The organism is Isoptericola sp. NPDC019482, assembly GCF_040632295.1.
Lineage (GTDB): Bacteria > Actinomycetota > Actinomycetes > Actinomycetales > Cellulomonadaceae > Isoptericola.
In genome coordinates, this window is sequence record NZ_JBEYBQ010000019.1 from 1 (window position 1) to 55,373 (window position 55,373).

The following is a 55,373-nucleotide window of genomic DNA, read 5'->3' on the forward strand; positions in this document are numbered from 1 at the left end:
CCGGCGCGCCGCCCCCCGCGGCCGCCCCCCCCCCCTCACCCCTCAGGCGTGCGCGGGCGTTTGGGGGCACCACCCGCCCCCCCATCGCCCCCGAAATCGCGCTCACAACGATCGCCCGGGGTGGGGTCAGGTGGGGAGGTCGATCACCCGGTCGGCGCCGGGGACCGGCGTGAGCGTGCCCGCGGAGGCGGCGGCCAGGTCGTCGCGCAGGCGGGGGAGTGCGGCCGGCGGCACCAGCAGGGCGAGCCGCGCGACGGCGGCGTACGTCGGCTCCTCGAGGACGGCGCCGTGCGCCTGCGCCCAGTCGCGCAGCAGGTGGTCGACGCGGCCGGCGTCGGCGTGGGGCACGTCCACGGTGACCTCCGTGAGGACCTCGCGACGGCGCAGCAGGCCGTCAGCCGCCGCGACGTCCAGGGCCTCCGCGACCGCGCCCGAGTAGGCCCGCACCAGGCCACCGGCGCCGAGCAGGACGCCGCCGAAGTAGCGCGTCACGACCGCCACGACGTCGGTGACCTCCCGGCGTCGCAGCACCTCCAGCATGGGCACGCCCGCGGTGCCGGAGGGCTCGCCGTCGTCCGAGGAGCGCTGCTGGTCGGCGTGCGTGCCGACGACGAGCGCCACGCAGTGGTGGCGGGCGTCCCAGTGCTCCTTGCGCAGGCGGGCGACGACGGCGTCGGCCTCCTCGACGGTCCGGGCGGGGGCGAGGTGCGCGAGGAAGCGCGACTTCTTCACCACGAGCTCGTGGTCGACGGGGACGGCGATCGTGCCTGGGAGCCCACCCTGGAGCCCACCCTGGAGCCCACCAGGGTGCGTCGTGGGGGCGGGGCTGTCGGGTCGGCTCACCGCACGAGGCTACGACGCCCGCCGACACGCCGGTCCCCATCCCGAGAAAAAGTGTGCCAAGCGCCAGGATGAACCCATGACGCAGAGCACGGGGGAGACCCCCGCCGCAACGCCGGTCACCCGGTACCCGCGGCCGACGGTCACGCTGGACGAGGCGGAATGGGTGTGGCGCGAGCTGTCCGTGGAGGCGCTGCGCCCTGGCGGGAAGCCGGAGGTGGTGCGCCTGGCGGTGATCGCCGGACTCACCCGCGCGACGGGGGCCCGCTACGGCGACCTGCTGCGCGTGCGGGCGGAGGACCTCGACCTGGGGCCGGAGCCGGGCGTGGCCGCGCGCCAGGGACGGGTGGGCGGCACGCGGGACCCGGGGGAGGGGAGGGTCCTGCTGCGGCACGGCAAGCACCGCACGCTGCGCGAGCACCGGCTGCCGCCGGAGGTGGTGCTGCTCCTGCGGCACTGGATGGTGGTGCGGGAGGAGCTCGCCGCCGAGCTGGAGGGTTCGGTGCCCCGCGCGCTGCTGCTCACCGTGCACCACACGCACGACCACGGCACGACGGTCGCGAGCGGGCTGCCGATCACGCGGCAGGGGCTGGTGCTCTCGTGGCGGCGCTTCGCCCACCGGACCAACGCGCGGTACGGGGCGGTGCGGGCGCCCCTGCCCACGCGGTTCGAGCAGGTGCGAAGAGCCTGGGTGGACGCCGGCGTGCCGGACCTGGGCAGGGAGCTCTCGCCGCCCGACGTCGACACGAATCATCCGACGGGAAAATAGTGTGCCAAGCACCCTGACGGACCCAGGTACTGACCCGAGCGCGTCACCCGACGCGCACGGAACACCCGCCCGGGCCCCGCATCGCGCGGGCCGACCCGTGCAGAAAGGTCAGGCGGTGGCGATGCCGAGCAGCGGTGACCCGGGGGAGTGCGACGGCAGCTCCTGGAACCCGTACCGGTCGTAGAAGGCCCGGGCCCGGGTGTTGTCCGGGTCCATCCCGAGGTGCACGCCGGGCGCTCCGCGCTCGGCGAGCGTGGCGCGCAGCGTGTCCATGAGCTGCCGGCCCAGGCCGCGGCCCTGGTTCTCGGGCAGCAGGTCGATGTGGAGGTGCGCGGGGTACCGGTCGAGCTCGTCGGCGGTGATCCCACGCACCATGCGGCCCGGGTCCTTGCCGGCGTCGAGCAGGGCCGCCTCGGAGAACCGGGGCTCGCGCCCCGACGGCGAGGCGCCGGCCCGCGGGTGGCGCTCGGCGAACCCCGGGCCCCAGGCCAACTCCCACCAGGAGACGAAGTCGCGGGTGTCGGCGACGCCGATCACGTACCCGGTCAGGCGTCCGTCGTCGACGCGCAGGACGTCGTCCGCGGGGTCTGCCGGCACACCGGCGAGCTCCTCGTCGGGGCGCACGACGACGAACGCGAGGTCGGGCGCGTACTCGACGTACGGGAGCGCGAACACCTCGGGCATGAGGAGGTCGTCGGAGTAGAGGCCGCGGGCGTCGGAGCCGCCGGCGGCGGTGCGGACGCAGACCTCGGCGACGGCGGCACGGTCGGTGGCGCGGTAGGAACGGATCACGGCCTCATCATGCCGGAGGGGTGCGGCCCGCCCGGACGGCACCCCTCCTGTGGTGTGGGGACGACGGCGCGGCGCCCGCTACTTCTTCTTGCGCGCCGTCGTGGTCCTGCCTGCAGTGGTCTTGGCGGCTGCGGTCTTGGGAGCGGCCTTCGTGCTGCGGGTCGACGTGGACCTGGTGCCCGCCGCGGCCTTCTGCGCCGCGCCCTTCTCGGTGGTGGCGCCCGCGGTCGAGAGGTCGCCGCCGGCGCTCTCGAGGTGGGCACGGACGAACCAGTGGAACAGCTCGAGCTCGTGCAGGTGGCCGATGAGGAGGTCGTTCGTCACGTCGTCGAGGGGCTCGGTGTCCTTCGCGGCCTTGCGGTGCGCGGTGATGACGCCCTCGTAGACCTCGTCGAGGGCGCCCAGGTGCTCGATGGCGGAGGCCCGGCGGAGCGAGTAGTCGTCCCAGGTGCGTGCGGCGACGAGGGCGCCCGGGGTGCCCACGGGGGAGGTGCCGAGGGTCGCGATGCGCTCCGCGATCGCGTCGGTCATGGCGCGGACCGCGTCGACCTGCGGGTCGAGCATCTCGTGCACCGCGATGAAGTGCGGGCCGACGACGTTCCAGTGCACGTGCTTGAGCGTCAGATGGAGGTCGGTCAGCGAGTTGAGCCGCTCCTGCAGGATGGCGGCCACCTTCGCGCCCTGCTGGGTCGTGAGGGAGGGCACCGTGTAGCGGGGGGTGTTGCGGTCAGCCATCGGGGGGTCTCCGTCCTCGTCGTGTCGGCGCGACCGTCGGGTCAGCGCGCCTCGCCATCGTCACGCCGGACGGCGGTCCACGCGAGCGCGGCCATGGCCGCGACACCGAGGGCCACGAGCCAGGGCACCTGGCGGCCCGCCAGCGCCCAGGCGGAGGCCCCGACCGCGAGGGCGGCCGCGACGACGACGACGTCGCGCGCCAGGCCGTGCCGGAACGCCGCGAGCTCCACGCGCTCCGTCGCGGCGACGTGCGACGCCCACCACCCGAGCCGCGTCACGACGTACCCGAGCGGGGCGAGCCACAGCACCGCCGGGTCGAACGGTGCCGCGGCCGAGCCGAGGAGCTCCAGCGCCGCGGTCACGAGGGCGACGTGGGCCGGGCCGGGTCCGGGGCGCACGGCGGCCCACACCGTGACCACGCCCGCGAACAGGACGACCAGCTCGACGATCAGGTCGGTCCGGGCGCCGGCCGCGACGACGAGCGCGGCCACCGCGACGACGAACGCGGCCCGCAGCACCCACCCGGGCAGCCGGCGACCGGCGCGCACACCGACGACCGGCAGCGGACGACCGGTCTCGTACCGCGACAGCCACCAGGCGCGGACCCGGGCGCGTAGCGAGCGCGTCATCGTGCCCCCACCGCGCCGCGCCGGTGGCGTTCGTCGGCGCGGACGAGGGCCTCGAAGCGGAGGGCGGCCTCCTGGCGCGCGTCGCCGGCCCAGCGCACGACGGGCACGCCCTCGGCGGTCATCCTGCGCAGACGGTCGTCCCGCTCGGCGCGGGTGACGCGCCAGGCCAGGCGCATGTGCTCCTCGCGGGCCCCGCGGACGTCGGGCAGCGTGTCGACCAGGACGACGGGGTGCCCGACGGCGCGCCACGCCCGCACCAGCGCGAGCGGCTCGTCGTCGAGCACCGTGCTGAACAGGTAGACGACGGCGTCGGCGGGCACCTGCGGGGCGCGCAGCCGCCGGTCGGGGTGACCGACCGGGCTGCTCAGCGCGAGCGCGTGCAGCACGCGGCGCAGGTGCCGGCGGCCCGCGGCCGGCGGCAGCGGGCGGCGGCGTCGGCCGAGGTCGTCCACCCCGACCCGGTCGCCGGCGGCGACGAGCGCCCCGGCCACGGACGCCGCGGCGTGCCGGGCGAGGTCGAGGGACGTGGGCTCGTCGACGCGCTGCGGCCCGGTGCCGCGCCAGGTGCGCAGGTCCGGGCCGACGTCGTCGCGCGAGTCGACGACGAGCACCGCGGTCGCCTCGGCCGTGGCGTAGGTGCGCCGCACGTACAGGGTCGACAGGTCCGGCGACCGCCGGGCGGTGGTGCGCCAGTCGATGCGGCGCAGCCGGTCGCCCGGCGCGAACGGGTGGACGTCGCGCAGCTCGTCGCCGTCGCCGAGGCGGCGGGACGTGTGCGGGCCGGTGAGCCCGCGCAGCCGCCGCGGCACCGGGACGCGCTGCAGCGGCATGGCGGTGGGGAGCACGAGGCGATCTGGCGCGGTGACGGAGACGGGGTCCTCCGCCGTCGTCCCACCTGCGCCGTACCCGCGTGCGTCGACGTGGAAGGTGCGCTGCGGGCCGGTCCGCACGGTGCTCAGGGTGAGCGGCAGGTCACGGGGCGTCGCCGCGACGACGATCCCGGCGGTGCGATGCCCTGGTGCGGAGACCCGGGCGTGGACGAGCTCCGTCCCCGGGGCGGGGTCGAGGCGCAGGACGGCGGTGAGCTCGCCCGGGGCGGCGGCGTCCGCGGTCGGGTCGATCGCCACCCCTGTGCCGCGCCCCGGGGTGGCCGACCGCCACGCGCCCGGGCGACCCGCCCACAGCGCGCCGAGGAGCGGGGCGACGCCGAGCAGCGCGACGTCGGCCCGGCCCACGAGCAGGCCCAGGCCGAGCACGAGCACACCGGCGCCCAGGCCTGCGGCGGCCTGCGGGCTGCGCCGCCACACGGCGTCGCCAGGGCTGCCGGTCGGGCCGCCGTGCGGAGTACCGGACGAGCTGGTCATGCCTGAGTCACCCCTGCCTGCCCACGGTCGCGGGCCCGGGCACGGAGGCGAGGAGCTCGGTCACGACGTCCCGGGCGCGGACCGCCGACGCCCAGGCGGTGGGCGTGAGCGTGAGGCGGTGCGCGAGCACCGGCACCGCCACCCGCTTCACGTCCTCGGGTAGCACGAAGTCCCGCCCGTCCAGCACGGCGACCGCGCGGGCCAGCAGGAGGAGGTTCTGGGAGCCGCGGGGCGAGGCGCCCACCTCGAGCGCGCCGTGCGTGCGGGTGGCGGCGGCGAGGTCGACGCAGTAGCCGGCGACGTCGGGGTCCACCTCGGTGGTCTCGACCCCGGCCTGCATCGCGAGCACCGTCGTGGCGTCGACGACGGGCTGCACGGAGGCCGCCTCCTGGCGGCGTGCCACCCGGCGCAGCAGCACGTCCCGCTCCTGGGACCGGTCGGGATAGCCGACCTCGAGGCGCACCATGAACCGGTCGAGCTGGGCCTCCGGGAGCGGGTAGGTGCCCTCGTACTCCACGGGGTTGGACGTGGCCATGACGTGGAACGGGCGCGGCAGCGGCCGGCTGGCCCCGTCGACCGACACCTGCCGCTCCGCCATCGCCTCGAGGAGCGCGGACTGCGTCTTCGGCGGGGTGCGGTTGATCTCGTCGGCGAGGAAGAGCCCGGTGAACACCGGGCCGGGCCGGAAGACGAACTCGCGGCTCGCGGGGTCGAACACCGACGAGCCCGTGATGTCGCTGGGCAGCAGGTCGGGGGTGCACTGCAGTCGCGCGAAGTCGAGGCCGAGGGCGGTGGCCAGCGAGCGGGCGGCGAGCGTCTTTCCGAGCCCGGGCACGTCCTCGAAGAGCACGTGCCCGCCCGCGAGCACGGTGGCGAGCGCGAGCTCCAGCGTGTCGCGCATGCCGACGACGGCGGTGGCGACCTCGTCGAGGACGCGCCGGCCGATCGTGGCCACCTCGGCGACGGGGAGGGGCGCGGGGTCGTCGGTCATCTCTGGGGCCTTCCTTCGGGTCGGTCGGGGGACGGTGCGGCCGTCGGCAGCGTGTCGAGGGCGTCGAGCCAGCGGTGCACCTCGGCCCTGCTCACGGGCCGACGTGCGGCGAGGCCGTCGACGACCTCGGCTCCCAGCAGCCGGGAGGCCGCCTCGGGGCCGCCCGGCGCGCCGAGATCGACACCCCGCTCGGCGAGGCGCGCGGCGGCGAGGTCGCGGACGCGGCGCAGCACGCGGTCGCCGACGGCGCCGCTGCGGGTGAACGTGGCCCAGCCCAGCTCGCTGACGTCGTTGCGCGCGCCCTCGCGGCGGTCGTGCACGGCGTCGGGCCACGGGGCCTCCTCGCCGTCGTCGAGGCGCCGCCACAGCGCGACGGTCGTCGTGACCACGACGACGAGCAGCGCGGCGTGCAGCGGGTCGAGGACGCCGGTGAGCGCGAGGGCGGCGCAGGCCGCGAGCGCCGGGAGGCCGACGGCGAGGAGCGTGCGCAGCGGCGCCGTCCGAGCCTGTGGGGTGGGGGTCATGGCTGCGGGGCGGTGTCGAGGGCGCGGGCGATGCGGGAGAGGGCGGTGCGTGCGGCGTCGACGGCGTCGGGGGGAACGGGCCGGTCGGTGAAGCGGGCGTGCTGGTAGAGGCGGCGGAGGGTGTCGACGTCGGTGGCGGGGACGGTGCGGCCGTCGTCGCGCTGTCGGGTGAGGAGGGTCGCGGTGAACTCGGTGGCGGTCTGTGCGGGGTCGCGGCGGGTGCCGTGCTCGGCGGCGGCGTCCTCGAGGGCGACCCAGGCGGCGACGACGGCGTCGTGCGGGGTGGCGGCTCGGTCGATACGGGCGAGGGCGGTGGCGACGGCGTCCTGGAGCTCGGGGAGGGGGAGGTCGGTCGTGGTGGCGGTGGTGGCGTGGCCGGGGGTGAGGGGGTCGGCGTCGTCGTCCTCGGGGGTGGCGAGGGCGCGCAGGACGCGGCGGGCGAGGAGCCACAGGAGGAGGGCGACGAGGAGGGCGCCGGCGACGGAGAGGGCGACGACGATCCAGGTGATGACGTCGTAGGACGGGGCTTCCCGGTCGCTGGGGACGAGCTCGCCGGGCCGGCGGTCGACGACGGGGTCGCTGGCGGTGGGTGCGGCGCGAGGCCCGTCGGGGAGGCTGAAACGCCAGGGGGTGGCGGTGGCGGCGCCGAGGACGACGAGGAGCACGAGGGCTGCGGCGGCGAGGGGCGCGAGGGCGCGTCGTGCGGCGGCGCGTGGGGTCCGCGTCGGTGGGGCCATGCGCTGACGCTATCGGCTGGCGGGGTCCTCGTGGGTCGGCTGGTGGGTCGGCTGGTGGGTCAGGTGTGCGGCGTGCACGCCGGCGACGGCGGCGGCGACGAAGGAGGCGGGGTCTCCGTCGAGGGAGCGGCCCATGGTGGACAGGCGGGCGGGGGAGCGGCGCAGGGCGTCGAGGAGGGCGGTGTCGGCGGGGACGTCGACGAGCTGGTGTCGGGGGGCGAGGGTGGCGGCCTGGTCGTGGACCTGGCGGGTGAGGTCGGCGCCCCAGGTGGGGAGGGCCTCGAGGTCGGCGGTGGGGGCGGGGACGGGGACGTCGGCGGCCGCGAGCGCCACGCGGCCGTAGGCGGTGAGGCTGTGGTGGGAGACGCCGCGGTGGCGGTCGCGGGGGTCGGCCCCGGAGACGCGGAGGGAGGCGACGGGTCGTCCGCCGAGGGTGGCGGCGGCGTTGACGGCTTCGCCGGCGGCGACGCCGGAGAAGCCCCAGCGGGTGCCGGTGCCGAGGTTGCCGGGTCCTTGGGTGAGGACGACGAGGTCGGCGCCGGAGACGTGGCGGGCGGCGAGGAGGCCGGTGTGCACGGTGACGGCTTCGAGGTCGCCGCCGAAGGCCTGCCCGACGGTGACGGTGGTGTGGAGCCAGCCGGTGTCGCGGAGGGTGGCGACGGTGCGGGAGAAGGCAGCGGGGAGGGCGCCGCCGTCGGTCATGACGTAGGCGATGCGGGGGTGGGGGCGGCCGGCGACGTCGGCGGCGTGGCGGGCGCCGGCGACGACGGCGGGCAGGGCGGAGTGCAGGTCGGCGACGACGACGGGGAGGCCGGCGAGGTCGTCGGCGTCGCGGAGGGTGTCGTGGTGGGCGGACTCCTGCTCGTCGACGCCGAGGACCATGGCCTGCAGGGGCGTGTAGCGGGCCTTGACGAGGTGGCCGGGGCCGGCGTGGGGGTCGGCGGGCAGGGCGGTGGCGTCCCCGGCGGGGCCGACGACGAGGGCGTAGCCGCCGGTGCCGAGGCCGCGGGCGAGGGCGGAGACGTTGAGGAGCAGCCGGTCGCCGACGTCCGGGTCGCCGACGAGGGTGGTGTAGGCGAGGCCGCGGACCTCCCAGGGGGCGGTGGTGAGGTCGCGGGACGGGAGGGGGGTGTCGAGGCGGAGGGTGACCTCGCGGGCGCCGGTCCAGGCGGCGCCGCGGGCGGTGACGGTCCCGGTGCGCCAGGTCACGTGCGAGGTCGCGTGCGCGGTGCCGTGCCCGGTGGGCGCGTCGTCGCGGGCGTCGCGGGGCGTGCGGGGCTGGGGCTGGTTCGGCGCTGTCGTCACCCACGAGAGGCTACCGGCGACTAGGTTGGTGCCGATGCCTGCGAACCCCGTGGACCCGGCCTCCGGCCCGCCCGTCGCCGCGCCGTCCGACCCTCCGTCGTCGTCGCGGGGCACCCCGCCGGCCGAGCGACTGCTGAACCTCGTCATCGCGCTGGTGAACACGAGCGCGTCGATGACGAAGCAGCAGGTGCGCGCGGGGGTGGCGGGGTACGGCGACGCCCCGTCGACGGAGGCGTTCGAGCGGATGTTCGAGCGCGACAAGGACACGTTGCGGGCGCTGGGGATCCCGATCGTCACGGTGGACGCGGGCGGGCACAGCGACGAGGTCGGGTACCGGATCGACAACGACGCGTACGCGCTGGGCGCGGTGGACCTGACGCCGGCGGAGCTGGGCGTGGTGGCGCTGGCGGCGCAGCTGTGGTCGGACAAGACGCTGCGCACGGACATGTCGCGCGCGATGACGAAGCTGCGGGCGGCGGGTGCCGGTGAGGTCGCGGCGGACGCGGTCGCGGGGCTGGCCCCGCGGGTGCGGGCGGCGGGCGACGCGTACGTGCCGCTGCTGGAGGCGGTCTCGGAGCGGCGCGACGTGTCGTTCCGGTACCGGGCGGCGAGCACCGGGCAGGAGCTGACGCGGCACGTGGAGCCGTGGCGCATCGCGGCGCGGGGCAGCGGCTGGTACCTGGTGGGCTTCGACCGGGCACGCGGAGCGGCGCGGGTGTTCCGGCTGTCACGGATCGCGGGCAAGGTGCGCGTGGGGTCGCAGGCGGGCGCGTTCGACGTCCCGGAGGCGGTGGACGTCGACGCGATGCTGGGCGAGCGGGTCGGGGCGCTGCAGCGGGCCGTGCTCGCCGTCGTGCCGGAGCGGGCGCAGGCGCTGCGGGCGCGCGCCGCCCTGCCAGCCGACCGGGCGGCCACCGGCGAGGGTGCCGACGGTGCGGGGCGAGGCAGGCACGACGGGCGCGACCTGCTCGAGGTGGAGTTCCGCAGCCTGTCGGCGTTCGCGGACGAGGTGGCGGGCTACGGGCCGGCGGTCGTGGTGCTGGAGCCGGCGCAGCTGCGCGCGGACGTGCTGCGGCGGCTGGAGGCGGCCGCGACGCTCGACGCGTTCGGTACTGCGGCCGGGACCGACGACGCCGGCACGGGTGCGGGGGAGGGATCGGATGGCTGAGCGGGCCGACGACCGGCTGGTGCGGCTGCTGGGGCTGGTCGCGTTCCTCGACGGCGCGGGGCCCGTGCGGGTGGAGGAGCTCGCGGACCGGTTCGGGGTGACGCCGCGGCAGGTGCGCGAGGACGTGGACGCCCTGTGGGTGTCCGGGACCCCGGGGTACATGCCGGACGACCTCATCGACTTCGACGCGTTCTCCCTCGAGGACGGCGTCGTCACGCTGACCCAGGCGCGCGGCATGACCCGCCCGCTACGCCTCGGCACGCGGGAGGCGGTGGCGCTCGTCGCCGCGCTGCGGGCCATGCACGCCTCCCCGGCGGTGCAGGCGGACCGGCGGCGCGCCGCCGTCGTCGCCTCCGCCCTCGACAAGCTGACCGCGGCGACCGGGGAGGCCGCGGGCGCCGTCGACGTGCAGCTCGAGGGCGACGGGGACCCGCAGGTGGTCGCGGCCGTCACCTCCGCGCTCGCCGAGGGCCGCCGCCTGCACCTGCGGTACGTCAACGCGGCCGACGTCACCACCGAGCGCGACGTCGACCCGCTGCGGCTGCTCACCCAGGACGGCGCGATGTACCTGGTGGGCTGGTGCCTGCGCGTGGACGGCCGCCGCACCTTCCGGGTCGACCGCATCCTCGACGCCCGCGTCCTGGACGAGCCCGTCGCCGAACGTGACGTCGCCATCGCGGGGGACCTGGGCGCCGACGTGTGGGCCTCCGTCGCGCACCGCGGCGCCCCCGCGGCGACGCTGCGCCTCGCGTCCGCGGCCCGGTGGGTCGCGGAGGAGGTGCCCGCCGAGTCCGTGCGCGACCTGCCGGACGGCACCGTCGAGGTGCGGCTGCGGGTCACGAACCCGGCGTGGCTGCGGCGCCTGCTGCTCGCCAACGCGCCCGACGTCGTCGCCGTCGACCCGCCCGACGTCGGCCACGACGTCGCGCAGTCCGCCCGCGCCGCCCTCGCGGCGTACGCAGCGACTGGTACCGACGAGCCCGGCACCCAGGACGGAGACCAGCCCGCCACCACGCCCGGCACCACGCCCGGCACCACCGAGACCGTAGGCTGACCGGCATGTGGGGCTGGATCTGGGCGGGGCTCGTCGTCGCGACCCTCGTGGGCGCGTTCTTCCTCGGACGTCACCTGTGGCGTGCGGGGATGCGCGCCGCGCGTGAGGCGTCCCGTGCCGGGGAGGTGCTCGGCTCCGCCGCCGACCGCATCTCCGCCGCCGTCGCCGAGGCGGAGGCGCACCGCGCCGACACGTCGCCCACGCTCTTCGACGACCCCGTCGTGCTGCGCGAGCGGGTGGCCGAGCGGCGCCGCCTCAAGGCCGAACGGTCCGCGGCCCGCCGCGAGCGCCAGGCCGCGACGTGGCGCCGCTGGGACTCCGAGAGCTGGCTGGCCGCCCGCACGGCCGACAAGGCGGCGCACGCCGGCCTGCGGTCCCGCACGCCCGCCCGGAGGCGCTAGCCTCCGCACCACCCGCTGCGCCCCGGCGCAGCATCACCCCGGGAGGGAACGATGACGTTCTTCGCACCGCAGACCTGGGACGGCGCCGCGTACGTCGGCGGCTGGACCCGCCTGGCGGGCACGCGGCCCGTCGTGTCGCCGTCGACGGGGGACCGGCTCGCGACGGTCGCGGAGGCCACGCCGGCGGACCTCGACGCGGCCGTGGCGTCCGCACGGGCCGCGCAGGACGACTGGGCGGCGCGGCCCGCCGAGGAGCGGGCCCGGGTGCTGCGCCGCGCCGCCGCGCTGGTCGAGACCCACCGGGAGGTGCTGGAGCGGTGGCTCGCCGAGGAGGCGGGCTCCGCGCGCGGCAAGGCGGCGTTCGAGGTCGGCCTCGTCGCGGACGAGCTGCACCAGGCGGCCGCGACGGCGCTCGTGCCGTACGGGCAGCTGCTGCGCACGGGGCGCCCGCGGCTGTCGCTCGCGCGCCGCCGCCCGGTCGGGGTCGTCGGGGTGATCTCCCCGTTCAACTTCCCGGCCATCCTGTCGATGCGGTCCGTGGCCCCCGCCCTCGCCCTCGGGAACGCGGTGGTGCTCAAGCCGGACCCCCGCACGGCCGTGAGCGGCGGCCTGCTGCTGGCCGCCCTGCTGGAGGAGGCGGGCCTGCCGGCGGGGGTGCTCGCGGTGCTGCCGGGCGGGTCGGACCTGGGCGCGGCGCTCGTGGAGCACCCGCACGTGCCGCTGCTGTCGTTCACGGGGTCGACGGCCGCGGGCCGCGCGATCGGCGCGACCGCCGGGCGGCTGCTCAAGCGGGTGCACCTGGAGCTCGGCGGCAACAACGCGATGGTCGTGCTGCCCGACGTGGACGTGGCCGCCGCGGCGTCCGCGGGCGCCTGGGGGTCGTTCCTGCACCAGGGGCAGATCTGCATGACCACGGGCCGCCACCTCGTGCACAAGGACGTGCACGACGAGTACGTGGAGCGCCTGACGGCGTCGGCCCGGGCGCTGGTGCCGGGCGACCCGGCCTCGGGCGCCCCGCTGGGGCCGCTCATCGACGACCACCAGCGCGACCGGGTGCACGGCCTCGTCACGGCGACGACGGACGCGGGCGCGCGGCTCGAGGCCGGCGGCACGTACACGGGCCGCTTCTACGCGCCCACGGTGCTGTCCGGTGTGCGACCCGAGCACCCGGCGTTCGCGCAGGAGGTGTTCGGGCCGGTGGCCCCCGTGCTGGCGTTCGACGACCTGGACGAGGCGGTCGACCTGGTGCGCGGCAGCGAGTACGGGCTGTCGGTCGCGGTGCTGACGGGCGACGCGTTCGCGGGCTACGAGCTGGCCGACCGGCTGCCCGCCGGGATCGTGCACGTCAACGACCAGACGGTCGACGACGAGGCGCAGGCGCCGTTCGGCGGCGTGGGGGCGTCGGGCACGGGTGCCCGGTTCGGCGGGCACGACGCGAACGTGGAGGCGTTCACCGAGACGCAGTGGGTGACCGTGCAGTCGCGGGTGCAGGGGTACCCGTTCTGACGCCGCGGCACCGACTCACCCGGGCCGGCGCACCCGAGCCGGCACGGGCTCGGGCTGACCGGTTCTGCCCGGTCGTCACCTGAACGTCACCTTCGCGACCGGGGGACCCACTAGGGTTGACCCCGACACACCCCGCCCGCCGGGCGGACGAGAACGAGGAGCCATTCTCATGGGCATGCTCAAGCCCTGGCACATCATCGTGCTGGTGGTCGTGATCCTGCTGCTGTTCGGGGCGCGCAGGCTCCCTGACCTGGCGCGCAGCGTCGGCCAGTCGCTGAAGATCTTCAAGAAGGAGGTCAAGGACCTCACCGACGACGGCAAGCTCAACGACTCGAACGAGCCGCCGGCGGACACGACGACGTCGTCGAACACCACGCCGACCCACACGTCGAGCACCGCGCCGAACCGGCCGGCGACCCCGTCCACGGGTGACGGCGAGCAGATCCCGGGTCTCATCGACCCGAAGCAGCCGCGGGCGTAGTCGGTGCCCGGACAGTCCCGGGACCCCGAGGGGCGCATGCCCCTGCGCGAGCATCTGCTGGAGCTGCGCAAGCGGCTCTTCCTCGCCGCGTGCGGCCTCGTCGTGGGTGCGGCCGCCGGATGGGTCCTGTACGAACCGCTGCTCGCCGCGCTCCAGGCGCCCCTGTCGGCGGCCGCGGAGGAGCAGGGCAAGACGATCGCCCTGAACTTCACGGGCATGGCGTCGGCTCTCGACATGAAGGTCAAGGTCTCGCTCTTCCTCGGCGTGATCGTCACCTGCCCGTGGTGGCTCTACCAGCTGTGGGCGTTCGTGACGCCCGGCCTCACGAAGCGGGAGAAGGGGTACGCCTACGGGTTCCTCGGCGCCGCGGTGCCCCTCTTCCTCGGCGGGGCCGCGCTCGCGTGGTGGGTGCTGCCGCACGCCGTGGACATCCTCGCCGGCTTCGTGCCCGAGGGCGCCGTGAACTTCACCGACGCCCAGGGGTACCTGAGCTTCGTCATGCGCCTGGTGCTGGCGTTCGGCATCGCGTTCGTGTCGCCCGTGTTCCTCGTCGGCCTGAACATGGCCGGCGTGCTGCGGCACGAGACCCTCGCCAAGGGCTGGCGGTGGGCGGTGCTCATCGCGTTCGTGTTCGCCGCCGTGATGACGCCGACGCCGGACGCGCTGACGATGATCTTCGTGGCGCTGCCGATCTGCGTGCTGTACTTCGGCGCCCTCGGCCTGTGCGTGCTGCACGACCGGCGCGTCGACAAGCGCAGGGTCGCCCCCACTGTCTGAGCGGGACCGGTCCGAGCGAGGTCTGCCCGGGGCAAGCCGTGCGCTGCGCCTCGGCGTGGTCGTCAACCCGACGGCGGGCAAGGGGCGGGCCGCGCACGCCGGCGCGGGCGTCCTGGCCGGGCTGCGCCGCGCGGGGCACGACGTCGTCGACCTGACCGCCCCGGACGCGGACGCCGCGCTCGCCCGGGCACGGGCGGCCGTTGACGGCGCCGGCGGCGCCGGCGGCAGGCCCGTGGACGCGCTCGTCGTGGTCGGCGGCGACGGCATGGTGCACCTCGGGGCGCAGGCCGTCGCGGGCACGGACGTCCCGCTCGGCATCGTCCCGGTGGGCACGGGCAACGACTTCGCCGCCACGCTCGGGCTGCCCGTGCGCGACCCCGCCGCGGCGGGCGCCGCGCTGTGCCGGGCCCTCGACGCCGGCGCCGCCGGGCGACGTCCCGTGGACGCGGCACTCGTCACCGGGCCAGGGCTCCGCATCGGAGCTCCCGGCGACGCCGGGGGACCTCGCTGGGTGGCGGGCGCGGTGTCGGCCGGGCTCGACGCCGCGGTGAACGCGCGCGCCAACCTGCTGCGACACCCGCGGGGCAGCGCCCGGTACACCGTGGCCGCGGCGCTCGAGCTGCTGCGCTACCGGCCCTGGTCGTACCGGCTCACGTTCGACGGCGTCGTCGACCGCGTCGACGGCGTCGACGGCGGGCGGCGCGCGCTGCGGCTGCGACCCGGGCCCGCCGGCACCGCGACCTGGTCGGGCCGTGCCGCCCTGGTCACCGCGGCGAACGGCCCGCAGATCGGCGGCGGCATCCGCGTCGCCCCGGCGGCGTCCCTCGACGACGGCCTGCTGGACGTGCTCGTCGCCACCGACCTGTCGAAGGCCGGGGCTCTCGCCGTCTTCCCGAGCATGTTCACCGGCGGGCACGTGCGGCGTCGCAAGGTGCACGTCGTGCGGGCGCGGGGCGTGACGATCGAGCCCGGCCCCGACGCGTGGGTCGCGGGCGAGCGGCCGCTGCCGGTCGCGCACGCCGACGGCGAGCGCCTCGGGCCCCTGCCGCTGCGCGTGGAGGTGCGGGCCCGCGCCCTGCAGGTGCTGGTCGCGCCGCGCTGAGCCGCGGACCGCGGGGTGGTCGAGCGGTGACGTGCGGGTCGCGCGGCGGTCCTCGTGCGTCGGGCCCGGCGCCTAGGCTGACGGCATGGCTCCCCGTTCCCGTCCCGGCTCCGGCCCGCGCGCCGGTTCGCCCGACGGCACCGCTCCCGGCACCGACGACCTCAGCCCCGCCGAGCGGTACGCCGCGTCACGGGCGCGCAGCAGCCGCGACCGGGCCGACGCGGAGGGCGAGCTGCGGCTGTTCCGCCAGGTGGTCGGGTTCGAGCTCGACCCGTTCCAGGTGGACGCGTGCGTCGCGCTCGAGGAGGGCCGCGGGGTGCTGGTCGCCGCGCCGACCGGCGCGGGCAAGACCGTGGTGGGCGAGTTCGCCGTCCACCTCGCGCTCGCCCGCGGCGGCAAGGCGTTCTACACGACGCCGATCAAGGCGCTGTCCAACCAGAAGTACAGCGACCTCGTCGCCCGGCACGGGGCCGCGAACGTCGGCCTGCTCACCGGGGACACCTCCATCAACGCGGGCGCGCCCGTGGTCGTCATGACCACCGAGGTGCTGCGGAACATGCTCTACGCGGGGTCGTCCGCCCTCGACGGGCTGGCGTACGTCGTCATGGACGAGGTGCACTACCTCGCCGACCGGTTCCGCGGCCCGGTGTGGGAGGAGGTCATCATCCACCTGCCCGACCACGTGCAGCTCGTGTCCCTGTCCGCGACGGTGTCGAACGCGGAGGAGTTCGGTGACTGGCTCGCCACCGTGCGCGGCGACACGGCCGTGGTGGTCAGCGAGCGCCGCCCCGTGCCGCTGTGGCAGCACGTGGTCGTCTCGGCGCCGGAGCCGCGCGGCGTGCCGCGCCTCATGGACCTGTACGCGGGGCACGTGGACCCGACCGACCCCGGCACCAACCCGCCGATCAACCCGGACCTGCAGGCGACGTTCCGCGTGTCGGCGCGGGCGGAGTCCGGCCGCGGCCGGCACGGGCACAAGGGGCGCGGCGACCGCGGGTACCGGGGCCCGGGCGGGAACCGGCCGGGTGCCGGGCCGGCGGCGCACCGCCGGACGCCGCCGCGGTTCGCCGTCGTGGACTCCCTCGACGCGGACGCGCTGCTGCCCGCCATCTACTTCATCTTCTCCCGTGCCGGGTGCGACGGGGCCGTGCAGCAGTGCCTGCGCGCGGGCCTGCGGCTGACGAACGCGGAGGAGGAGGCGCAGATCCGGCGGGTGGTGGAGGAGCGCACCGCGACGATCCCCACCGAGGACCTCGACGTGCTCGGCTACTGGGCGTGGGCGGAGTCCCTGTCGCGTGGGATCGCGGCGCACCACGCGGGCATGCTGCCGGTGTTCAAGGAGACGGTGGAGGTGCTGTTCTCCCGCGGCCTGGTGAAGGTCGTGTTCGCCACCGAGACCCTGGCGCTGGGCATCAACATGCCGGCCCGGTCCGTGGTGCTGGAGAAGCTGGTGAAGTGGGACGGCACCGCCCACCAGCCGGTGACGCCGGGGGAGTACACCCAGCTCACCGGGCGTGCGGGCCGGCGGGGGATCGATGTGGAGGGGCACGCCGTCGTCGTCGACCACACGGGCCTGGACCCGGTGGCGCTGGCCGGCCTGGCGTCCAAGCGCCTGTACCCGCTGCGTTCCAGCTTCCGCCCCACGTACAACATGGCGGTCAACCTGGTGGGCCAGGTGGGTCGCGAGCGGGCCCGCGACGTGCTGGAGACGAGCTTTGCGCAGTTCCAGGCCGACCGGGGCGTGGTGGGCCTGGCGAAGCAGGCGCAGGCGCACGCGGAGGCCATGGAGGGGTACGCCGCGTCGATGGCGTGCGACCGGGGCGACTTCGCGGAGTACATGGGGCTGCGGCGGGCCATCAAGGACCGCGAGAAGGAGCTGTCGCGGGCCGCGTCGGGGGCGCGGCGCGCGGACGCGGTCGCGTCGTTCGAGAAGCTGCGCCGCGGCGACGTGGTCGAGGTGCCGTCGGGCCGGCGGCGCGGGTACGTCGTCGTCCTGGACCCAGGGCGCGACGACCGGGGCTTCGACGGGCCGCGCCCCACCGTCCTCACCCAGGAGAGGCAGGTCAAGAAGCTCACCCTCGCGGACGCGCCCGGGGGCGTGGAGGTCGTCGGGGTCGTGCGCATCCCGAAGGGGTTCAACCCGCGCCGCCCCGACCAGCGCCGCGACCTGGCCTCGAGCATGCGCAACGCGCTCGGCGCGTTCTCCGGCGACGCGGGCACGGGCCGGCACCCGGGCCGGCACGGCGGCCCCTCCGGCGGCGGGCAGGCCGGTCGCCCCGGCCGTCGCGGGGACGCCGCCTCCGACGCCGAGCTGCAGCGCCTGCGCGCGGCGCTGCGCGCGCACCCGTGCCACGGCTGCCCGGACCGCGAGGACCACGCCCGCTGGGCGGAGCGCTGGGAGCGGCTGCGCGCCGAGCACGAGCAGCTGGTGCGCCGCGTCGAGGGGCGCACCGGGTCGATCGCGCGCACGTTCGACCGCACCTGCGACGTCCTGACGCGCCTCGGCTACCTGGCACGCGCCGGCGGGGAGCACGACGGCGCACCGGCGGGGTCGCTCGCGGTCACCGACGACGGCCGGTGGCTCGGCCGCCTGTACGCGGAGGACGACCTCCTGCTCGCGGAGTGCCTGCGCCGCGGCATCTGGGACGACCTGGACGCGCCCGGCCTGGCCGCGGCGGTGTCGACCGTCGTGTACTCGGGGCGGCGCGAGGAGGCGTCGGAGCCGTTCGTGCCGGGCGGCCCGCACGGGCGGCTCGCGCAGGTCCTGGAGGCCACGACGCGCGCCTGGTCGGAGGTGACCGACCTCGAGGCGGAGCACCGCCTGGAGGCGACGGGCCCCCTGGACCTGGGCCTGGTGGCGCCGGTGCACCGGTGGGCCTCCGGCAAGAACCTCGACGCCGTGCTGCGCGGCACGGACGTGGCGGCGGGCGACTTCGTGCGCTGGTGCAAGCAGGTCCTCGACGTGCTCGACCAGCTCGCGAAGGCCGCGCCGCGCCCGGCGCTGCGGGCCACCGCCCGCAAGGCGCAGACCGCGGTGCTGCGCGGGGTGGTCGCCTACTCCAGCGTGTGACCGGCTCGCGCCCCCCGCCCCCCGCGCCACGGGCCGGATCTCGGGCCGGATGTCGGGCCGGATGTGAGGAATCCGTGCGGCCGGTGTGGGGGTGCGGTGGGCACCCGGGCGCGGCGGTGCCATAGAGTGCAGGCCGTGACGTCCACCCTGTACCGCAACGGAGTCGTCCACTCGCCCGCCGACCCGTTCGCCGAGGCCCTGCTCGTCGACGACGGCGTCGTGACCTGGCTCGGCGCGGAGGACACCGCCGCCGGGCTCGCGGCCCGCGCCGACCGCGTGATCGACCTCGACGGCGCACTCGTCGCTCCCGGGTTCGTCGACGCGCACGTGCACCTGCTCGAGACGGGGCTCGCGGCGGAGTCCGTCGACCTCACCGCCGCCGGCGGGGTGACGTCGCTCGCCGCGGCGCTCGACGCCCTCGCCCGCGGCGCACGCGAGCTCGACGCCGCCGACCCGGGCGGCGCGGAGGTGCTGCTCGCATTCGGGTGGGACGAGCAGACCTGGCCCGAGCGGCGCGCCCCCACGGCGGACGAGGTCGACGCGGCCTGCGGCGGTCGCCGCGTGTACGCGGCGCGGGTCGACGGCCACTCGGCCGTCGTGTCCGGGTCGTTCGCCCGCGCGGCGGGCATCGACCGGGTCGTCGGCTGGGAGGCGTCCGGGATGGTCACCTCCGACGCCCACCACGCGGCGGCCGCCGCGGTGCGGCAGGTGTCGCCCGCCCGTCGGACCCGCGCGTACCGGCGGGCCCTCGCGGACGCCGCGGCCCGCGGCATCGTCGGGGTGCACGAGATGTCCGAGCCGAACATGGACACGCGCGAGGGTCTCGCCGAGCTCGTGGCGCTCACGGCGGACCCGGCCGGCGGGCTGCCGCACGTCGTCGCCTACCGGGGCGAGCTGTGCGCCACGGCGGACGACGCCCGGCAGATGCTCGCCGAGCTGCCCTTCCTCACCGGTATCGCCGGTGACCTGTGTGCGGACGGGTCGATCGGCTCCCGCACCGCGGCGCTGCGCCACCCGTACAGCGACCTGCTCGCCGGGCCGGGCGGCACCGAGCCCACGGGCCGCCTCTTCCTCACCGGCGAGGACATCGCCGCGCACCTGGCCGCCTGCTCCGCCGCCGGCACCCAGGGCGGGTTCCACGTCATCGGCGACCGCGCGATGGACGAGGTGGTGCGCGGGCTGGAGCTCGCCGCCACCGAGCACGGCGCGAGCCTGCTGCGCTCGGGGCACCACCGCCTCGAGCACGCCCTGTTCGTGGACGCGTCCGCCCTGGCAGCCCTGCTGCTGTACGGGGTGGCGCTGTCCGTGCAGCCCGCGTTCGACGCCGCGTGGGGCGGCAGCCACGGCATGTACGCGGCCCGCCTCGGGCCGGGCCGCGCGTCCACGCTGTCGCCGTTCGCCGACCTCGCCGGGGCGGGCGTGCCGCTCGCGTTCGGCTCCGACACCCCCGTCACCCCGCTCGACCCGTGGCAGGCGGTGCGCGCCACCCTCACCCACGAGGACGCCATGCAGCGCATCTCCGCGCGCGCCGCGTTCCGCGCGCACACCCGCGGCGGATGGCGGCTCGCCGGCCTCGACCACACGGGGGCGGGCGAGCTGCGCGTCGGCGCGCCCGCCCACCTGGCGGTGTGGCGCGCGGACACGCTGTCCGTGCAGGCGCCCGGCGACCGCCTGTCGGCGTGGAACCCCGAGGCCCGCGCGGGTCAGCCGCTCCTGCCCGACCTGTCCGAGGGCGAGCCCGACCCCGTGTGCCTGCAGACCGTGCGCGACGGCGTCGTCCTGCACGACACCTTCGACTGACCTCGTCGACCGTCCCGTGCCTTCGAGCAGGCGATCCGTCGCGGCACACGAGCCCGTGCCGCGAGGGATCGCTTGCTCGAAGAGATTTCGGGTACCCGGCGACGACCCGCGGTCACGTACCCTGCGGGGGTGTTGCACGTGAGCCCGGGCGCGGTCGACGAGCCCTCCGACGGGGGAGCCGGCCCCGACCTCGGCCCTGACCTCGACGACCGCCGTGACGACCGACGCCCGACCGGCGAGTCCGGTCGGGACGCCGGTCACGATGGGGTCGCCGCTGCGCGCACGACGACGCCCACCGACCGGTGGGCGAGCCGCCCCGCCACGCTCCTGCTCGCGGTGGCGGCCGGCGTAGCGCTGTGGGCGTCGTTCCCCGACGTCGGCGCGTGGCCGCTGGCACTGGTCGGCGTGGCGCTGCTGTTCGCCGCCCTGCGCCGCGACGGCCGCCGGGCCGCCGGCTGGAACTTCCTCGTCGGGCTGGTCGCCGGGCTGACGTTCTGGCTGCCGCACATCTGGTGGGCGAACTTCGCCACCGACACCGTGCCCTGGGTGGCGCTGTCCGTGCTGGAGACGCTGTTCCTCGCCGCGTTCGGTGCGCTGTGGACGTGGGCGCGCCGCTGGGGGTGGGTGCGTCGGCACGCCGTCGCCCAGGCGGGCGTGTTCGCCGTCGTCTTCGTCGCGGTGGAGCAGTGGCGCTCGGAGATCCCGTTCGGCGGGTTCCCCTGGGGTCGCCTGGCCTGGGCCGTGGCGGGCGCGCCGACCGGGCGCGCCGCGTGGCTCGGCGGCACCACCCTCGTGTCCCTGCTGGTGGCCGCGGCCGGCGTGCTGCTCGCGCTCGCCGTCGGGCGCCTGCTGCGCACACCATGGCGCGACGCCGGACACGGTGCGGGACGCCGGGCGCGAGCGGCCGCGAGCGCCGCCGCGTTCGTCGTGGCCGCGGCAGCGCTGGTGTGCGGGCCGCTGCTGCTGCCGCTGGCGCACGACCCGGGCACCCGTGAGGTGACGGACGCCGCCGACCCGGGGCACACGGGCACCGTCGTGGACGCGGGCACGGGTACGGCGGAGGCGGGCGTGCTGCGTGCCGGGGCGGTGCAGGGCAACGTGTCGGAGCCGGGCGAGGGGTCGTTCGCGAACCGGGCGGAGGTGCTGAACAACCACCTGGCCGGCACGTATGCGATCGCGGACGAGCAGGCGGCGGGCGCGTACGGCGACGGGCCCGGTGACGCGGTCGACGTGGTGCTGTGGCCGGAGAACGGTTCGGACCTCGACCCGCAGACGACGCCCGAGGTGGGCGTGGCGATCGACGACGCGGCGCAGGCGGTGGGCGCGCCGATCCTGGTCGGCGCGCAGGAGTGGCCGGACACGGGCGGGCGGTACAACGTGGCCCTGCTGTGGGAGCCGGGCGAGGGCGTGACCCAGCGGTACGCGAAGCAGCACCCGGCGCCGTTCGGGGAGTACATCCCGATCCGCTCCTTCGTGCGCCTGTTCAGCGCGCAGGTGGACCGGGTGACGACGGACATGATCCCCGGCACGGAGCCGGCGGTGGTCGAGCTGCCGGTGGACGGGGCGGCGATCGGGCGCGGCGCGGGGGAGACGACGGTGCCGATGGCGACCGTGATCTGCTTCGAGGTGGCGTACGACGAGATCATCCGCGACGCGGTGCAGCGGGGTGCGCAGGTGCTGGTGGTGCCGACGAACAACGCGTCGTTCGGGTACACGGCGGAGTCGACGCAGCAGCTCGCGATGACGCGCCTGCAGGCGATCACGACGGGTCGCGCGGCGGTGCAGGTGTCGACCGTGGGGGTGAGCGGCGTCGTCGCCCCGGACGGGACGCTGGTGGCGCGCACGCAGCTGTTCACGCCCGACCACTGGGTGGCGGACCTGCCGCTGCGCACGGAGCTGACGCCGGCGGTGCGGGCAGGCTACTGGCCCGGCTGGGCCGTGGGCGCGGCGGCCGCCGTGCTCGTCGTGGGCGGGATCGTGTCCGCGGTGCGGGCCCGAGGGCGGCGCGGCTGACGACCGCCGCTAGACGTGCCGAGACGCACCGAGACGCGTGAAGGGCGGGCACCCGGTGGGGTGCCCGCCCTTCGCGCGGTCAGAGATCGATGGAGGCCGAGTGTCAGGCGCTGCGGCGCAGCTTGCCGGCGCGCAGCAGCTCGAGGCGCTCGTCGAGGAGCTCCTCGAGCTCGGAGACGGTGCGGCGCTCGAGCAGCATGTCCCAGTGGGTGCGCTGCGGCTTGGTGGCCTTCGGCTCCGGCTTCTCGGCGTCGCGCAGGAGCGCCTCCTCGCCGCACCGGCACTCCCACACCGGCGGCACTTCGGCCTCGGTGGAGAAGGGCAGGATGATGGTGTGGCCGTTGGGGCAGTCGTAGTGCGCCTGGAACCGGGGGGCGAAGTCCACGCCCTCGTCGGACTCCATGCTCTTGCTGCCGATGCTCATGCCGCGCAGGGACCGGTCGGGCATGTCGTCCTCCTGGAGGTCGGTGGGAAGGGGCCTGAGGTTCCAACGCAGCCTCGCCGGGGGATGTTCCGGCGGGTCGTGAAGGTCCCGTGAAGCACGGTCCACCCCGGGTGCCGGAGACACGGCAGGATGGTGTGGACGCGGCGGTTGCCACCCCAGGCTGGCCAGTCGGCGCGCCGTGCGCAACTCGAGACCGTCCCGCGGGGGTCCTTTGTGCGCGACGTCACCTGCGAGCGCGTCGCGGGGCCGGGAACAACCGGGCGGGGTGCGCGGTTCACCGGCATGTACATGCAAACGCATGGACCTGAGCTCCATGTCAGAGCCACGAGTTCAGCGACCACGAGCCTCAAGACCACGAGCAGGGAGCGCAGCCGTGCAGTTCGGAATCTTCTCCGTCAGCGACGTCACCACCGACCCCACGACGGGCCACACGCCGGACGACACCGAGCGGGTGCGCAACATGCTCACCATCGCGCGGCACGCCGACGAGGCGGGCCTGGACGTCTTCGCCACGGGCGAGCACCACAACCCGCCGTTCGTGGCGTCGTCGCCCACGACGATGCTCGGCTACCTGGCCGGCGTCACCAAGCACATCACCCTGTTGACCGCGACGACCCTGATCACGACGAACGACCCGGTGCGCCTCGCCGAGGAGTACGCGATGCTCCAGGTCATCTCCGACGGGCGCATGGACCTGATGATGGGCCGCGGCAACACCGGCCCCGTGTACCCGTGGTTCGGGCAGGACATCCGCCAGGGCATCCCGCTGGCCATCGAGAACTATGCGCTGCTGCGCCGCCTGTGGACCGAGGACGTCGTGGACTGGGAGGGCAAGTTCCGCACCCCGCTGCAGGGCTTCACCTCCACGCCGCGCCCGCTGGACGGCGTGCCGCCGTTCGTGTGGCACGGCTCGATCCGCAGCCCCGAGATCGCCGAGCAGGCCGCGTTCTACGGCGACGGGTTCCTGCACAACAACATCTTCTGGCCGATGCACCACACGCGGCAGATGGTGCGGTTCTACCGCCAGCGCTTCGAGCACTACGGGCACGGGCGCGCCGACCAGGCGATCGTCGGGCTCGGCGGCCAGGTGTTCATGCGCAAGCGGTCGCAGGACGCGTGGAACGAGTTCCGGCCCTACTTCGACGAGGCGCCCGTGTACGGGCACGGCCCGTCGATGGAGGACTTCACCCGCGAGACGCCGCTGACGGTCGGCTCGCCGCAGCAGGTCATCGACCGGTACGCGTCGTTCGTCGACGAGGTCGGCTACTACCAGCGCCAGCTGTTCCTCGTGGACCACGCGGGCCTGCCGCTGAAGTCCGTCCTCGAGCAGATCGACCTGCTCGGCGAGGAGGTCGTGCCCGAGCTGCGCAAGATCGTCGAGGCCAAGCGCCCCGCCGACGACGTCCCGCTGAACCCCCCGACGCACGCCGAGCGCGTCGCCGCCGCCCGCGCGGCGGGCGACGCGGGTGCCACCCACGTCGGCGACACCGCCGACCCGTACACCGGTACCGTTGCCGAGGGCACCGAGCCCGCCGGATCTCAGGAGGCACGCGCATGACCACCCCGTTCGTCCCCGCAGGGCCACTGTCCGGCGCTGCCGGCGAGCGCACGCTCGCCGTGGTCTCGGCGGGCCTGTCCCAGCCGTCGTCGACACGCCTGCTCGCCGACCGGCTCGCGGACGCCACGGTGCGCGAGCTGGAGGACGCGGGGCACACGGTGCGGGTGGAGACGATCGAGCTGCGCGACCTCGCGCACGCCGTCGTCGACGCGATGCTCACCCGGTTCCCGACCGGGGACCTGGCCCGCGCGCTGGAGACGGTGACCGGCGCGGACGGCCTCATCGCCGTCTCGCCCGTGTTCACCACGAGCTACTCGGGGCTGTTCAAGTCCTTCTGGGACGTCGTGGACCCCGACTCGCTCACCGGCATGCCGGTCCTGCTCGGCGCCACCGGCGGCACCGCCCGCCACTCCCTGGCGCTGGAGTACACGATGCGGCCGCTGTTCACCTACCTGCGCGCCGACGTCGTGCCGACCAGCGTGTTCGCCGCCACGGACGACTGGGCCGCGAGCGCCGACGACCCCGGTGCCGGCCTGCCGAAGCGGATCTCCCGCGCCGGGCGCGACCTGGCGCAGCGGGTGGCGCGCCGGGAGAACGACGGCCCGGTCGACCCGTTCGCCGCGACGCCGAGCTTCACGGAGCTCCTCGGCGGCAGCTGAGCCGGAGCGGCACCAGAGCGCGCACGGGCCCGGCCCGGGGTGCGGACGCCCGTCCGACGACGGCGCCCCACGCCCTAGGCTGGGCCCATGCGCGTTCTGGTCTCCGGCGGCGCCGGGTACATCGGCTCCCACACCGTCCTGTCCCTCGTCGCCTCCGGGCACGACGTCGTCGTGGTGGACGACTTCTCCAACTCCAAGCCCACGGTGACGGGCCGCCTGGAGTCCCTGTCGGGGGTGCACGTGCCGGTGCACGCGATCGACCTCACGGACGCGGAGAAGACCGAGCGGCTGTTCGCGCACGAGAAGTTCGACGCCGTGGTGCACTTCGCGGGCTTCAAGGCCGTGGGGGAGTCGGTGGCCAAGCCGCTGGAGTACTACCGCAACAACCTGGACTCCACGCTGTCGCTGCTGGAGGCGATGCGCCGTCACGACGTGCCGCGCCTGGTGTTCTCCTCGTCCGCCACCGTGTACGGGGAGAAGGCGCCCGTGCCCTACCGCGAGGACTACGAGTACCTGTCCTCCTCGTCCCCGTACGGGCAGACGAAGGTGATGATCGAGCGCATCATGGCCGACGCCGCGGTCGCCGTCGGCGGGCTCAAGGTCGCGCTGCTGCGCTACTTCAACCCCGTGGGCGCGCACCCGTCGGGCCGGATCGGGGAGGACCCGCAGGGCATCCCGAACAACCTCATGCCGTTCCTCGCGCAGGTGGCCGTCGGCAAGCGCGACAAGCTCGTGATCTTCGGCGACGACTACCCGACGGCCGACGGCACGTGCGAGCGCGACTACCTGCACGTCGAGGACCTCGCCGCCGGGCACGTGGCCGCGCTGGACCACCTGGACGCGATGACCGAGCCCGTGCGCGCGTTCAACCTCGGCACCGGCACCGGCACCTCGGTGCTGCAGATGCTGCACGCCTTCGAGCGGGCCGTGGGGCGTGAGCTGCCGTACGAGATCGGGCCGCGCCGCGCCGGCGACCTCGCCGCGTTCTGGGCCGACCCGACCCGCGCGCAGACCGAGCTGGGCTGGCGCGCCGTCAAGACGATCGACGACATGTGCGCGGACACCTGGCGCTGGCAGTCGGAGAACCCGCAGGGCTTCCCCGACGCCTGACCTCCGGTCGGCCTCGCGGATCGGCCTCGCGGGTCGGGTCCTCGGGGCCGGTCTTGCGGGCCGGTCTGCGCCGCGCCACGATGACCCCATGCCCGCTCCGACCTCCGACGACGCGACGCCGCGCCCCCACCCGCGGTGGGACCCGGGCGCCCGGTACCGGCCGTCCGTGCTCGCCGGCCTGCCCTCGCTGCGGCCCGTGCAGCACGTGACCACGGGGCTGGTGCGCGTCGTCGGGCGCGCCCTGGGTCGCTGAGCGCCGGGCGCGCCACGACGTGTCACGACGCGAGCTGGTCGTGCTCGGCACCGCGAGCATGGTGCCCACCCGCACCCGCAACCACAACGGGTACGTCCTGTTCTTCGACGACACCGCGATCCTGTTCGACCCGGGCGAGGGCACGCAGCGGCAGATGACCCTCGCGGGCGTGTCCGCCACGGACCTCACGCGCATCGCGATCACCCACCTGCACGGCGACCACTCCCTGGGGCTGGCGGGCGTCGCACAGCGCCTGTCGGGGGACCACGTGCGGCACACCGTGCCGATCTCCTTCCCTGCGTCCGGCGAGCCGTGGGTGCGCCACCTGCTCGACGCCAGCGCCTACGACCACCACGAGCGGGTGGCCCTGCAGCCCGTGGCCTTCGGGGCCGGTGCGCGTCCGGGCGGCGGGCAGGTCGCGACCCTTCCTCCAATGGACGGCGAGCGCGGCGCCGGGCCCGGCGCGCCGGTGCTCTCCGCCCGCCCGCTGGACCACCGCGTCGACGCCGTCGGCTACCGCCTCGACGAGCCGGACGGCGTGTCCCTGGACCCGGCGGCGCTCGCGGACGCCGGCGTGCCGCCGGGCCCGGCGGTGGGGCGGCTGCTGCGCGACGGGGTCCTGGTGCTCGACGACGGCCGCACCGTGCGTCGCGAGGCGGTGTCGGTGCCGCGGCGCGGCCAGTCGGTGGCGTTCGTCATGGACACCCGCCTGTGCGACGCCGTCCTGGAGCTCGCCGACGGCGTCGACATGCTCGTCGTCGAGTCCACGTTCCTGCACCGCGACGCCGAGCTCGCCGCCCGCTGGGCCCACCTCACCTGCCGACAGGCCGCGATCGTCGCCGCCCGCGCCGGCGTGCGCCACCTCGTGCTCACGCACTTCTCCCAGCGCTACCGCGTGCCCGACGAGCTGCCGGACGAGTTCGAGCACGAGGCCCGCGAGGTGTTCGACGGCGGTCTCACCGTCGCGGCCGACCTCGACCGTGTGCCGCTCCCGCCGCGCCACCGCCCCTGAGCGCCCCACGAAGGACCACGCGCGCGGGAGGAGTCACAGGACGGCGGCGACGTCCACGTGCTCGAGGGAGTGCGCCTCGGCCACGCCCGGGTTGGTGACACGGCCCTCGTGCACGTTGAGGCCGTGCGCGAGCACCGGGTCGCGCCGCAGCGCCTCGCGCCAGCCGTGGTCCGCGAGCGCCACGGCGTACGGGAGGGTCACGTTCGTCAGCGCGTACGTCGACGTGCGGGGCACCGCGCCGGGCATGTTCGCGACGCAGTAGAAGACGGTGTCGTGCACGGCGAACGTGGGATCCGCGTGCGTCGTGGGGCGGGAGTCCTCGAAGCAGCCGCCCTGGTCGATCGCGATGTCCACGAGGACGGCGCCCGGCCGCATGCGCGCCACGAGCTCGTTCGGCACGAGCACGGGCGCCTTCGCGCCCGGGACGAGCACGGCGCCGATCACCAGGTCGGCCTCCAGCACGGCCTCGGCGAGCGTGAGCCGGTTCGAGGCGAGCGTCTGCACGCGGCCGCCGAACTCCCGGTCGGCGGCCTTCAGCGCGTCGGCGTTCGTGTCCAGGAGGGTCACGCGGGCCCCGAGCCCCACCGCGATGCGGGCGGCGTTCATCCCCGACACGCCCGCGCCGATGACGACCACGTGCCCGGCCGGCACGCCCGGCACCCCGCCGAGCAGCACGCCGCGCCCGCCCGCGGCCCGCAGCAGGGTGGCGGCACCGACCTGCGGGGCGAGCCGGCCCGCGACCTCCGACATCGGGGCCAGCAGCGGGAGCCGCCCGTCGGGGCTCTGCACCGTCTCGTACGCGACGGCGGTCACGTCGCGGGCCAGCAGCTCCTCGGTGAGCGCCTTGTCGGCCGCGAGGTGCAGGTAGGTGAACAGCACCAGCCCCGGCCGCAGCCGGTGGTACTCCTGGGCGACCGGCTCCTTGACCTTGAGCACCGTCTGGGCGCCGGCCCACACCTCGTCCGCGTCGGCGACGACGTCCGCCCCCGCGGCGCGGTACTCCTCGTCGCTGATCGCCGACCCTGCTCCGGCGCCCGTCTCCACGACGACGTCGTGGCCCCGGGAGACGAGCTCGTGCACGCCGGCAGGAGTGATCGCCACCCGGTACTCGTGGTTCTTGACTTCCTTCGGGACGCCGATGCGCATGGTGGGTCCGCCTTCGAGGCTCGGCACCGGCCCCGGCTCGTGGCCGGGGGGCGGTGGGTGCGTGGCGCGGGACGTGTGACCCCGCTCACGTCACAGTCTGACGGGCCGATTCGGCATCGCGCCACGAATCCGTACATCCTTCGGTAGATTGCCGGCATGTCGACACGACGCCCGGCTCAGCCCGTGGCACGCCAGCCTCGAGCGAAGGATGTTCGACCGGGGGAGCGGCCCGACCCCTCCTGGGGCCTCGAGCGACGCGGCCCGGCCCCCGCCCACCTGGACGACGTCGACCAGCGTCTCCTCGCGGCGCTCGCGGACGACGCCCGCATCCCGAACAATGCGCTCGCCGCGCGGGCGGGGGTGGCGCCGTCGACGGCCCTGACGCGGGTGCGGCAGCTGCGCGAGCGGGGCGTGATCCGCGGCTTCCACGCGGACGTCGACCCGGCGCGCACCGGGCACCCGCTGCAGGCGATGATCGCGGTGCAGATGCGCGGCGCGGCCCGCACGCGCCTCAGCGGCTACCTGCAGCGCCTCGCCGAGCTGCCGGGGGTGCTGAACGTCTTCCTGCTGGGCGGCGCGCACGACTTCTTCGTCCACGTGGCCGCCGCGGACTCCGACGCCCTGAACGAGTTCGTCATCGAGCACCTGTCCACCGATCCGGACGTGGCGCTCACCGAGACCAACCTCATCTTCCAGCACGCGCGGGCGAGCTGGTACTGACCCGTCAGCCCGTCAGCGCCCGTCAGCGGCGGGGCGCGAGCCAGCGCTGCAGCTCGACGGCGAGCGCGACGGGCGCGTCGAGCTGCACCAGGTGGCCGGCGTCCGGGATCAGCCGCACGTCGGCGCCGCCGATCGCGTCCGCGAGCCGTGGCGCCCGGTCCGGGGGGATCCACGTGTCCTCCTCGCCCCACAGCACCCGCACGGGGACGTCGAGACCGGCCAGCAGCGGCTCCAGCTCGGCGGTGTACCGCTCGTCGGCCTGCGCGACCTGCCGGTAGAACGCGGCCTGCCCGGCCTCGCCCGTCCACGGGGCGACGAGCGCCGCCAGGTGCTCCTCCCGCAACGGCCGGTGCGCGGCCGTGCGCACGTACGCCTCCAGCGCGCCCCGGTGCACGGCGGCGGGGACGGCCGCGAAGACGTCGGCGTGCTCACGCACCAGCGCGAAGTACGGCGAGCCCCACGGGCGCAGCGCCACCACGTCCACGAGGCACAGCGACGCGTACCGGGCGCCGTGCAGCAGCGCGGCCCGCAGGCTCACCGCGCCGCCGTAGTCGTGCGCGACGACGTGCGGGCGCGTCGGCGTGCCCCCGGCGGCCCCGCCGTCGCCTGCCCACCCGGCGCGCCAGTGCGCCAGGAGGGCGGCGAACGCCTCGCCCTGCGTGCCCAGGTCGACGTCGTGCGCGGGCTCCTTCGACGACGCTCCGTAGCCGGGCATGTCCCACAGGTGCACCGTGAACTCGGCGGCCAGGGCGCGGGCGTACGGCTCCCACAGCCACGACGACCACGGCGTGCCGTGGCAGAACACCAACGGCGGGCCGGAGCCGAACGCCGTCCACGCGATCTCCCGGCCCCGCCACGGGAACCGTCGGTCCAGCAGCGTCGCCGTCGCGCCAGGGGGCGTGGGCGGGCTGATGGGCGGGCTGATGGGCGGGGTGTCGGTCATCGCCCGAGGCTAGGCCGCGGGACCGACCACCGCCCCCGCGGCCCGGGTCGCGGGCCGCCCCGGCCCGGCCGTGAGGTCGAGGGTGCGGAACACGCTGCACGGGTCGGGGGAGTACGAACCGAAGGGCCCGCAGGGGACGAACCCGTGCCGCTCGTACAGGCGACGCGCTGCGGCGAAGTACTCCTGCGGGCCCGTCTCCAGGCTCACCGCGGCGTACCCGCGCTCGCGGGCGAGGCCCACCAGCCGGTCCAGGACGGCGCCCGCCACGCCCCGCCCGCGCGCGGGGCGGGCCGTGCGCATCGACTTCACCTCGCCGTGCCCCGAGGACGTCGCGGTGGTCGGCTCGAGCTCGCTGAGGGCGCCGCACCCCAGCAGCGTGCCGTCGTCGTCGCGCGCCGTCACGAAGGTCACCGCGGGCGCGAGCAGCGCCGTGAGGTCCAGGGCGTGCACCGACTCGGCGGGCGACGTGGCGTACATGTCGGCGAGGTGCTCCTCCAGCAGCCTGCGCACGTCGGCGGCGGCCGGGGACTCGGGGGCGATGATCACCCCCGCATCCTCGCCCGCCGGTGTTTCGCGCACGTGTCACGCGCCGTCCGCTCCCGGCAGACGCCCGCACCCTGGAGCGGCGCGCCTCAGCCGGCGTGTCCCGCGAGCAGGGCGTCCCCGAGCCGGGTGCGGGTGTGCAGCACCCGGTTGCCCTGCCGCTCCGACGTCACCAGGCCCGCCTCCCGCAGCACCGTCGCGTGCCGGCTCGCCGTCGCGGGCGTGAGGTCCAGCACGCGCGCCAGCTCCGTCGTCGTGCGGCTCGTGTCCAGCACCTCCAGGACACGGGACCGTGTCGGGCCGATCAGGTGCGCCACCTGCGCCCCGCCGTCGGCCGCACCGCCCCCACCGGCCGCACCGCCCCCACCGGCCGCACCGTCGGCACCGCGCGCCACCCAGTCCGGCGCCGGGTCCACCGGGTACACGAGCACCGGGTCCAGGGCGTCGTCCGCGAGCACCACCGGCGCCAGCACGCAGAACACCGACGGGACCACCGTCAGCGGCCGTCCGCGCAACGGCAGCGACTGCGACACCGGGTACCAGCCGGTCCACCGGCCGCCGTCGCGGCGCAGCAGCGGGTCGAAGCTGCCCATCAGCCCCTGCATCCCGTCGCGACGCAGCGCCGCGTCACGCGCCTCCCGGTCGGCCGCGAGCGCCGCCCGCGTCACCGGCGCGTAGGGGGCCACCGCGAGGTCGTGGTACCGGCGCAGCGCGGCCGCGAGCCACCGCATCGCCTCCGCCTCGCCGGCGGCGATGCGCCGCACCCACGGCGGCGCCCCGGACGGGAACGTCGCCGCCAGCTCGCGCGCGAGGCGCGCCCGCGGGGTGCTCGCCACCCGCTCCGCCGCCGCCTCGACACCGCCCACCACACCGCCCGCCCCACCGCTGCCTGCCACGGGGGACGGTGTGAGGAAGTCCGGGAAGTACGACGCGAACGGGGCCAGCCGCGCGAGCGCCGCGACCGTCGTCGTCAGGCCCGCCTCCACGATCCGCGCCCGCACCTGACGCCGCCACGGGTCGAACGCCAGCGCCGCCTGCCGGTTCTGCAGCAGGTGCAGGCTCAACACGGTGTCCCACATCGGGTCGGGGAGCCCGGGCGCGCGCAGGCGCGTGAGGTCCTCCGCCGACAGGTCGATCGTGAGCACGGGCCACCACCTCGGGGTCGACTCCGGGTCGACACCCCACGCTAGTCGCCCCCGGCACCCGCCACCCGGTGTGGTGCCCACCTTGCACCCACGCGCAATGTCCGCCCCGGCGGTGTCGTCGCCCAGGGGCACAGCCCTCTCCCGCGACGCGGGGTTCGTGCGTGCCGTCCTGCTGCTCGTCGTCGTCGCCCTCGTCGCGAAGATCGCCCACGACCAGTGACTCACCTGACCCGAGCGCCCGCCCGCGGGACACCGCGCCCGCCGGCAGGTCAGGGGGCGTGCACCGTGGGGTCGTCGCGCAGCACGTCCAGCAGCAGCGCCAGGATCGCGTCGGGCCGCTCCAGCACGGGCAGGTGCCCCGCCCACCCCAGCTCGGACAGCTCCGCCCCGGCCACCGACGCCGCCACGTGCCGTGCGCACGCCCGCAGCGCGTCCATGTCGTGCGCGCCCTCGACGACGAACGTCGGCACGCGGATCCCCGCGAGGTCCACCGCGACGCGCTCCGGGCCCGGCTCGGGCAGGCCTGCGGCGCTCGCGGCGGCGTCGGCCGCGAGCTGCATCTCGAACGCGCGCCGCTGCATGACGGCGAGCGTGTCCGCGGCGGCGGCGTCCGCCTCCGGGCCGAGCCAGGTCGTGACGTTGAGCCGCACCGCGCCCTCGACGTCGCCGTCGGCCAGCAGGCGGGCCTCCTCGGCGTCGAACGCGTCGGAGGTCTCCGTGTCGGGCACGCCGGGGGCGGCCGGGCACAGCAGCACGAGCTCGCGCACCCGGCCGGGGTGCGCGCTCGCGAGCTCGAGCGCCACCTCGCCGCCGAACGACGACCCGACGACGGCCGCGTCGGCGACCCCGAGCGCGTCGAGCAGGGCGGCGACGTCGCCCGCGTTCGTGTAGGGGCGGCCGTCCGGCGGCAGCGGCGAGTCGCCGAAGCCGCGCAGGTCCGGGCGCACCACCCGGAACGTGTGCGCCAGCGCGGGGGCGACGGCGTCCCACATGCGCCGGTCCGCCACCCCGGCGTGCAGCAGGAGGACGGCGGGGGAGCCGGGGTCACCGGCGACGTCGTGGGCCAGCAGGGCGGGCGGGGTGTCCCCGGCGGTGGCGTTCACCGGGCCATTGTCGCAGGCAGGGACCGCGGTGCGCCTGGCAGTATGGAGACGGGCACGCCGAAGGAGCGACATGCCGGTCGAGAGCATCCATCGAGGTTCGGACTCGCGCTACGTCGCGCGGGTCTGGCGCGGCCGCACGTCGGGGGCGGGGACGATGACGTCGGTCGCCACGTCGCACTGGGAGCTGGTGTTCTGGCGCGACGGGGCCACGACGCACGCCGCGGTGCGGGGCCCGGAGACGGTGGCGACGGCGGCACGGATCGCGGGCGAGTCCGACTCGTTCGGCATCACGTTCGCGCACGGCGTGACGATGCCGCACCTGCCGGTGTCCGCGCTGGTGGACGGCGAGTTGGAGAGCCCGCACGTCGCGGGAGGCCGCTTCGTGCTGCGCGGCGAGGAGTGGCCGATCCCGCGCGCGGACGACGCGGAGGCGTTCGTCGACCGGCTGGTGCGGGCCGGTGTGCTCGTGCGGGACCCGCTCGTGGAGGACGTGGTGTGGGGCGGCGTCGCCCGGGTGGGCACCCGGTCCGTGCAGCGGCGCGTCGCGGCGTCGACCGGGCTCACGCAGGGCACGATCCGGCAGATCGACCGCGCCCGCACGGCGGCCGTGCTGCTGCGCGAGGGTGCCGTGCCCCTCGACGTCGTGCACGCGCTCGGCTACTTCGACCAGCCGCACCTCGCGCGGTCCCTGCGACGGTTCATCGGCCGCACCGCGACACAGCTCCGCGCGCCCCGGGAGGCGGCGCCGTCCGGGCACGGCGGCCCGGGCGGCACGACCCACGAGATGTCGCTCCTGTACAAGCCGGTCGAGCCCTCGGCTTCCTAGCGTGGACGTGTCGCGGCCCCCGCCGCGCGCGACCGTCAGGGAGGCAGCGCAGTGAGCACCAGGATGACCACCAGCACCGTCCGGTCCGCGGACGGCACCCCGATCGCCTGCTCGGCCTGGGGCTCGGGCGACCCGATCGTCATCGTCGACGGCGCGACCGCCCACCGCGCCACCACCCCCGAGAACGCCGCCACGGCCGAGCTGCTCGCCGACGAGTTCCTCGTGGTCAGCTACGACCGCCGAGGGCGCGGGCAGAGCGGCGACACCGCGCCGTACGCCGTCGAGCGGGAGCTCGAGGACCTCGCCGCCGTCATCGACCAGGCCGCCGGCGGCGGCCCGGCCACGGTGTTCGCCTGGTCGTCGGGCGGCAACCTGGCGCTCAACGCCGCCCAGGCGGGCGTCCCCGTCGCGCGGCTCGTGCTGTTCGAGCCCAACGCCGTCGTCGACGACGGGCGTCCGCCGCTGCCCGCGGACTATGTGCGGCGGGCGGACGACGCCGTCGCCGCCGGGCGCCCCGGTGACGCCGTCGCGCTGTTCCTCACGGCGGCCGCGGGCCTGCCCCGGGAGGCCGTGGACGGGTTGCGGCAGGACGCCGCGACCTGGTCCGTGCTCGAGGCGGTGGCCCCCACCATCGCGTACGACGGCCGCCAGGTCGGCGACGCGATGTCGGGCCGGCCGCTGCGCCCCGACCTGTGGGACCGGGTCGACGTGCCCGTGCTGGTCATGCACGGCACGGGCACCTGGGCGTTCCTCGCGGCCGCGGCTCGCGCGATCAGCGCGCACCTGCCCACCGCGACGCTGCGCCCCGTGCCCGGGGCGGACCACACCACCACGCCCGAGGTGCTCGCCGCCGAGCTGCGCGCCTTCGCCGGGCAGGACTGACACGCAGGACTGACACGCAGGACTGACACACAGGACCGGCAGGGAGGCACGACATGGGATCGATCGTGGTCACCGAGTTCATCTCGCTGGACGGCGTCGTCGAGGCGCCGGGCGGCGAGGACTTCCGCTACCCGGACTGGAGCTTCGAGGTCGACCGCGGGCCGGAGGGCGAACGGTTCAAGGAGACCGAGGCGCTCGGCGCGGACGCCCTCCTGCTGGGGCGGCGCACGTACGAGGGCTTCGCCGCCGCGTGGCCGCAGTACGAGGGCGAGCTCGCCGACAAGTACAACGGCATGCCGAAGTACGTCGTCTCGCGCACCCTCACCGACCCCGGCTGGAACGGCACGAGGGTGCTGTCCGGAGACCTCGTCGACGAGGTCTCCCGCCTGCGCGACGAGGTCGACGGGGAGATCTCCGTGCCCGGAAGCATCCGGCTCGTGCAGGGGCTGCTGGCACACGACCTCGTCGACGAGATCCACCTGATGACGTTCCCCGTCGTCCTCGGTCACGGGCGCACCCTGTGGCCTCCGACGCCGGACAAGACCATGTGGCGCCTCACCGAGGCCACGACCTACGGCGACGGCGTGCTCGTCACCGTCCACCGCCGGGCGCGCTGAGGAACGGGCCGTGAGCAGCCGCGACCCGGCCACGCGAACGACGGTGCCGAAGGTGCCGACGGTGCGCACGATCGAGCTGAGCACCGCGACCCTCGACTACACCGACACCGGCGGCCCCGGCCCGGCCGTGCTGCTCCTGCACGGCCCGCTCCTCGACCACGCCGTGTGGGACGGCGTGACCGCGCGGCTGCCGGACCTGCGGTGCGTCGCGCCCACGCTGCCGCTCGGCGCCCACCGCCGCCCCGCGCCGCACGACGAGCTCACGAACGCCTCCCTGGCGCGCATGGTCGCAGAGCTCATGGAGGCGCTCGACCTGCGCGACGTGACCCTCGTCCTCAACGACTGGGGCGGCGCCCAGGTGCTCGTCGAGCTGGGCCTCGACGAGCGCGTGGCACGCCTCGCGCTCGTGGCCTGCGAGGCCTTCGACAACGTCCCCGCGGGCCGCCCCGGACGCGCTCTCGCCCGGGCCGCCCGCGTGCCCGGCGCGCTCGCCCTCCAGGCGCAGCTGACCCGGCTGCCCGCGGTACGGCGCCGTCTCGCGTCCGCGATGGCGGCCCGCCCCGTCCCCGACACGCTCCTGCGGCGCTGGTTCGCCCCCTTGCGCGACCCGCTCGTGCGCGCCGACCTGCGCCGCTTCAGCGCACGCTTCCCCGTCCCGGCCGACCGCGACTGGTCGGCCGGGCTCGGCGCCTTCACCGGTCCCGCGCTCGTCGCCTGGGCCGACGACGACCGGATGATGCCGGCCGACCACGGCCCCCGCCTGGCCCGCCTGCTGCCCGACGCCGAGCTCGTGCACGTCCCGCGCGCGGCGACCCTCGTGCCCCTCGACCAGCCCGACGTCCTCGCCGAGCACCTGCGCGCGCTCGTGCGGCGCTCACCGACCGACCACGGAGGAACGACATGACCGGCGACATGACCGGCGACATGACCGGCGACATGACCGGCGACACGGCCGCCACCCGGCCCGGTTCCCGGCGGCGCGTCGTCGCCGCCCTCGCCGCAGCCCTCGTCCTGCTCGCCACCGCCGCGCCGGGCGCGGCGGCCCGGCCCGACGGCGACGCCGTCGTGCGCGTCGACTCCGGGTGGCTGCGCGGGCACGCGGAGACGGACCACGTCGCCTACTCCGGCGTCCCGTACGCGGCCCCGCCCGTCGGCGAGCGCCGCTGGCGGCCTCCGGCACCCCCGCGCGACTGGAAGGGCGTGCGGGACGCGACCGCCCCGAGCCCCCTGTGCCCGCAGCCCGGTGAGGAGGAGGGCACCGTCCTCGGGCAGGAGGACTGCCTGACGCTCGACGTCGTCGCGCCCGCCGACGCCCGCCGCGGCGACCGGCTGCCCGTGCTCGTGTGGCTGCACGGCGGCGGCCTGGACTCCGGCGGGGCGGCCCGCTTCGACGGAGCGCGCCTCGCGACCCGGGGCGGCCTGGTCGTGGTCACCGCGAACTACCGGCTCGGCGCCCTCGGCTTCCTGTCGACGGCAGAGCTCGGCCCCCACCGCGGCAACTACGGGCTCCTGGACCAGGCCGCCGCGCTGCGGTGGGTGCAGCGCAACGCCGCAGCCTTCGGCGGCGACCCCCGCAACGTCACGCTCGCCGGGCAGTCGGGCGGCGCCCGGTCCGTCTGCGCCCAGCTCGCCGCCCCGTCGTCGAGGACGCTGTTCGACCGCGCGATCGTGCAGAGCGGCGCCTGCGCCAACCCCGTCCCCGACCGCGCCCAGGGGCAGGCCTTCGGCGACCGCGCCGTCGAGCACCTCGGGTGCGCCGACGACGATCCCGGTGACGTCGCCGCCTGCCTGCGCCGCAGCAGCGTGCCCGCCCTCGTCGGCACGCTCTCGGGCGTCGGGTACGGGCTCACCGAGCACTCCGGCGACCGCCCGTGGAACCCCGTCGCGGGCACGCCGTTCCTCCCGCGGCAACCGATCGACGCCCTGCGCCGCGGCACCGCCGCACGGGTCCCCCTCCTCGTGGGGGCCACGCGCGACGAGATGCGCGGGTTCGTCCACTGGCAGGCACCCGGCCTCACCGCCGACGACTACCACCACCGGGTGACCGACACCTTCGGCCCCTACGCCGCGACCGTCCTGGACGCCTACCCGCTCGCCGACCACGACTCCCCGGAGACGGCGCTCGCGGCCCTGCTCGGCGACTGGGGTGCGCAGATCGGGGCCTGCCCGGTGCTGCGCACCGCCCAGGTCGCCGCACCGCACCAGCGCGTGCACGTGTACGAGTTCGCCGAGCCCTCCGCCCCGGGACCCGACGGGGTCCCCCTCGGTGCCTACCACGGCCTCGAGCTGGGGTACCTGTGGACGCTCGTCGGCGACCACCTGCCCCCGCCGCTCGACCCGGCGCAGCAGCGGCTGTCCGCGACGATGATCGACTACTGGGCCGCCTTCGCGCGCACCGGCGACGTCAACGGCCCCGGGCGCCCGCACTGGCCGCGCTTCGGGCCCGAGCAGACGGTCGTCGAGCTCTCCACCCGCGAGATCGGCCCGACACCCTTCGCCGCCGACCACCGGTGCGACCTGTGGGCCGACGTCGACGTCGACGGCGCGACGGGCGGGCCCGCGACCCGTGGGCTTGACTGAGCACGTGAAGCACCTCGGATTCCTGTCGTTCGGCCACTGGACCCCGCACCCGCAGTCCGCGACCCGCTCGGCGTCCGACGCCCTGCTGCAGTCGATCGAGCTCGCCGTCGCGGCGGAAGAGCTCGGCGCCGACGGCGCGTACTTCCGCGTGCACCACTTCGCCCGGCAGCTCGCGTCCCCGTTCCCGCTGCTCGCCGCCGTCGGCGCGCGCACGAGCCGCATCGAGATCGGCACCGCCGTCATCGACATGCGCTACGAGAACCCCCTGTACCTCGCCGAGGACGCCGGCGCGGCCGACCTCATCTCCGGCGGGCGGCTGCAGCTCGGCATCAGCCGCGGGTCGCCCGAGCAGGTCATCGACGGCTACCGGCACTTCGGGCACGAGCCGAGGGCGGGGGAGTCCGACGCCGACATGGCCCGCCGCCACACCGCCCGCTTCCTCGAGGTGCTCGACGGCGAGGGCTTCGCCGAGCCGAACCCGCGCCCCATGTTCCCGAATCCGCCCGGTCTGCTGCGCGTCGAGCCCTACTCCGAGGGCCTGCGCCGGCGCATCTGGTGGGGCGCCGGCACCCGCGCCACCGCCGAGTGGACCGCCGCGCAGGGCATGAACCTCATGAGCTCCACCCTGCTGTCCGAGGACACCGGCGTGCCGTTCCACCGGCTCCAGGCCGAGCAGATCCAACGCTTCCGCGACGCCTGGGCCGCCGCCGGCCACGGGTGGGAGCCCCGGGTGTCCGTGTCCCGCAGCATCTTCCCGATCACCGACGACCGCGACCGCGCCTACTTCGGCATGGAGACGGCCAGCACCGACCAGGTCGGCCTCCTCGAGGGCGTGCGCTCGAGGTTCGGCAAGACGTACGCCGGGGAGATCGACGCCATCGTCGCGGACCTCGCCGAGGACGAGGCCGTCGCCGCGGCCGACACGCTCCTGCTCACCGTGCCCAACCAGCTCGGCGTCGAGTACAACGCCCACGTCATCGAGAACGTCGTCCGGCACGTCGCGCCCGCCCTCGGCTGGCGCTGAGCCTCAGGCCCCGTCGCCGCCCACCAGCTCCTCGACCACCGGGGGAGAGGAGCGGTAGTCGCCCCAGCGTGCCCACCGCGCCTGCACCCGCACCACCACGATCCCCGGGTCCACCAACGAGGCCGCGAACTGCGGGAACGCCGAGCGGTACGCCGCCGCGCACCGCTCGCGGTCCGCGCCCTCCGGGGCGTCCGCCACCCCCTCGACCTGCAGGGTCGTCCCGCCCGGCCCGCCCACCACCACGGCCACCCGCGGGTCGCGCCGCAGGTTCGCCACCTTGCGCGACCCCTCCCGGGCGTCGAAGACCAGCTCGCCCGACGGCGTCACCGCCAGCGGTAGGTACGCCGCCTGCGGGGCGCCGTCCGGACCCAGCGTCGACACCACCCCGTCACCCACCGCACGCACGTGCTCGACCACCCGCTCCAGCGCTGCACCCGTGAGGGCCGACGACGTCATGGGCGCGACCCTAGCGGGCACCGCGCACGCCGACCGGCGACGCCGCGTCCACCACCCCCACCAGCACCGGAACGGCCTCACCCCGGCCCACCACGTGCACCTGCGACCACCCGGCGGCCGAGCCCTCCCTCGACCCGCCCGACGCCGCCACCAGGCCGGCACGCTGCGCCGCCCACCGCCGCCAGTGCCGCACGAACGCCCGCGACCGCACCACCCGGCCCCGCGACTCCTGCCCCGAGAGCGCCTCACCGCGCCCCACGTCCACCATCACCAGCACCGGACGCCACCCCGCCCGACGCGCCAGGCACGCCCACCACCACCGCCGCATCCGCGACGTCGCCGGGTCGTGCACCACCAGCACCGCCGCGCCATCCAGCGGGCCACCCAGCACCGCCCGCACCACCCCCGCCAGGTGCCGCACGTGCACCACCGGCCGGTACACCGCGTACGGCACCCCGCGCGGCACCCGCCCCCGCAGGTCACGACGCACCACCTCGCTGTCCAGCACCCGTACCCCCGGACGCAGACCCGCCACCCACGCGAGCGCCGTGCTCTTGCCCGCCCCCGGCACACCGCCCACCAGCACGAACGTCCCCATGGCAGATCGCCGCGTCACCGCACGCTCCCGCACCGTCGCCGACATCCGGCGCACCCACCCCTTCCCTCACCGACACCCGGACCGAACTCCGTCCCGCCGAGCGGCGGGCGCCCAGCGTGCCAGGCCTGCATGAGCGCCAGATGAGACCGGCCCACCGAGACCAGCCCCGCCACGACCCGCACAACTGAGCACACAGGCACCCGGTGGGACGATGCCAGGCATGGTCCGCACCACCCCCGCCACCCTCCTCGGCACCGACCTGCCCCTCGTCGCAGCCCCCATGGCCGGCGGCCCCACCACCCTCGACCTCCTCGCCGCCACCACCGACGCCGGAGCCTTCGCCTTCCTCGCCGGCGGCTACCAGACCCCCGACGCCCTCGCCGACCAGATCCGCCACGCCCAGCACCGCGCACGCCCCTTCGGCGTCAACCTCTTCGTCCCCTCCACCACGCCCGCACCCGACCCCGCGGCGCTCGCGGCCTACGCGCGGGAGATCACGCCGGACGCGGGCGCGCACGACGTCGACCTCGACGCAGTGCTGGCATCCCTCCCCGCGACCGACGACGACGCCTGGGCCGCGAAGATCGACCTGCTGCGGCGGGACCCCGTGCCCGTCGTGTCGTTCACCTTCGGGCCCCCGCCGGCGGCGGACGTCGCGGCCCTGCGCGCGGCGGGCTCGGTCGTGCTCGTCACCGTGACGACCCCGCAGGAGGCCGCCGCGGCCGCGGGGCTCGGGGCCGACGGCCTCGTGGTGCAGGGCCCTCGCGCCGGCGGGCACAGCGGCACCTGGGACCCCGCGCGCACCGCCGCGGAGGCCCGGACGGCCGGCGTCGTCGCCGCGGTCGCCGCCCGCACGGGCCTGCCGATCATCGCCGCCGGGGGAGTGGACGGCCCCGATGCCGTCGCCACGCTGCTGCAGGCCGGGGCGCAGGCGGTCGCGGTCGGCACGCTGCTGCTGCGCACCGACGAGGCAGGCACCTCGCGCACCCACCGCGACGCCCTCGCCGACCCCCGGTACCCGACGACGGCGGTGACCCGCGCGTTCACCGGACGCCCGGCTCGCGCGCTGGTCAACGGCTTCCTCACCCGCCACGACGCGCACGCCCCCGTCGCCTACCCGCAGGTGCACCACCTCACCCGCGAGCTGCGGCGCCGCGCCGCAGCGGCCGGGGACGCCGAGCGGCTGCACCTGTGGGCCGGGACCGGCTACCGCGCCGCCGCCACCGGGCCCGCGGCGGACGTCGTCGGCTCCCTCGCGGCCCGTCTGTGACGGTCGCGCGCGGCACCTCGGTCACCCGGCACCGGGTTCGCTAGGTTGCCGTCATGAGCGTCGACTGGGACCCGCCGACCGTGCTCCGTGCCGCCGCCGCGTGGTCCTGGGTGCCGCCGGACGCGGAGTGCGTCGTCACGGATGTCACCCTCACCCGGTGGCCCGCCTGGGCGCACGGGCGCGTCGTGCTCACCGGCATCGCGTCCGCCCGCGCGCCGGAGGAAGTCATGCGCTCCGCCGTCGAGCAGGCGCGGACCTGGGGCAGCGACACCCTCGGCGTCTGGACGTCGGCGAGCAGCACCCCCGACCTCACCGGCCTGCTGCTCGACCGGGGTGCCCGGCTCGAGGACACCGTGGACGTGCTCGCCCGCCGCCTCGGGCCAGATCTCCGCGAGCCGCCGGAACGCGACGGGCGCCTCGACGTGCGGCGCGTGACCGACGTGGACGGGCTGCGCGACGCCGACCGCGTCGACACCGCGGTGTGGGACCAGCAGCCCATGGACGACGACCGGCTCGCCGAGACCGCGCGCACGCTGCTGTCCGACGACAGCCGTGAGCTCCGTGTCGTCGCCTACCAGGACGGGGAGCCCGTGGCCTCCGCAGGGGTCACGCTCGCGGCGGCGCCACGACCCGAGCTGGGCACCGTCGCCCGGTTGTGGGGCGCGGGCACGGTGCCCGACCGTCGCGGTCGCGGTGCCTACCGGGCCGTGCTCGAGGAGCGGCTGCGCCTGTCGGCCGCCGCGGGCGCGTCCCTCGCGCTCGTCAAGGGCCGGATCAGCACCTCCGCGCGCCTCCTGCGCAAGGCCGGGTTCGAGCGGTTCGGCCAGGAGAACTACTACCGGCTCACCCTCTGACGCCGTGGCGTCGTCAGCACGGGGCGCACGACAACGCACGACAACGCACGACAACGCACGATGGGACGCTCCACGAGGAGGACGGACGTGACAGGACCTTCGGCAGGGCGGTTCGAGGGCCGCGTGGCGCTGGTCACCGGCGGCGCGCACGGGATCGGCGCGGCCGCGGTACGACGCCTGCACGCGGAGGGCGCCACCGTCGTGGTCGCCGACCTCGACGACGACGCCGCACGGCGTGCCGTCCACGACCTTCCTGCCGGCGGGGCTCCCGCCTCGGCCGTCACCTGCGACATCACCGACACGGCGTCCGTGGACGCCGCCGTCGGGGCGGCCCTGGAGCGGCACGGGCGCCTGGACGTGCTTGTCGGCGTGGCCGGTGGCACCGGCGTGCACCCCGGGCTCCTGGACGGCATGGACGACGCCACCTGGGCCGCAGGCGTCGACCTCAACCTGGCTGGGCCGGCTCGCTGCGTGCGCGCCGCGGCCCCGCACCTGCCGCGTGGGGGCGCGATCGTGCTGGTCGGGTCCGTCAACGGGCTGCAGGCCTTCGGCGACGAGGACTACTCGGCCGCGAAGGCCGGGCTCGTGTCGCTCGCACAGAACCTCGCCGTGCGCCTCGGAGCCAGAGGAGTGCGGATCAACGTCGTCGCGCCCGGCACGATCCGCACCCGGGTGTGGGACGAGCGCGCCGACCCCGACCGGCTCGCGGCGCTCTACCCGCTCGGCCGCATCGGCGAGCCCGACGACGTCGCCGCCGCGATCGCGTTCCTCGCGTCCGACGACGCGGCCTGGATCACCGGTGTCACGCTGCCCGTCGACGGCGGTGTCCTCGCCGGCCCGCTCGCGCGCTTCGAGTCCCTCGGGGGCGGGGGAGAGCGCCACCCCGATGTCACCGATCGTTGACATCATTCGAGATGTTACTTAGCGTTGACATCACGCTCGATGTCGTCGCTCGTTGACATCTCGTCACGGAGGGCGCGCCGGCGGGGGAGGGGAGCTCGTGATCGTCGCGAACGCCGAGCAGCTCGGCTCGCTGCTGCGCCGCGCGCGCAAGGACAAGGGGATGACGCAGGCGCAGCTGGCCGCCGCCGTCGACGTGTCCCGCCAGTGGGTGATCGCCGCCGAGGCCGGGGCACCCACGGCGCGCCTCGACCTGGTGCTCGACGCGCTGCGGGCCGTCGATCTCGTCGTCGACGTCGTGCCCGACGAGCCCGACGACGCGCTCGACGCCGTGCTGGGGCGTGCCCGTGGCTGATCGCACCGCCGACCGGCTCGATGTCTGGCTCGACGGCGCCCATGCCGGCACGCTCCGGCGCGAGCGCGGCGGGGACGTCGCGTTCGCCTACACCCCGACCTACCAGGCACTGCGGGCCGCGCCGTCGCTCTCGGTGAGCATGCCCCGCCACGTCACCGAGCACGACCCCGGCGTGACCATGCCCTGGATCGACAACCTGCTGCCAGACAACGACACCGTGCGCGCCCGCTGGGCGGCCCAGTTCGACGAGCGCCGCCCGACGGCCTTCAACCTGCTCCGGCACATGGGCGCCGACTGCGCGGGCGCCGTCCAGGTGACGCCCCTGGGCGAGCAGCCGCACGACGGCGCCGGCAGCAGGCCGCTCGGGCCGCGGGAGATCGCCGCGCACCTGCGCGAGCTGCGCGCGGACGACAGCTCGTGGGCGTTCGAGCACCACGGCGGACGGTTCTCGCTGGGCGGCCAGCAGGGCAAGTTCGCCCTCGTCCACCGCGCCGACGGGTCGTGGCACCAGCCCACCGGTCGTGGCGCCAGCACCCACATCTTCAAGATCGGCGTCGACGGCGTCGCGCACTCGGCGGCGGCCGAGCTCGTCACCATGCGCGCAGCGCGAGCCCTCGGGCTCCCTGTCGCGACCGTCGAGGCCGCCTGGTTCGAGGACCAGGCCGCCGTCGTGGTCGAACGGTTCGACCGGCTCGCCACCAGCGACGGCGCCCGGCGGCTGCACCAGGAGGACCTCTGCCAGGCCCTGGGACTGTGGCGCTCGGCGAAGTACGAGGCGGACGGCGGTCCCGGGGTGCGGGACGTGGCGCGGCTCGTGGCGCGCGCCGTCGACCGGCGCGACCTCGCCCGGTCGCGCGACGACCTCGCGCGCGCCGTCGTCTTCAACTGGGTCGCGGCCGGCACCGACGCGCACGCCAAGAACCTGGCGCTGCTGCACGTCGGCGCACGCACGGTGCTCGCGCCCCTGTACGACCTGGTCAGCGCGAGCCTGCTGTGGCCGGCCGACGAGGTCAGGCTCAAGGCCCGGCTCGCCATGAAGCTCGGCGGCGAGTACCGCCTGCGAGCGCTGGGGCCACGGCACGTCGAGCGCGCCGCTACCGACCTCGGGGTCGACGCGGGCTGGCTGGCCGACGTCGCCGCCACGTACGCCGCGACCTGGCCGGAGGCGGTCAGGGACGCCGTGGCCGAAGCGCGCGACCTCGTGCCCGACGACGTCGCGGGGGAGTTCGTGGACCGCGCTGCTGCCCGCGGAGGAGACGTCGCCCGTGCGCTCGGCGGCGCCGCCGGGGGAGAGGCACCGGGAGGGACGCCCGCCCGACCCGGCGGCACCTGGGTCCCCGCGCATGACCGGGCCGGGCGCCCCGTCGCCGGGCACTGGCGTTCGCGCCCGGGGCGGTGAGGGAGCGAGCCTGACGGCGGCGCGCCCGTAGCCTCGTCGGCCGTGCAGGCCGTAGGACGACTGGGTCTACGTGGTCACGGACATCGAGACGGACGGGCCACATCCCGGCGCCAACCCGATGCGATCCTTCGCCTCGGTGGCGGCTCGCGCCGACGGGTCCGTCGTGAGCGAATTCGAGGCCGTCCTCGATCCGCTACCTGGCGCCGCACCGAACGCGGACACGCTGGCCTGGTTCGAGGCCCAGCCACCGGAGATCTGGGCTGCCGCGACCGAGGGCGCCCGACCGATCGGCGCGGTGCTGAGGGAGTACACGGCATGGATCACCACACTGGGGTCAGGCCGGCTCTTCGCGGCCGCCCCGCTGGCCTTCGACGGGACCTGGATGGACTATCACCTCCGCAGGTTCACGACGTACGGGCTCTGCCAGGGCCGTACGAGGAAGACGTCCTGTTCACCGGACGCGCGCTGTGCCTCCGGTCGTACGCGGCGGCGGTCCTCGGCCTGCCGATGGCGGAGACGCCGACGTCCGCCGAGCTGCCCGCCGGATGGCTCGGTGACGTCGAGCACACCCATCGGGCCATCGACGACGCGCGCGGGTTCGCGCATCTCCTGGGCGTGCTGACCGAGAAGGCACGCGCGCGATACGGGAGCGGGGCAAGGTGCCACCGTGCCGTCCAGTCACCGCCACCCGAGCCGCGACGTCGTGATCGATGGCACCGTCGGGCTGCGCCGATTCCTGGGCGTCGATCGGGCACCGGCCGCCGCGACCCGGACCGGCCCCCCGTGACGCGCAGGGACGTGCCGCTAGGGTCGGCGCGTGAGCGATACCAACCCCGCCGCGCTGCATCCACACGATCCTCGGTGGCTTCCTCATGCGACTTCATGGCTGGACCGGATCGCTGGCGCGTTGAGCGACCTGCCTGGTGGCGTTACGGCAGCGTTCGACCACATCGGTTCGACGTCGGTCCCGGGTCTGGCCGCCAAGCCCTACGTCGACCTCCAGGTCCGAATCAGCCCGCTGCCGGGCGAGGAGCCGCTCAGCGAGTGACTTCAGCCTCTGGGTCTCGTGCGCGCTCACGGCTCCCGCCGCGACTCGCCGGGGGTGTATGCCGACGTGCCGCGCGGCGGGGACGACCGGCTGCCTCCTCAGGTGTGGGAGAAGCGTCTCTACGTCCACCCCGAGGAGCGGCTGATCCTGCACGTGCGGCGTGCGGACTCGCCGTGGGGGCTCTACACGGTCTGGTTCCGGGACTGGCTCCGTGCGCACCCGACTGCTCGTACCCGGTACGAGGCGACCAAGCAGAGACTGTCGGCGCAGAACGGCGGCAAGGCCGACTACGACGACTACACGCGGGCGAAGAGCGCGTTCTTCGACGAGGTCGAGCAGGAGTTCGTCTCCTGGGCGAAGGCGCGCGAGCGCTGACGCTCGTCTCGGGTTTCAGGTCCGGGTCAGAACAGCATCGACGAGGGGCGCGTACCGGTCGGACCGAGCACGGTCCCAGCGCCCCAGGAGGTGGAACGTCGCGATGCGGAAGGCCAGGGCGCGCACCACGAGCTGCGACCACTCCGGGACACCGGCCCCGAGGCCGGCGATGGCCCTCATGGGGGTGCTGTGCCACGTCACGGCGTCGACGACGGCGATCGCGGCACCGAGGCCGGCCGGCCGCCAGTACGGAGCCCAGTCGATGATCGCGGGGGGCTCGCCGTCGGCGAAGAGCACGTTGCCCAGGAGGTCGCCGTGGATGACCTGGCGAGCTGATTCCACAGGGCGAAACCGGGCGGCCAGTCGGTCGAGCGTCGGATCGTGGGGGAGCGGGTCTTCTCCCCAAGCCATGCGATCCGCTCGGGCCCAGGGGTCGTCCGCGGCGTCGATGAACGACGGTTTGCCGAGACCGGCGATCGCGCGGTGAAACGCATCGGCGGCCCTCAGGACGTCGGAGACCCGCGACTCGTCGGCGGCGCCGGGTACCCAGCTCCAGGCCTCCCAGCCGTCGACGACCCATGCTCCCGACGCGGTCCTGACCGGCCGTGGGGTCCGGAACTCATCGGTGTGCTCGAGCGCATCGAGCACACCCGCGCGCCAGCAAGCCTCGCTGCTGCCACCCGAAGGGCGGAGCACGAGCCGCCCCACGCGCCACGTCAAGCCGCGGCCGCCCGCAAGCCGCTCGCGACTCACGACGTCGCCGACCCCGAAGGCATCCAGCACCTGTGCGGAAGGCCCATGTCGCGACGTCACGCACGGATCGTATCCGTCACCGCACGACGGGGATCCCCGCTCGGAGCTGCGACGCCACCCTTGCCCGGGAGGTGACGGCCAGGGCGGGCGCTCGCAGCACTGCACCGACCACTCGCGGTCAGCGAGCAGGGGAGTGGCGCCGCGGTGGCGATGCCGCCCGCGCTCGGGTTCGGGCCCGCTGCCGTGGCCAGGGCGCTCTCGTCGCCGAATGGAGCCCACCAGGTGACGCCAGGCGGCGCGGAGCAGCCCCGCTCAGCACGACCGAGCAACATCGGGCAAACCGGACATTGCAGCATGGCGATGGGGCAGGTCGGCGCGCCGGACGGGGTGACCGGCGCTCCGGTCGTCGGTCGGACGACGCGAGCGCCGGCCCGCAGGTAGGCGCGCGGCCCTGGCTCGCGAAGTCCGCAGGTGCCGAACTGCAAAGGCGCCGAACTGTGAATGCGAAAGCCTGGAGGATCTCGGCCGCGCCCTGGGTCTCGATGGGAGCGTCGAGCGGGGCGCTGAGTCATCCATGCGGCAAACCGATAATGCACATTATGTCATTACGCCGGAGAATGACGCCCTGAACCCCTCCCTCGAGCGGCGGCGCGACGCGAGGTTCCAGGTGCGACCGCGCGGCTGCACACGGCGACACCTGCGGTATGTCCGGTGACCATGGACGGCCGCCGAGTCCCGAGTGCAGGCCCGAGCATCGGCAGGCCCGAGCATCGGCAAGACCGCAGCGCGCGCAGCAACATGCTCGTGCAACGCCGGTCAGATTCTCCGCCGACCCGGACGATCGTTCGTCGGCGTGCGCATCGTCCTGGAGCGCCGGCCTGAATGATCGCTCGGCAGCCTCGGCGTGCACGTCGCCGCGTGCGCTGCCCGCCGCCCCGGCCGAAGCGCGCTCAGCCTCGTTTCTTCCTGCGGTCCCCCGGGGCGATCCGGACGCGCCGGCGCGCTCGACCTGCCGCGCCGACAGCAGGACGAATCCCGGTCAGCCCACCGCGGCGCCGAGCTCTCGCACTCCCTCTCGTGCCGCGGTAGGATGATTCGGACATAGGCCTCAAACCATTGTGTATGACACAACACAGTGGTCTCGTGCGACCGAGCCCCCGGTGTCGTCCGGTCGCCGGACCGGTACAGGCCCTCCGGCGCGGCCTGTCGCACGGCACGGCTACCGTGAACGACATGTCCACTCCCCCCGGCGGGCTCGCGTTCTGCGTCTTCCCCACCGCGATCGGGCACTGCGCCCTCGTGTGGCGCGCGCCCGGCACCGTCGTGGGCTCCGCACTCCCCCACGGCTCGCCGCAGAGCACCCGTGCCGCCGTCTCACGATGGTTCCCCTCGGCCCGAGAGACCGCCCCCGACGCCGCGATCAGCGCCGTCGCGGCCGACGTCGCGGTCCTGCTCGAGACCGGGGAGGGCGACCTGTCGGATGTCGACCTCGACCTCTCCGCGGTACCGGCGTTCGACCGCCGCGTCTACGAGGTGGTGCGCACCATCCCGGCCGGCGCCACCCTCACCTACGGCGACGTGGCCGCACGCCTCGGCGCCCCCGGCGCGGCGCAGGCCGTCGGCCAGGCCCTCGGGCGCAACCCGTTCCCGCCCATCGTGCCGTGCCACCGCGTGCTCGCCGCGGGCCGGCAGGTCGGCGGTTTCTCCGCACAGGGCGGGCCGCGGACCAAGCTCCGGATGCTCGAGGCCGAGGGCGTGCACCTCGAGCACCCCACCCTCTTCGACGTCTGAGCGACCCGGCCTGGTCCACGCGCCAGGTGTGTCGGTGCGCGCGCCTACCCTGGGTTCAGCCGTGCGGCGGGCGTCGCCGCAGGTCACGGACGTGCGGGTGGGCCGCACCGGTTCGCAGCAGACGCCCTGGAGGACGAGATGGTCGCCCCGCCACGGCTGGATCGCGTCGCGGTCGAGGCCGCCGTCGACCGGTACCTGGCCTCGGTCCGGGTGGAGAGCGTGCGCGGGATCCTCTCCCCCGCCACGGCGCGCAGCTACGAGCGGGACGTCCGCGAGTTCGCGGACCTGGTCGGGCGCGACCGCGTCCTGGACGACGTGACCGGCGAGGACGTCGACGACGCGCTGGTGCGCTACCAGGCCAGCCCCGACGGCCGGTACAGCGACCCGGGCCGCAAGGGCGGTCCTGGGCGGTCGGTCGCTACGGTCAACCGGTTCCGGCAGTCGGTGAGCCGGTTCTTCGCGCACGCAGCCCGGCACTGCTGGGTGCAGGCCGACCCCATGCAGTGGGCCGCGCCACCGGCCCGCTCGCGCGACCGGCTGCGGGTGGAACGCACGGCGCTCTCGGCGTCGGCGGCGGGAGCCCTGCTGCAGGCGTCGGCCGTGCCCGACCTCCCCGGCCCCGGGCCCGCCGGCGCTGCCCGAGCGCCGCGGTCGGACCAGGCGCTGGCGCTGCGCGACCGCCTCGTCGTCGCGCTGCTCCTCGTGCTCGGCCCGCGGGTGTCGGAGCTGGCGCGCGCGGACGTCGCGGACTTCACGCGCGAGCCGGAGGAGACGCGGTGGCGCATCGTCGGCAAGGGCGGGTCGATCCGCACGGTCGCGCTCTCCGCCCCCCTGGCGTCGGCGCTCGAGGAGTACCTGCACGAGCTGCGTCCGCGCCTCGCGGCCCGGCGACCGGACGACACGGACGCGCAGCGTGCCCTGCTCCTCACCTGGCGCGGCCGACGCGTCGACACCCAGGCGGTGCGCGCCCTGCTCGCACGCGCCGTGGAGCGGATGCCCGCCCCATACCGCCGGCCGGCGACGCCGCACGCGCTGCGGCACACCACCGCCACGCTCCTGGTGGCGGAGGGCTGGGACGTGAAGGTCGTCGCGGAGCTGCTCGGGCACCGGTCCATCGCCACCACGGGCGTGTACCTGGACCGGATCGAGGGCGAGCTGGCCGCGGCGATCCGGTCGCACCCCCTCTCGGCGGGGCTCGCGGCCCCCGGGGCGACGGCGGCCGAGGCTCCTGGCGAGCAGGTGGCGGGTGACATCACCGACGTACCCGACAGTTCGGCGCGCGATGCCGACGCCCCGTGGCTACGGTGAGCCTCGTGCCGCCTCGTTTCCCACGCCTCCGCAAGCCCGTCCGCGTCCAGATCGACTGGCCCGCCCTGCGCCGGTACGCGACCCGCGGCGCGGTCCTCGCCGCGGCGGTCCCGGTGGCGGCGGCGGGGGCGGTGATGGGGCTCGAGCGGTTCCGCCGCCACCAGTACCCGTTGGACGAGCCGTTCCCCACGGCCCCGCCGTCGTCCACCGAGGTCGAGGACACCACCGCGACGCTGTACACGTACGGGGCGGACCTCTACGACGCGATGCTCGCGGCGATCCGCGGCGCGCAGCGGGAGATCTTCCTGGAGACGTACATCTGGAAGGACGACGAGGTCGGCCGCCAGTTCAAGCAGGCCCTCGTGGAGGCGGCAGCCCGCGGCGTGGCCGTCTACGTCGTGTACGACGGGTTCGCGAACCTGGTCATCTCCCGGCGCTTCTACGACCTGCCCGGCGTGCACGTCCTGCGCTTCCCCGCGATGCGCCCCGGGCTGTTGATGCTCGACGTGCGCCGGTCGGGCCGCGACCACCGCAAGATCCTCGTCGTCGACGACGAGACCGCGTTCGTGGGCGGGTACAACATCGGCTCCCTGTACGCGACGCAGTGGCGGGACACGCACCTGCGCCTCACCGGCCCGTCGGCGTGGGAGCTGCGCAACGCGTTCGTCGACTTCTGGAACCGGTGGCGCGGCCCGCGCCTGCCGGTGCTGCAGGACGTCGGCTCGTCGCTGTGGCTGCCCGAGCTGCGGGCGGCGCGCAACGCGCCGTCGGAGCTGGTCTTCCCGATCCGGGGCATCTACCTGGACGCGATCGACCGCGCCTGCTCGCACGTGTACATCACGCAGGCGTACTTCATCCCCGACGAGGACATCCAGGCGGGTCTCCTCGCCGCCGCGGCCCGCGGCGTCGACGTGCGCGTCCTCGTGCCGGAGCGGTCGAACCACGTGGTGGCCGACTGGCTGGCCCGCGGCCACTACTCGACGCTGCTGCGCGGGGGCGTGCGGATCCTCCTGTACCAGGGCGCGATGATCCACGCGAAGACCGCGACGATCGACGGGCGCTGGACCACGGTCGGCACCGCGAACATCGACCGGCTGAGCCTCACGGGCAACTACGAGATCAACCTCGAGGTCGTGGACGACGGTCTCGCGGGGCAGCTCGAGGACGCTTTCCGCATGGACCAGTCGAACTCGCGCGAGCTGACCCTCGCCGAGTGGCAGACCCGGCACCCGCTGTCGAAGGTCGCGGAGCGGCTGATGTCGCCGCTGCGTCCCTTCCTCTGACAGACGTCGCCCCCGGGCCCGACCAGGAGGTCGTGGCCCGAGGGCGTGTGCGTCGATGCGTGCGCGGCGTCAGCCGGCGGAGCGTGCGCGACGGCGCGCGGCGAGCTCGTCGCCCTCGTGCGCGGCGGGCTCCTCGTCCTCGAGGGACTCGGTCGGCATCTCGGACAGGGTGCCCTCGATGTCGCGCCACACGCGCCCGACGGCGATGCCGAACACGCCCTGGCCGCCCTGGACGAGGTCCACGACCTCGTCGGGCGACGTGCACTCGTAGACCGACGCGCCGTCGCTCATGAGGGTGATCTGCGCCAGGTCCTCGACACCCCGCTCGCGCAGGTGCGTGACGGCGCTGCGGATCTGGTGCAGCGAGACCCCGGTGTCGAGGAGCCGCTTGACCACCTTGAGCACGAGGATGTCGCGGAAGCTGTAGAGGCGATGCGTCCCCGAGCCTGTCGCAGGCCGGATGGACGGCTCCACGAGGCCGGTGCGGGCCCAGTAGTCGAGCTGGCGGTAGGTGATCCCCGCGACCCGGCACGCCGTGGTGCCGCGGTACCCGGTGGCGGCGTCCTGCTCCGTGAGGTCCTCGCCGAAGAGGAGCCCCTGGGCGCCGTGCGGCACCGAAGCACCCGTGGGGACGCTTGCCTCACCGCTGCTGTTCACTGTGCCTCCTGGTGTTCGACTCCACGCTAGGACGCCCCTGGGGGGCCGTCAACGACGTCGGGTCCGAGCGGACCGCGTGTCGCGCCGCCCTGCCCCGCGTCCGGGGACCTCGCGCCTGGCACTCAACCATCGACCACGACTTGAGGGTTCGGCCCTACGGTAGCCGAGTCTGACCGTCAACCGGAGGTCGAGGGTCTGTCCGGGCGTGGCGGACACCGCCCGCCGGACCCCGCCCGTGCCGCGACGACGTCAGGGAGGGGCGTCGTCGGGCCGTTCGCCGCTCGGGGGCGTACCCGGCTCGTGCGGCCCGCCGGGAGCCGTGAAGTCGGCGGCGGTCGCGTGGTCGAGGAAGTCGCGGAACTTCTCCACCTCACGCTGCTGCTCGACGTCGACCACCTCGACACCGGCGACGGCGACGACCTCGGCCGAGCAGAGCACCGGGCTCGTCGTCCGGACCGCCAGGGCGATGGCGTCCGACGCCCGGGAGTCGAGCCGGGTGCCGTTCGACAGGACGAGCTCGGCGAAGAACACCCCGCCGTCGAGCGCCACGATCTCGACCCGCTCGAGCTCCACGCCCACCGCGCCGAGGAGGTCCCGCAGCAGGTCGTGCGTCATGGGACGGGGGGTGACCAGCCCGGCCTGCGCCATCGCGATGGCCGACGCCTCGCGCGCCCCGATGACGATCGGGACCGCGAGGTTCGCGGCGGCGTCGAGGAGCAGCACCACGATCTCCTGGTCGTGCTGCTGCTGCCGCACCCCGAGGACCTCCACGGGGACCATCGGTGCGTCGCTCGCGTCGTCGGCGTCCACCGATCCACGGTACGTCCGCAGGGTGCCGCACGTCGCCCGGGGAGCACCCCCGATCATGACGCGCCCGCATCGGGGGGACGCGGGCGCGTCAGACGAGGTCGTTCGACCCCTGCCGCACCCAGGTCGAGTGCAGGCGCGCGAGCAGCTCGCCCACCTCGGCGGCGAGCTCCGCGCCCTGGGCGCGGGCGGACGGGGTCTGCTGGCTGCGGTACGGGGCCACGAGCTGGTCGACCAGTCCCACGTGCCGGTCCGCCGACGACCGCAGCGACCGCAGGTGCCGCGGCTCGATGCCGTGCTCCGCGAGCCGGGCCGCGATGCGCACCACGTCGGGGGCGCCGTCGTCCAGCCGGCTGCCCGCCCGGGCCTGGAGCACGCCCGCGGACACGAGCTCCTTGACGAACCCCGGGGACGTGCCGGTCGCCTCCGCGACGGTCTCCACCGTCCACCGCCGGCGAGCGACCTCCGCCGGGCCCGTGGCCTCCGCGAGCCGCGGTGCGGGGCCGGGAGCCGGCTCCCCCGCGTCCATCTCGGCGAGGCGCTCCTTGATGACCTTCAGCGGCAGGTACGAGTCCCGCTGCTCGGTGAGCACGAACCGGAGGCGCTCGACGTCGGCCGGGCTGTACTGGCGGTAGCCCGACGGCGTGCGCACCGGGTCGATGAGGCCCTGGTCCTCGAGGAAGCGCAGCTTGGAGTGGGAGACCGAGGGAAACTCCGTGCCCAGCTGGGCCAGCACGTCGGAGATCCGCATCGTCGCCTGGCGCGAGATCCCCCGCGGCCAGGGTTCGGGCGCGCCGGCGGGCTCCTCGCCCTGCGCGGCCTGCGCCGCCGTCACGACGCGGGCGCCTGCGGGTCCCGCGGCGCCTGCGGGCTGGCGTGGAACGACATGCGGAACTTGCCGATCTGCACCTCGTCGCCCGTCGTCAGCGGTGCCGAGTCGATGCGCTCCCGGTTGACGTACGTGCCGTTGAGGGAGCCGATGTCGCGGACCACGAACCGGTCGCCCTCACGGGCGAACTCCGCGTGCTTGCGGGACACGGTCACGTCGTCGAGGAAGATGTCCGCCTGCTCGCTGCGGCCCGCGACCGCCCGGTCGGAGTCCAGCAGGAAACGCTCCCCCACGGCGCCGGAGCCGTACTGCACCACGAGGAGCGCCGAGTGCCGCGGCAGCGCCGCGACGGCGGCCGCCTCCTCCGCGGTCAGCGGGATCCGGAACGCCTGCTCCTCCGCGGGCGCGCCCACGCGCCCCAGGTGCGCGGTGGTGTCCGCGGCCGCCTGGTGCGGCGGAAGAGAGCGGGGGTCCGTCATCAGTCCTCCTGTGAGGTCGTGCCGGTGGGTCGGGCGACGCTGCCTGCCTGGCTCGTGACCGGATGCCCCGGGATGGCCGACTGTGCGTCCGACGTGCGCCGTCGTCCGACAAACCTACCCCGACCGGGGCACGGGCGGGAAGCCCGCCCACCGCCGACGACGCCGCGGACCCGGTCCGGGCGCGCCGCGCACGACGAGTCAGTCGTCCTGCCGCTCCGGCTGGGCGTACTCGGGCTCCTGCGGTGGCGTGACCGCCGTGATCTCCACCTCGTCCTCGCGGGCCGTGGACGCCTCGGCCCCCGCGGTGCGCACCGTCGCGAGGGCGCCGCCGGGGATCTCGAGCGCCCGGTCCAGCGTCTCGGGGTCACCGATCACGGTCCACTCGTACGGGGAGGACAGCGCGGTCCCGTCCACGACGATCGCGGTGCGCTCGTCCTCGAACCACGTCGACGTGACGAGGCGCACCCCGTTGAGCTCGACGACCTCCGCGCCGGCGTTGCGCAGCTCCTCCAGCACGTTGAACATCTGCGACGCCTTGAGCGCGCCCTCCGGGTCCTGGATGGTGATCCGCACCCCCGGGCCCTGCGCCGGCAGCCGACCCGACAGGATCCCCTCGGACTCCGCCCGCTGCTCCGCGAGCTCCAGCGCCGACCGCGCCTGCCCGGAACCGGACTCCAGCTCGTCGCGCGTCGCCTCCAGCCCCGAGACCTCGTCCCCGAGCTGCTGCGCCCGGTCCGTGACCTCGTCGAGCAGGCGCACCAGGTCCTCCTGCCGCGCGGACGACAGCTGGTCCGAGGCCGACTGCTGCACCTGCACCACCAGGGCGAACCCCAGAGCGGCGCACAGCACGCCCGCCAGCACCTGGGACCGGCTGGCCCGCGGACGCAGCGCGGCACCGAGCCGGCGCCATCCGCTGGGCTCGGACGACGCCGCGGCGCTCGCAGGCTCGCCGGCGGCGTCCGGCCCGCTCACGGGACCGGGGTCGGCCTCCGACACCGGCCGGGCGGACGGCTCGCTCTCGGTCGTCGTCTGCGCGCTGGTGGGACTGTCCGAGCCCGCGTCCGCGAAGACCGCGTGCGCGGGGTGCGTGCTCTCCGGCGAGGGGGTGACCGGCTCGTCGTGGCCGGGGGCGAGGTGCACAGGCTCGGCGGGCGCCTCCGCCTCCAGCGGCTCGTCGTCCTGCTGGTCGTCCTGCGAGTTGTCGTCGTCCAGCGGCTCGTCGTCCCCGGTGGGGACGGAGGGAGACGATGACGCCTCCGGCGCCGTCGCGTCCCCGGCGTCGCCGGGCTGGTCGTCCGTCCCGCGCGGGGTCTCCGCCGCGACGGCGCTCGCGGCGTCGGCAGCGTCCTCGTCCGGGCCGGTGGACGACGGCGGCGCCGCGGCCACGTCGTCGCCCGGGTCCGTGGTGCCGTCGCCGACGTCGGGGGTCTCGGGACGGTCGTCCTTCGGGTCGCTCATGCGCCGCTCACGCCTTGAACAGGTGGCGACGGATCGCCGCCGCGTTCGAGAAGATCCGGATGCCCAGCACCACCACGACCGCGGTCGACAGCTGCGCGCCCACGCCCAGCTGGTCGCCGAGGAACACGA

56 protein-coding genes and 1 pseudogene (1 of these 57 running past the window's edge) are annotated in these 55,373 nt (G+C 75.6%); 33 read left to right on the plus strand and 24 right to left on the minus strand.

Translation table 11 applies throughout. The features are described 5' to 3' along the window. Positions 1-126 precede the first annotated feature (126 nt). Complete coding sequence (locus ABZ493_RS13435; protein WP_430582719.1) at positions 127-762, minus strand: YigZ family protein; 636 nt, start codon at positions 760-762, stop codon at positions 127-129. A 157-nt stretch (positions 763-919) separates the two neighbouring features. Between ABZ493_RS13435 and ABZ493_RS13440 the strand changes: the two genes are divergently transcribed. Then, the gene (locus ABZ493_RS13440) at positions 920-1,609 is read left to right on the plus strand and encodes a hypothetical protein (protein ID WP_430582648.1); all 690 of its coding nucleotides are present in this window, start codon (positions 920-922) and stop codon (positions 1,607-1,609) included. A gap of 108 nt (positions 1,610-1,717) precedes the next feature. On the opposite strand, the gene ABZ493_RS13445 is transcribed toward ABZ493_RS13440, so the two are convergent. The 8 genes from ABZ493_RS13445 to ABZ493_RS13480 form a co-directional block, all read right to left on the minus strand. Further along, positions 1,718-2,401, minus strand: coding sequence for a GNAT family N-acetyltransferase (locus ABZ493_RS13445; RefSeq protein WP_430582649.1), 684 nt, complete (start codon positions 2,399-2,401; stop codon positions 1,718-1,720). Between the two features lie 78 nt (positions 2,402-2,479). Further along, on the minus strand, positions 2,480-3,136 hold the full coding sequence (locus tag ABZ493_RS13450) for a DNA starvation/stationary phase protection protein (RefSeq protein ID WP_430582650.1): 657 nt from the start codon (positions 3,134-3,136) through the stop codon (positions 2,480-2,482). 41 nt (positions 3,137-3,177) lie between these two features. After that, entirely contained in the window at positions 3,178-3,765 is a 588-nt protein-coding gene (locus ABZ493_RS13455; protein ID WP_430582651.1) for a hypothetical protein, read from the minus strand. Then, positions 3,762-5,129 carry a DUF58 domain-containing protein gene (locus ABZ493_RS13460; RefSeq protein WP_430582652.1) on the minus strand — a complete coding sequence of 456 codons (1,368 nt, stop codon included), beginning with the start codon at positions 5,127-5,129 and terminating at the stop codon, positions 3,762-3,764. The genes ABZ493_RS13455 and ABZ493_RS13460 overlap by 4 nt, the downstream gene beginning before the upstream one ends. Before the next feature lie 7 nt (positions 5,130-5,136). Beyond that, complete coding sequence (locus ABZ493_RS13465; protein WP_430582653.1) at positions 5,137-6,120, minus strand: MoxR family ATPase; 984 nt, start codon at positions 6,118-6,120, stop codon at positions 5,137-5,139. Next, a complete protein-coding gene (locus ABZ493_RS13470; protein ID WP_430582654.1) occupies positions 6,117-6,644 on the minus strand; it encodes a hypothetical protein in 528 nt (175 codons plus the stop codon). Before ABZ493_RS13470 ends, ABZ493_RS13465 begins: the two co-directional genes overlap by 4 nt. Next, complete coding sequence (locus tag ABZ493_RS13475) at positions 6,641-7,381, minus strand: DUF4129 domain-containing protein (RefSeq protein ID WP_430582655.1); 741 nt, start codon at positions 7,379-7,381, stop codon at positions 6,641-6,643. Before ABZ493_RS13475 ends, ABZ493_RS13470 begins: the two co-directional genes overlap by 4 nt. A gap of 9 nt (positions 7,382-7,390) precedes the next feature. After that, positions 7,391-8,590 (minus strand): DUF3866 family protein, encoded by a 1,200-nt coding sequence (locus ABZ493_RS13480; protein WP_430582720.1) that lies wholly within the window; start codon positions 8,588-8,590, stop codon positions 7,391-7,393. 130 nt (positions 8,591-8,720) lie between these two features. Between ABZ493_RS13480 and ABZ493_RS13485 the strand changes: the two genes are divergently transcribed. From ABZ493_RS13485 to lnt, 10 genes are all read left to right on the plus strand, one after another. Further along, positions 8,721-9,854, plus strand: a complete 1,134-nt coding sequence (locus ABZ493_RS13485) for a WYL domain-containing protein (RefSeq protein ID WP_430582656.1) — start codon at positions 8,721-8,723, stop codon at positions 9,852-9,854. Continuing rightward, a complete protein-coding gene (locus tag ABZ493_RS13490; RefSeq protein WP_430582657.1) occupies positions 9,847-10,908 on the plus strand; it encodes a WYL domain-containing protein in 1,062 nt (353 codons plus the stop codon). The genes ABZ493_RS13485 and ABZ493_RS13490 overlap by 8 nt, the downstream gene beginning before the upstream one ends. A gap of 5 nt (positions 10,909-10,913) precedes the next feature. Further along, positions 10,914-11,309: a hypothetical protein gene (locus ABZ493_RS13495; protein WP_430582658.1), complete on the plus strand. Its 396-nt coding sequence runs from the start codon at positions 10,914-10,916 to the stop codon at positions 11,307-11,309. Positions 11,310-11,360: 51 nt separating this feature from the next. Beyond that, positions 11,361-12,815: an aldehyde dehydrogenase family protein gene (locus ABZ493_RS13500; protein WP_430582659.1), complete on the plus strand. Its 1,455-nt coding sequence runs from the start codon at positions 11,361-11,363 to the stop codon at positions 12,813-12,815. A gap of 175 nt (positions 12,816-12,990) precedes the next feature. Continuing rightward, a complete protein-coding gene (tatA, locus tag ABZ493_RS13505; protein ID WP_430582660.1) occupies positions 12,991-13,296 on the plus strand; it encodes a Sec-independent protein translocase subunit TatA in 306 nt (101 codons plus the stop codon). A gap of 36 nt (positions 13,297-13,332) precedes the next feature. Further along, complete coding sequence (tatC, locus tag ABZ493_RS13510; RefSeq protein WP_430582661.1) at positions 13,333-14,073, plus strand: twin-arginine translocase subunit TatC; 741 nt, start codon at positions 13,333-13,335, stop codon at positions 14,071-14,073. A gap of 55 nt (positions 14,074-14,128) precedes the next feature. Then, positions 14,129-15,175, plus strand: a complete 1,047-nt coding sequence (locus tag ABZ493_RS13515) for a diacylglycerol kinase family protein (RefSeq protein WP_430582662.1) — start codon at positions 14,129-14,131, stop codon at positions 15,173-15,175. Between the two features lie 85 nt (positions 15,176-15,260). Then, positions 15,261-18,245, plus strand: coding sequence for a DEAD/DEAH box helicase (locus ABZ493_RS13520; protein ID WP_430582663.1), 2,985 nt, complete (start codon positions 15,261-15,263; stop codon positions 18,243-18,245). Positions 18,246-18,380: 135 nt separating this feature from the next. Next, positions 18,381-20,045: an amidohydrolase family protein gene (locus ABZ493_RS13525; protein ID WP_430582664.1), complete on the plus strand. Its 1,665-nt coding sequence runs from the start codon at positions 18,381-18,383 to the stop codon at positions 20,043-20,045. Between the two features lie 129 nt (positions 20,046-20,174). Continuing rightward, the gene (lnt, locus tag ABZ493_RS13530; RefSeq protein WP_430582665.1) at positions 20,175-22,058 is read left to right on the plus strand and encodes an apolipoprotein N-acyltransferase; all 1,884 of its coding nucleotides are present in this window, start codon (positions 20,175-20,177) and stop codon (positions 22,056-22,058) included. A gap of 103 nt (positions 22,059-22,161) precedes the next feature. Here the strand turns inward: lnt and ABZ493_RS13535 are convergent, their stop codons facing one another. Continuing rightward, on the minus strand, positions 22,162-22,506 hold the full coding sequence (locus ABZ493_RS13535) for an RNA polymerase-binding protein RbpA (RefSeq protein WP_225566476.1): 345 nt from the start codon (positions 22,504-22,506) through the stop codon (positions 22,162-22,164). Positions 22,507-22,876: 370 nt separating this feature from the next. Between ABZ493_RS13535 and ABZ493_RS13540 the strand changes: the two genes are divergently transcribed. The 5 genes from ABZ493_RS13540 (at position 22,877) to ABZ493_RS13560 (ending at position 27,095) form a co-directional block, all read left to right on the plus strand. Further along, on the plus strand, positions 22,877-24,061 hold the full coding sequence (locus tag ABZ493_RS13540; protein WP_430582666.1) for an LLM class flavin-dependent oxidoreductase: 1,185 nt from the start codon (positions 22,877-22,879) through the stop codon (positions 24,059-24,061). Beyond that, a complete protein-coding gene (locus ABZ493_RS13545) occupies positions 24,058-24,720 on the plus strand; it encodes an FMN reductase (protein ID WP_430582667.1) in 663 nt (220 codons plus the stop codon). Before ABZ493_RS13540 ends, ABZ493_RS13545 begins: the two co-directional genes overlap by 4 nt. An 87-nt stretch (positions 24,721-24,807) precedes the next feature. Beyond that, on the plus strand, positions 24,808-25,830 hold the full coding sequence (gene galE, locus ABZ493_RS13550; RefSeq protein ID WP_430582668.1) for a UDP-glucose 4-epimerase GalE: 1,023 nt from the start codon (positions 24,808-24,810) through the stop codon (positions 25,828-25,830). A gap of 88 nt (positions 25,831-25,918) precedes the next feature. Beyond that, positions 25,919-26,083, plus strand: a complete 165-nt coding sequence (locus ABZ493_RS13555) for a hypothetical protein (RefSeq protein ID WP_430582669.1) — start codon at positions 25,919-25,921, stop codon at positions 26,081-26,083. Positions 26,084-26,102: 19 nt separating this feature from the next. Then, positions 26,103-27,095 (plus strand): ribonuclease Z, encoded by a 993-nt coding sequence (locus ABZ493_RS13560; protein ID WP_430582670.1) that lies wholly within the window; start codon positions 26,103-26,105, stop codon positions 27,093-27,095. A gap of 33 nt (positions 27,096-27,128) precedes the next feature. Here the strand turns inward: ABZ493_RS13560 and ald are convergent, their stop codons facing one another. Then, positions 27,129-28,241: an alanine dehydrogenase gene (gene ald, locus ABZ493_RS13565; RefSeq protein ID WP_430582671.1), complete on the minus strand. Its 1,113-nt coding sequence runs from the start codon at positions 28,239-28,241 to the stop codon at positions 27,129-27,131. Between the two features lie 156 nt (positions 28,242-28,397). Here ald and ABZ493_RS13570 point away from each other — a divergent pair, with 156 nt between their 5' ends. Next, positions 28,398-28,961, plus strand: coding sequence for an Lrp/AsnC family transcriptional regulator (locus ABZ493_RS13570; protein ID WP_430582672.1), 564 nt, complete (start codon positions 28,398-28,400; stop codon positions 28,959-28,961). Between the two features lie 22 nt (positions 28,962-28,983). Here ABZ493_RS13570 and ABZ493_RS13575 read toward each other — a convergent pair whose 3' ends face one another. From ABZ493_RS13575 to ABZ493_RS13585, 3 genes are all read right to left on the minus strand, one after another. Beyond that, the gene (locus ABZ493_RS13575) at positions 28,984-29,904 is read right to left on the minus strand and encodes an alpha/beta fold hydrolase (RefSeq protein ID WP_430582673.1); all 921 of its coding nucleotides are present in this window, start codon (positions 29,902-29,904) and stop codon (positions 28,984-28,986) included. 9 nt (positions 29,905-29,913) lie between these two features. Then, entirely contained in the window at positions 29,914-30,450 is a 537-nt protein-coding gene (locus ABZ493_RS13580) for a GNAT family N-acetyltransferase (protein ID WP_430582674.1), read from the minus strand. Between the two features lie 86 nt (positions 30,451-30,536). Then, the gene (locus ABZ493_RS13585; protein ID WP_430582675.1) at positions 30,537-31,592 is read right to left on the minus strand and encodes a helix-turn-helix domain-containing protein; all 1,056 of its coding nucleotides are present in this window, start codon (positions 31,590-31,592) and stop codon (positions 30,537-30,539) included. 97 nt (positions 31,593-31,689) lie between these two features. Here ABZ493_RS13585 and ABZ493_RS13590 point away from each other — a divergent pair, with 97 nt between their 5' ends. Then, entirely contained in the window at positions 31,690-31,812 is a 123-nt protein-coding gene (locus ABZ493_RS13590) for a hypothetical protein (RefSeq protein ID WP_430582676.1), read from the plus strand. Between the two features lie 49 nt (positions 31,813-31,861). On the opposite strand, the gene ABZ493_RS13595 is transcribed toward ABZ493_RS13590, so the two are convergent. Next, positions 31,862-32,695: an alpha/beta fold hydrolase gene (locus tag ABZ493_RS13595; protein ID WP_430582677.1), complete on the minus strand. Its 834-nt coding sequence runs from the start codon at positions 32,693-32,695 to the stop codon at positions 31,862-31,864. 70 nt (positions 32,696-32,765) lie between these two features. On the opposite strand from ABZ493_RS13595, the gene ABZ493_RS13600 reads away from it, so the two are divergent. From ABZ493_RS13600 to ABZ493_RS13625, 6 genes are all read left to right on the plus strand, one after another. Further along, a complete protein-coding gene (locus ABZ493_RS13600) occupies positions 32,766-33,521 on the plus strand; it encodes an AraC family transcriptional regulator (RefSeq protein WP_430582678.1) in 756 nt (251 codons plus the stop codon). Between the two features lie 63 nt (positions 33,522-33,584). After that, a complete protein-coding gene (locus ABZ493_RS13605; protein WP_430582679.1) occupies positions 33,585-34,403 on the plus strand; it encodes an alpha/beta hydrolase in 819 nt (272 codons plus the stop codon). A gap of 53 nt (positions 34,404-34,456) precedes the next feature. After that, on the plus strand, positions 34,457-35,020 hold the full coding sequence (locus ABZ493_RS13610) for a dihydrofolate reductase family protein (RefSeq protein WP_430582680.1): 564 nt from the start codon (positions 34,457-34,459) through the stop codon (positions 35,018-35,020). Positions 35,021-35,030: 10 nt separating this feature from the next. Then, positions 35,031-35,924, plus strand: coding sequence for an alpha/beta hydrolase (locus tag ABZ493_RS13615; protein WP_430582681.1), 894 nt, complete (start codon positions 35,031-35,033; stop codon positions 35,922-35,924). Beyond that, positions 35,921-37,600: a carboxylesterase family protein gene (locus ABZ493_RS13620; protein WP_430582682.1), complete on the plus strand. Its 1,680-nt coding sequence runs from the start codon at positions 35,921-35,923 to the stop codon at positions 37,598-37,600. Before ABZ493_RS13615 ends, ABZ493_RS13620 begins: the two co-directional genes overlap by 4 nt. A 4-nt stretch (positions 37,601-37,604) precedes the next feature. Continuing rightward, on the plus strand, positions 37,605-38,624 hold the full coding sequence (locus ABZ493_RS13625) for an LLM class flavin-dependent oxidoreductase (RefSeq protein ID WP_430582683.1): 1,020 nt from the start codon (positions 37,605-37,607) through the stop codon (positions 38,622-38,624). A gap of 3 nt (positions 38,625-38,627) precedes the next feature. Here ABZ493_RS13625 and ABZ493_RS13630 read toward each other — a convergent pair whose 3' ends face one another. Both ABZ493_RS13630 and ABZ493_RS13635 read right to left on the minus strand, forming a co-directional pair. After that, positions 38,628-39,080 (minus strand): pyridoxamine 5'-phosphate oxidase family protein, encoded by a 453-nt coding sequence (locus ABZ493_RS13630; RefSeq protein ID WP_430582684.1) that lies wholly within the window; start codon positions 39,078-39,080, stop codon positions 38,628-38,630. A 10-nt stretch (positions 39,081-39,090) separates the two neighbouring features. Continuing rightward, on the minus strand, positions 39,091-39,696 hold the full coding sequence (locus tag ABZ493_RS13635) for an AAA family ATPase (protein WP_430582685.1): 606 nt from the start codon (positions 39,694-39,696) through the stop codon (positions 39,091-39,093). 202 nt (positions 39,697-39,898) lie between these two features. Between ABZ493_RS13635 and ABZ493_RS13640 the strand changes: the two genes are divergently transcribed. From ABZ493_RS13640 to ABZ493_RS13665, 6 genes and pseudogenes are all read left to right on the plus strand, one after another. Beyond that, positions 39,899-40,948 carry a nitronate monooxygenase gene (locus ABZ493_RS13640; protein WP_430582686.1) on the plus strand — a complete coding sequence of 350 codons (1,050 nt, stop codon included), beginning with the start codon at positions 39,899-39,901 and terminating at the stop codon, positions 40,946-40,948. A gap of 53 nt (positions 40,949-41,001) precedes the next feature. Beyond that, a complete protein-coding gene (locus ABZ493_RS13645; protein ID WP_430582687.1) occupies positions 41,002-41,802 on the plus strand; it encodes a hypothetical protein in 801 nt (266 codons plus the stop codon). Positions 41,803-41,889: 87 nt separating this feature from the next. Beyond that, positions 41,890-42,705, plus strand: coding sequence for an SDR family NAD(P)-dependent oxidoreductase (locus ABZ493_RS13650; protein WP_430582688.1), 816 nt, complete (start codon positions 41,890-41,892; stop codon positions 42,703-42,705). 97 nt (positions 42,706-42,802) lie between these two features. Then, positions 42,803-43,057, plus strand: a complete 255-nt coding sequence (locus ABZ493_RS13655; protein ID WP_430582689.1) for a helix-turn-helix domain-containing protein — start codon at positions 42,803-42,805, stop codon at positions 43,055-43,057. Beyond that, positions 43,050-44,456 carry a type II toxin-antitoxin system HipA family toxin gene (locus ABZ493_RS13660; protein ID WP_430582690.1) on the plus strand — a complete coding sequence of 469 codons (1,407 nt, stop codon included), beginning with the start codon at positions 43,050-43,052 and terminating at the stop codon, positions 44,454-44,456. The genes ABZ493_RS13655 and ABZ493_RS13660 overlap by 8 nt, the downstream gene beginning before the upstream one ends. 817 nt (positions 44,457-45,273) lie before the next feature. Then, a pseudogene (locus ABZ493_RS13665) lies at positions 45,274-45,879 on the plus strand (GrpB family protein). Between the two features lie 15 nt (positions 45,880-45,894). Here ABZ493_RS13665 and ABZ493_RS13670 read toward each other — a convergent pair. Continuing rightward, positions 45,895-46,692 (minus strand): hypothetical protein, encoded by a 798-nt coding sequence (locus tag ABZ493_RS13670; RefSeq protein ID WP_430582691.1) that lies wholly within the window; start codon positions 46,690-46,692, stop codon positions 45,895-45,897. A 1,173-nt stretch (positions 46,693-47,865) separates the two neighbouring features. Between ABZ493_RS13670 and ABZ493_RS13675 the strand changes: the two genes are divergently transcribed. The 3 genes from ABZ493_RS13675 (at position 47,866) to ABZ493_RS13685 (ending at position 51,014) form a co-directional block, all read left to right on the plus strand. After that, entirely contained in the window at positions 47,866-48,423 is a 558-nt protein-coding gene (locus tag ABZ493_RS13675) for an MGMT family protein (protein WP_430582692.1), read from the plus strand. A 138-nt stretch (positions 48,424-48,561) separates the two neighbouring features. Beyond that, positions 48,562-49,731: a tyrosine-type recombinase/integrase gene (locus ABZ493_RS13680; RefSeq protein WP_430582693.1), complete on the plus strand. Its 1,170-nt coding sequence runs from the start codon at positions 48,562-48,564 to the stop codon at positions 49,729-49,731. Positions 49,732-49,736: 5 nt separating this feature from the next. Continuing rightward, positions 49,737-51,014, plus strand: coding sequence for a phospholipase D-like domain-containing protein (locus ABZ493_RS13685; protein WP_430582694.1), 1,278 nt, complete (start codon positions 49,737-49,739; stop codon positions 51,012-51,014). A 69-nt stretch (positions 51,015-51,083) separates the two neighbouring features. Here ABZ493_RS13685 and ABZ493_RS13690 read toward each other — a convergent pair whose 3' ends face one another. The 6 genes from ABZ493_RS13690 to ABZ493_RS13715 form a co-directional block, all read right to left on the minus strand. After that, positions 51,084-51,671 carry a MerR family transcriptional regulator gene (locus ABZ493_RS13690; RefSeq protein WP_429729328.1) on the minus strand — a complete coding sequence of 196 codons (588 nt, stop codon included), beginning with the start codon at positions 51,669-51,671 and terminating at the stop codon, positions 51,084-51,086. Between the two features lie 249 nt (positions 51,672-51,920). Next, positions 51,921-52,451 (minus strand): bifunctional nuclease family protein, encoded by a 531-nt coding sequence (locus ABZ493_RS13695; protein ID WP_430582721.1) that lies wholly within the window; start codon positions 52,449-52,451, stop codon positions 51,921-51,923. Positions 52,452-52,569: 118 nt separating this feature from the next. Continuing rightward, positions 52,570-53,313, minus strand: a complete 744-nt coding sequence (locus ABZ493_RS13700; RefSeq protein WP_430582695.1) for a MerR family transcriptional regulator — start codon at positions 53,311-53,313, stop codon at positions 52,570-52,572. Next, positions 53,310-53,786, minus strand: a complete 477-nt coding sequence (locus ABZ493_RS13705) for an FHA domain-containing protein (RefSeq protein ID WP_429729332.1) — start codon at positions 53,784-53,786, stop codon at positions 53,310-53,312. The genes ABZ493_RS13700 and ABZ493_RS13705 overlap by 4 nt, the downstream gene beginning before the upstream one ends. 198 nt (positions 53,787-53,984) lie before the next feature. Beyond that, positions 53,985-55,244, minus strand: coding sequence for a DUF881 domain-containing protein (locus ABZ493_RS13710; RefSeq protein WP_430582696.1), 1,260 nt, complete (start codon positions 55,242-55,244; stop codon positions 53,985-53,987). Positions 55,245-55,251: 7 nt separating this feature from the next. After that, positions 55,252-55,373 carry the final stretch of a small basic family protein gene (locus tag ABZ493_RS13715; protein WP_430558803.1) on the minus strand. Its footprint extends 211 nt past the window's final position, so 122 of the gene's 333 nt are visible here — the last part of the coding sequence; its start codon lies beyond the right edge, outside the window; the stop codon is at positions 55,252-55,254.

What these genes read in the sequence shown, in the direction of transcription:
- ABZ493_RS13475 (WP_430582655.1), bottom strand. Translation starts at nt 7,381, where the DNA reads ATGGCCCCACCGACGCGGACCCCACGCGCCGCCGCACGACGCGCCCTC.
- ABZ493_RS13545 (WP_430582667.1), top strand. Translation starts at nt 24,058, where the DNA reads ATGACCACCCCGTTCGTCCCCGCAGGGCCACTGTCCGGCGCTGCCGGC.
- ald (WP_430582671.1), bottom strand. Translation starts at nt 28,241, where the DNA reads ATGCGCATCGGCGTCCCGAAGGAAGTCAAGAACCACGAGTACCGGGTG.
- ABZ493_RS13455 (WP_430582651.1), bottom strand. Translation starts at nt 3,765, where the DNA reads ATGACGCGCTCGCTACGCGCCCGGGTCCGCGCCTGGTGGCTGTCGCGG.
- ABZ493_RS13495 (WP_430582658.1), top strand. Translation starts at nt 10,914, where the DNA reads ATGTGGGGCTGGATCTGGGCGGGGCTCGTCGTCGCGACCCTCGTGGGC.
- ABZ493_RS13640 (WP_430582686.1), top strand. Translation starts at nt 39,899, where the DNA reads ATGGTCCGCACCACCCCCGCCACCCTCCTCGGCACCGACCTGCCCCTC.
- ABZ493_RS13710 (WP_430582696.1), bottom strand. Translation starts at nt 55,244, where the DNA reads ATGAGCGACCCGAAGGACGACCGTCCCGAGACCCCCGACGTCGGCGAC.
- ABZ493_RS13535 (WP_225566476.1), bottom strand. Translation starts at nt 22,506, where the DNA reads ATGCCCGACCGGTCCCTGCGCGGCATGAGCATCGGCAGCAAGAGCATG.
- ABZ493_RS13500 (WP_430582659.1), top strand. Translation starts at nt 11,361, where the DNA reads ATGACGTTCTTCGCACCGCAGACCTGGGACGGCGCCGCGTACGTCGGC.
- ABZ493_RS13645 (WP_430582687.1), top strand. Translation starts at nt 41,002, where the DNA reads ATGAGCGTCGACTGGGACCCGCCGACCGTGCTCCGTGCCGCCGCCGCG.
- ABZ493_RS13570 (WP_430582672.1), top strand. Translation starts at nt 28,398, where the DNA reads ATGTCGACACGACGCCCGGCTCAGCCCGTGGCACGCCAGCCTCGAGCG.
- ABZ493_RS13450 (WP_430582650.1), bottom strand. Translation starts at nt 3,136, where the DNA reads ATGGCTGACCGCAACACCCCCCGCTACACGGTGCCCTCCCTCACGACC.
- ABZ493_RS13485 (WP_430582656.1), top strand. Translation starts at nt 8,721, where the DNA reads ATGCCTGCGAACCCCGTGGACCCGGCCTCCGGCCCGCCCGTCGCCGCG.
- galE (WP_430582668.1), top strand. Translation starts at nt 24,808, where the DNA reads ATGCGCGTTCTGGTCTCCGGCGGCGCCGGGTACATCGGCTCCCACACC.
- ABZ493_RS13630 (WP_430582684.1), bottom strand. Translation starts at nt 39,080, where the DNA reads ATGACGTCGTCGGCCCTCACGGGTGCAGCGCTGGAGCGGGTGGTCGAG.
- ABZ493_RS13490 (WP_430582657.1), top strand. Translation starts at nt 9,847, where the DNA reads ATGGCTGAGCGGGCCGACGACCGGCTGGTGCGGCTGCTGGGGCTGGTC.
- ABZ493_RS13600 (WP_430582678.1), top strand. Translation starts at nt 32,766, where the DNA reads ATGCCGGTCGAGAGCATCCATCGAGGTTCGGACTCGCGCTACGTCGCG.
- ABZ493_RS13675 (WP_430582692.1), top strand. Translation starts at nt 47,866, where the DNA reads ATGTCCACTCCCCCCGGCGGGCTCGCGTTCTGCGTCTTCCCCACCGCG.
- ABZ493_RS13465 (WP_430582653.1), bottom strand. Translation starts at nt 6,120, where the DNA reads ATGACCGACGACCCCGCGCCCCTCCCCGTCGCCGAGGTGGCCACGATC.
- tatC (WP_430582661.1), top strand. Translation starts at nt 13,333, where the DNA reads ATGCCCCTGCGCGAGCATCTGCTGGAGCTGCGCAAGCGGCTCTTCCTC.
- ABZ493_RS13680 (WP_430582693.1), top strand. Translation starts at nt 48,562, where the DNA reads ATGGTCGCCCCGCCACGGCTGGATCGCGTCGCGGTCGAGGCCGCCGTC.
- ABZ493_RS13520 (WP_430582663.1), top strand. Translation starts at nt 15,261, where the DNA reads ATGGCTCCCCGTTCCCGTCCCGGCTCCGGCCCGCGCGCCGGTTCGCCC.
- ABZ493_RS13555 (WP_430582669.1), top strand. Translation starts at nt 25,919, where the DNA reads ATGCCCGCTCCGACCTCCGACGACGCGACGCCGCGCCCCCACCCGCGG.
- ABZ493_RS13620 (WP_430582682.1), top strand. Translation starts at nt 35,921, where the DNA reads ATGACCGGCGACATGACCGGCGACATGACCGGCGACATGACCGGCGAC.
- ABZ493_RS13695 (WP_430582721.1), bottom strand. Translation starts at nt 52,451, where the DNA reads ATGGTCCCCGTGGAGGTCCTCGGGGTGCGGCAGCAGCAGCACGACCAG.
- tatA (WP_430582660.1), top strand. Translation starts at nt 12,991, where the DNA reads ATGCTCAAGCCCTGGCACATCATCGTGCTGGTGGTCGTGATCCTGCTG.
- ABZ493_RS13470 (WP_430582654.1), bottom strand. Translation starts at nt 6,644, where the DNA reads ATGACCCCCACCCCACAGGCTCGGACGGCGCCGCTGCGCACGCTCCTC.
- ABZ493_RS13575 (WP_430582673.1), bottom strand. Translation starts at nt 29,904, where the DNA reads ATGACCGACACCCCGCCCATCAGCCCGCCCATCAGCCCGCCCACGCCC.
- ABZ493_RS13610 (WP_430582680.1), top strand. Translation starts at nt 34,457, where the DNA reads ATGGGATCGATCGTGGTCACCGAGTTCATCTCGCTGGACGGCGTCGTC.
- ABZ493_RS13590 (WP_430582676.1), top strand. Translation starts at nt 31,690, where the DNA reads ATGTCCGCCCCGGCGGTGTCGTCGCCCAGGGGCACAGCCCTCTCCCGC.
- ABZ493_RS13705 (WP_429729332.1), bottom strand. Translation starts at nt 53,786, where the DNA reads ATGACGGACCCCCGCTCTCTTCCGCCGCACCAGGCGGCCGCGGACACC.
- ABZ493_RS13605 (WP_430582679.1), top strand. Translation starts at nt 33,585, where the DNA reads ATGACCACCAGCACCGTCCGGTCCGCGGACGGCACCCCGATCGCCTGC.
- ABZ493_RS13460 (WP_430582652.1), bottom strand. Translation starts at nt 5,129, where the DNA reads ATGACCAGCTCGTCCGGTACTCCGCACGGCGGCCCGACCGGCAGCCCT.
- ABZ493_RS13440 (WP_430582648.1), top strand. Translation starts at nt 920, where the DNA reads ATGACGCAGAGCACGGGGGAGACCCCCGCCGCAACGCCGGTCACCCGG.